This window comes from Leifsonia sp. NPDC058230 (genome assembly GCF_042882245.1).
Classification (GTDB): Bacteria; Actinomycetota; Actinomycetes; order Actinomycetales; family Microbacteriaceae; genus Leifsonia.
The window spans coordinates 468,842-524,475 of record NZ_JBHVWM010000001.1 but is presented as its reverse complement, the minus strand read 5'-3'; the positions used below and the strand labels follow the sequence as shown (position 1 = coordinate 524,475).

The 55,634-nt window shown below is 69.7% G+C and carries 59 protein-coding genes and 1 pseudogene (2 of these 60 running past the window's edge); 21 read left to right on the top strand and 39 right to left on the bottom strand.

The genetic code is table 11. From position 1 onward, the window contains the following. Positions 1-580, top strand: partial view of a sugar ABC transporter permease gene (locus ACFVV0_RS02730; protein WP_387057874.1) — the 3' end only. It extends 668 nt beyond the left edge of the window; the window shows 580 of its 1,248 coding nt (coding positions 669-1,248); the start codon falls outside the window, past its left edge; it ends in the stop codon at positions 578-580. 3 nt (positions 581-583) lie between these two features. Next, entirely contained in the window at positions 584-820 is a 237-nt protein-coding gene (locus tag ACFVV0_RS02725) for a hypothetical protein (protein ID WP_387057871.1), read from the top strand. A gap of 96 nt (positions 821-916) precedes the next feature. Here the strand turns inward: ACFVV0_RS02725 and hemL are convergent, their stop codons facing one another. From hemL to hemE, 11 genes are all read right to left on the bottom strand, one after another. Continuing rightward, a complete protein-coding gene (hemL, locus tag ACFVV0_RS02720; protein ID WP_387057868.1) occupies positions 917-2,257 on the bottom strand; it encodes a glutamate-1-semialdehyde 2,1-aminomutase in 1,341 nt (446 codons plus the stop codon). Beyond that, positions 2,254-3,228, bottom strand: a complete 975-nt coding sequence (gene hemB / locus ACFVV0_RS02715) for a porphobilinogen synthase (protein ID WP_387059448.1) — start codon at positions 3,226-3,228, stop codon at positions 2,254-2,256. Before hemB ends, hemL begins: the two co-directional genes overlap by 4 nt. Before the next feature lie 244 nt (positions 3,229-3,472). Then, a complete protein-coding gene (locus tag ACFVV0_RS02710; RefSeq protein ID WP_387057865.1) occupies positions 3,473-4,267 on the bottom strand; it encodes a uroporphyrinogen-III synthase in 795 nt (264 codons plus the stop codon). Then, positions 4,264-5,265 (bottom strand): hydroxymethylbilane synthase, encoded by a 1,002-nt coding sequence (gene hemC / locus ACFVV0_RS02705; protein WP_387057862.1) that lies wholly within the window; start codon positions 5,263-5,265, stop codon positions 4,264-4,266. The genes ACFVV0_RS02710 and hemC overlap by 4 nt, the downstream gene beginning before the upstream one ends. Continuing rightward, positions 5,262-6,443 (bottom strand): ferrochelatase, encoded by a 1,182-nt coding sequence (locus tag ACFVV0_RS02700; protein WP_387057860.1) that lies wholly within the window; start codon positions 6,441-6,443, stop codon positions 5,262-5,264. Before ACFVV0_RS02700 ends, hemC begins: the two co-directional genes overlap by 4 nt. Further along, entirely contained in the window at positions 6,440-7,162 is a 723-nt protein-coding gene (gene hemQ, locus ACFVV0_RS02695) for a hydrogen peroxide-dependent heme synthase (RefSeq protein WP_387057858.1), read from the bottom strand. The genes ACFVV0_RS02700 and hemQ overlap by 4 nt, the downstream gene beginning before the upstream one ends. A 52-nt stretch (positions 7,163-7,214) precedes the next feature. After that, positions 7,215-7,469, bottom strand: coding sequence for a DUF3618 domain-containing protein (locus tag ACFVV0_RS02690; RefSeq protein WP_387057855.1), 255 nt, complete (start codon positions 7,467-7,469; stop codon positions 7,215-7,217). Further along, positions 7,459-7,869: a phage holin family protein gene (locus ACFVV0_RS02685; RefSeq protein WP_387057852.1), complete on the bottom strand. Its 411-nt coding sequence runs from the start codon at positions 7,867-7,869 to the stop codon at positions 7,459-7,461. The genes ACFVV0_RS02690 and ACFVV0_RS02685 overlap by 11 nt, the downstream gene beginning before the upstream one ends. A gap of 31 nt (positions 7,870-7,900) precedes the next feature. Then, positions 7,901-8,359 (bottom strand): hypothetical protein, encoded by a 459-nt coding sequence (locus ACFVV0_RS02680; protein WP_387057850.1) that lies wholly within the window; start codon positions 8,357-8,359, stop codon positions 7,901-7,903. 37 nt (positions 8,360-8,396) lie between these two features. After that, on the bottom strand, positions 8,397-9,875 hold the full coding sequence (locus ACFVV0_RS02675; protein WP_387059445.1) for a protoporphyrinogen/coproporphyrinogen oxidase: 1,479 nt from the start codon (positions 9,873-9,875) through the stop codon (positions 8,397-8,399). 80 nt (positions 9,876-9,955) lie between these two features. Next, positions 9,956-11,113, bottom strand: coding sequence for a uroporphyrinogen decarboxylase (gene hemE / locus ACFVV0_RS02670; protein ID WP_387057847.1), 1,158 nt, complete (start codon positions 11,111-11,113; stop codon positions 9,956-9,958). Between the two features lie 97 nt (positions 11,114-11,210). Here hemE and ACFVV0_RS02665 point away from each other — a divergent pair, with 97 nt between their 5' ends. From ACFVV0_RS02665 to ACFVV0_RS02650, 4 genes are all read left to right on the top strand, one after another. After that, positions 11,211-12,527 (top strand): glutamyl-tRNA reductase, encoded by a 1,317-nt coding sequence (locus ACFVV0_RS02665; protein WP_387057844.1) that lies wholly within the window; start codon positions 11,211-11,213, stop codon positions 12,525-12,527. 22 nt (positions 12,528-12,549) lie between these two features. Next, a complete protein-coding gene (locus ACFVV0_RS02660; protein WP_387057840.1) occupies positions 12,550-13,176 on the top strand; it encodes a GNAT family N-acetyltransferase in 627 nt (208 codons plus the stop codon). Between the two features lie 101 nt (positions 13,177-13,277). Further along, complete coding sequence (locus ACFVV0_RS02655) at positions 13,278-14,666, top strand: glycine--tRNA ligase (RefSeq protein ID WP_387057837.1); 1,389 nt, start codon at positions 13,278-13,280, stop codon at positions 14,664-14,666. Positions 14,667-14,708: 42 nt separating this feature from the next. Continuing rightward, positions 14,709-15,782 (top strand): NAD-dependent epimerase/dehydratase family protein, encoded by a 1,074-nt coding sequence (locus tag ACFVV0_RS02650; RefSeq protein WP_387057834.1) that lies wholly within the window; start codon positions 14,709-14,711, stop codon positions 15,780-15,782. On the opposite strand, the gene ACFVV0_RS02645 is transcribed toward ACFVV0_RS02650, so the two are convergent. The 10 genes from ACFVV0_RS02645 to ACFVV0_RS02600 all read right to left on the bottom strand — a co-directional run bounded on the left by ACFVV0_RS02645 (position 15,769) and on the right by ACFVV0_RS02600 (position 25,295). Then, positions 15,769-16,614, bottom strand: a complete 846-nt coding sequence (locus ACFVV0_RS02645) for an alpha/beta hydrolase (RefSeq protein ID WP_387057831.1) — start codon at positions 16,612-16,614, stop codon at positions 15,769-15,771. The genes ACFVV0_RS02650 and ACFVV0_RS02645 overlap by 14 nt on opposite strands. Before the next feature lie 211 nt (positions 16,615-16,825). Next, positions 16,826-17,734, bottom strand: coding sequence for a serine hydrolase (locus ACFVV0_RS02640; protein WP_387057828.1), 909 nt, complete (start codon positions 17,732-17,734; stop codon positions 16,826-16,828). A 122-nt stretch (positions 17,735-17,856) separates the two neighbouring features. Beyond that, positions 17,857-19,836 carry a M13 family metallopeptidase gene (locus ACFVV0_RS02635; protein ID WP_387057825.1) on the bottom strand — a complete coding sequence of 660 codons (1,980 nt, stop codon included), beginning with the start codon at positions 19,834-19,836 and terminating at the stop codon, positions 17,857-17,859. Positions 19,837-19,880: 44 nt separating this feature from the next. Continuing rightward, positions 19,881-20,339 carry a hypothetical protein gene (locus ACFVV0_RS02630; protein ID WP_387057822.1) on the bottom strand — a complete coding sequence of 153 codons (459 nt, stop codon included), beginning with the start codon at positions 20,337-20,339 and terminating at the stop codon, positions 19,881-19,883. Between the two features lie 119 nt (positions 20,340-20,458). Further along, positions 20,459-20,935 carry a GbsR/MarR family transcriptional regulator gene (locus ACFVV0_RS02625; protein ID WP_387057819.1) on the bottom strand — a complete coding sequence of 159 codons (477 nt, stop codon included), beginning with the start codon at positions 20,933-20,935 and terminating at the stop codon, positions 20,459-20,461. A 53-nt stretch (positions 20,936-20,988) separates the two neighbouring features. Next, positions 20,989-22,704 (bottom strand): ABC transporter permease, encoded by a 1,716-nt coding sequence (locus tag ACFVV0_RS02620; RefSeq protein ID WP_387057816.1) that lies wholly within the window; start codon positions 22,702-22,704, stop codon positions 20,989-20,991. Beyond that, positions 22,701-23,624 carry an ABC transporter ATP-binding protein gene (locus ACFVV0_RS02615; protein ID WP_387057813.1) on the bottom strand — a complete coding sequence of 308 codons (924 nt, stop codon included), beginning with the start codon at positions 23,622-23,624 and terminating at the stop codon, positions 22,701-22,703. Before ACFVV0_RS02615 ends, ACFVV0_RS02620 begins: the two co-directional genes overlap by 4 nt. A gap of 79 nt (positions 23,625-23,703) precedes the next feature. After that, on the bottom strand, positions 23,704-23,907 hold the full coding sequence (locus tag ACFVV0_RS02610) for a hypothetical protein (protein WP_387057810.1): 204 nt from the start codon (positions 23,905-23,907) through the stop codon (positions 23,704-23,706). Then, positions 23,904-24,341 carry a VOC family protein gene (locus tag ACFVV0_RS02605; protein ID WP_387059443.1) on the bottom strand — a complete coding sequence of 146 codons (438 nt, stop codon included), beginning with the start codon at positions 24,339-24,341 and terminating at the stop codon, positions 23,904-23,906. Before ACFVV0_RS02605 ends, ACFVV0_RS02610 begins: the two co-directional genes overlap by 4 nt. 102 nt (positions 24,342-24,443) lie before the next feature. Next, on the bottom strand, positions 24,444-25,295 hold the full coding sequence (locus tag ACFVV0_RS02600) for a serine/threonine-protein kinase (RefSeq protein WP_387057807.1): 852 nt from the start codon (positions 25,293-25,295) through the stop codon (positions 24,444-24,446). A 100-nt stretch (positions 25,296-25,395) separates the two neighbouring features. On the opposite strand from ACFVV0_RS02600, the gene ACFVV0_RS02595 reads away from it, so the two are divergent. Together ACFVV0_RS02595 and ACFVV0_RS02590 are read left to right on the top strand one after the other, a co-directional pair. Next, positions 25,396-26,235: an aldo/keto reductase gene (locus ACFVV0_RS02595; protein ID WP_387057804.1), complete on the top strand. Its 840-nt coding sequence runs from the start codon at positions 25,396-25,398 to the stop codon at positions 26,233-26,235. Positions 26,236-26,355: 120 nt separating this feature from the next. Further along, the gene (locus ACFVV0_RS02590) at positions 26,356-27,084 is read left to right on the top strand and encodes an alpha/beta fold hydrolase (protein WP_387057801.1); all 729 of its coding nucleotides are present in this window, start codon (positions 26,356-26,358) and stop codon (positions 27,082-27,084) included. 43 nt (positions 27,085-27,127) lie between these two features. Here ACFVV0_RS02590 and ACFVV0_RS02585 read toward each other — a convergent pair whose 3' ends face one another. After that, on the bottom strand, positions 27,128-27,994 hold the full coding sequence (locus tag ACFVV0_RS02585) for a LysR family transcriptional regulator (RefSeq protein ID WP_387057798.1): 867 nt from the start codon (positions 27,992-27,994) through the stop codon (positions 27,128-27,130). Between the two features lie 201 nt (positions 27,995-28,195). On the opposite strand from ACFVV0_RS02585, the gene ACFVV0_RS02580 reads away from it, so the two are divergent. Next, positions 28,196-28,963, top strand: coding sequence for a dienelactone hydrolase family protein (locus ACFVV0_RS02580; RefSeq protein WP_387057795.1), 768 nt, complete (start codon positions 28,196-28,198; stop codon positions 28,961-28,963). Next, positions 28,960-30,291 carry an MATE family efflux transporter gene (locus ACFVV0_RS02575; protein ID WP_387057792.1) on the top strand — a complete coding sequence of 444 codons (1,332 nt, stop codon included), beginning with the start codon at positions 28,960-28,962 and terminating at the stop codon, positions 30,289-30,291. Before ACFVV0_RS02580 ends, ACFVV0_RS02575 begins: the two co-directional genes overlap by 4 nt. 125 nt (positions 30,292-30,416) lie before the next feature. Here the strand turns inward: ACFVV0_RS02575 and ACFVV0_RS02570 are convergent, their stop codons facing one another. Both ACFVV0_RS02570 and ACFVV0_RS02565 read right to left on the bottom strand, forming a co-directional pair. Next, positions 30,417-31,628, bottom strand: a complete 1,212-nt coding sequence (locus ACFVV0_RS02570; RefSeq protein WP_387057789.1) for an amidohydrolase — start codon at positions 31,626-31,628, stop codon at positions 30,417-30,419. Between the two features lie 27 nt (positions 31,629-31,655). Continuing rightward, a complete protein-coding gene (locus tag ACFVV0_RS02565; protein WP_387057786.1) occupies positions 31,656-32,717 on the bottom strand; it encodes a LacI family DNA-binding transcriptional regulator in 1,062 nt (353 codons plus the stop codon). A gap of 92 nt (positions 32,718-32,809) precedes the next feature. On the opposite strand from ACFVV0_RS02565, the gene ACFVV0_RS02560 reads away from it, so the two are divergent. Beyond that, positions 32,810-34,105, top strand: a complete 1,296-nt coding sequence (locus ACFVV0_RS02560) for an MFS transporter (RefSeq protein WP_387057783.1) — start codon at positions 32,810-32,812, stop codon at positions 34,103-34,105. Here the strand turns inward: ACFVV0_RS02560 and ACFVV0_RS02555 are convergent. Next, a complete protein-coding gene (locus ACFVV0_RS02555; protein WP_387057780.1) occupies positions 34,075-35,034 on the bottom strand; it encodes a helix-turn-helix transcriptional regulator in 960 nt (319 codons plus the stop codon). The genes ACFVV0_RS02560 and ACFVV0_RS02555 overlap by 31 nt on opposite strands. Positions 35,035-35,104: 70 nt before the next feature. Between ACFVV0_RS02555 and ACFVV0_RS02550 the strand changes: the two genes are divergently transcribed. Next, positions 35,105-36,259, top strand: a complete 1,155-nt coding sequence (locus tag ACFVV0_RS02550) for an epoxide hydrolase family protein (protein WP_387057777.1) — start codon at positions 35,105-35,107, stop codon at positions 36,257-36,259. Positions 36,260-36,268: 9 nt separating this feature from the next. Here the strand turns inward: ACFVV0_RS02550 and ACFVV0_RS02545 are convergent, their stop codons facing one another. Beyond that, positions 36,269-37,312 carry a lactonase family protein gene (locus ACFVV0_RS02545; protein WP_387057775.1) on the bottom strand — a complete coding sequence of 348 codons (1,044 nt, stop codon included), beginning with the start codon at positions 37,310-37,312 and terminating at the stop codon, positions 36,269-36,271. Positions 37,313-37,377: 65 nt separating this feature from the next. Here ACFVV0_RS02545 and ACFVV0_RS02540 point away from each other — a divergent pair, with 65 nt between their 5' ends. The 5 genes from ACFVV0_RS02540 to ACFVV0_RS02520 all read left to right on the top strand — a co-directional run bounded on the left by ACFVV0_RS02540 (position 37,378) and on the right by ACFVV0_RS02520 (position 40,023). Further along, entirely contained in the window at positions 37,378-37,659 is a 282-nt protein-coding gene (locus ACFVV0_RS02540; RefSeq protein WP_387057772.1) for a DUF1905 domain-containing protein, read from the top strand. 30 nt (positions 37,660-37,689) lie between these two features. Next, a complete protein-coding gene (nucS, locus tag ACFVV0_RS02535; RefSeq protein WP_387057769.1) occupies positions 37,690-38,385 on the top strand; it encodes an endonuclease NucS in 696 nt (231 codons plus the stop codon). Continuing rightward, on the top strand, positions 38,385-38,807 hold the full coding sequence (locus ACFVV0_RS02530; protein ID WP_387057766.1) for an SseB family protein: 423 nt from the start codon (positions 38,385-38,387) through the stop codon (positions 38,805-38,807). The genes nucS and ACFVV0_RS02530 overlap by 1 nt, the downstream gene beginning before the upstream one ends. A 37-nt stretch (positions 38,808-38,844) precedes the next feature. Beyond that, a complete protein-coding gene (locus ACFVV0_RS02525; RefSeq protein ID WP_387057763.1) occupies positions 38,845-39,525 on the top strand; it encodes an HAD hydrolase-like protein in 681 nt (226 codons plus the stop codon). 87 nt (positions 39,526-39,612) lie between these two features. Further along, positions 39,613-40,023, top strand: coding sequence for a hypothetical protein (locus ACFVV0_RS02520; protein ID WP_387057760.1), 411 nt, complete (start codon positions 39,613-39,615; stop codon positions 40,021-40,023). Between the two features lie 86 nt (positions 40,024-40,109). On the opposite strand, the gene ACFVV0_RS02515 is transcribed toward ACFVV0_RS02520, so the two are convergent. The 5 genes from ACFVV0_RS02515 to ACFVV0_RS02495 all read right to left on the bottom strand — a co-directional run bounded on the left by ACFVV0_RS02515 (position 40,110) and on the right by ACFVV0_RS02495 (position 44,097). Next, positions 40,110-40,442, bottom strand: coding sequence for a hypothetical protein (locus tag ACFVV0_RS02515; RefSeq protein ID WP_387057757.1), 333 nt, complete (start codon positions 40,440-40,442; stop codon positions 40,110-40,112). Positions 40,443-40,535: 93 nt separating this feature from the next. Continuing rightward, positions 40,536-41,600: an NAD(P)/FAD-dependent oxidoreductase gene (locus ACFVV0_RS02510; RefSeq protein ID WP_387057754.1), complete on the bottom strand. Its 1,065-nt coding sequence runs from the start codon at positions 41,598-41,600 to the stop codon at positions 40,536-40,538. Continuing rightward, positions 41,597-42,121, bottom strand: a complete 525-nt coding sequence (locus tag ACFVV0_RS02505; protein ID WP_387057752.1) for an isoprenylcysteine carboxyl methyltransferase family protein — start codon at positions 42,119-42,121, stop codon at positions 41,597-41,599. Before ACFVV0_RS02505 ends, ACFVV0_RS02510 begins: the two co-directional genes overlap by 4 nt. After that, positions 42,118-43,227 (bottom strand): type III polyketide synthase, encoded by a 1,110-nt coding sequence (locus ACFVV0_RS02500; protein WP_387057749.1) that lies wholly within the window; start codon positions 43,225-43,227, stop codon positions 42,118-42,120. The genes ACFVV0_RS02505 and ACFVV0_RS02500 overlap by 4 nt, the downstream gene beginning before the upstream one ends. Positions 43,228-43,308: 81 nt before the next feature. After that, the gene (locus ACFVV0_RS02495; RefSeq protein WP_387057747.1) at positions 43,309-44,097 is read right to left on the bottom strand and encodes an ABC transporter ATP-binding protein; all 789 of its coding nucleotides are present in this window, start codon (positions 44,095-44,097) and stop codon (positions 43,309-43,311) included. 135 nt (positions 44,098-44,232) lie between these two features. Here ACFVV0_RS02495 and ACFVV0_RS02490 point away from each other — a divergent pair, with 135 nt between their 5' ends. Next, positions 44,233-44,532 carry a hypothetical protein gene (locus tag ACFVV0_RS02490; protein ID WP_387057744.1) on the top strand — a complete coding sequence of 100 codons (300 nt, stop codon included), beginning with the start codon at positions 44,233-44,235 and terminating at the stop codon, positions 44,530-44,532. Here ACFVV0_RS02490 and ACFVV0_RS02485 read toward each other — a convergent pair. The 4 genes from ACFVV0_RS02485 to ACFVV0_RS02470 are packed head-to-tail and all read right to left on the bottom strand — an operon-like array spanning position 44,529 to position 48,591. After that, positions 44,529-46,334 (bottom strand): SLC13 family permease, encoded by a 1,806-nt coding sequence (locus ACFVV0_RS02485; RefSeq protein WP_387057741.1) that lies wholly within the window; start codon positions 46,332-46,334, stop codon positions 44,529-44,531. The two genes, ACFVV0_RS02490 and ACFVV0_RS02485, sit on opposite strands and share 4 nt — an antisense overlap. 40 nt (positions 46,335-46,374) lie before the next feature. Beyond that, positions 46,375-46,779 (bottom strand): RidA family protein, encoded by a 405-nt coding sequence (locus tag ACFVV0_RS02480; protein ID WP_387057738.1) that lies wholly within the window; start codon positions 46,777-46,779, stop codon positions 46,375-46,377. After that, entirely contained in the window at positions 46,772-47,572 is an 801-nt protein-coding gene (locus ACFVV0_RS02475) for an IclR family transcriptional regulator (RefSeq protein WP_387057735.1), read from the bottom strand. Before ACFVV0_RS02475 ends, ACFVV0_RS02480 begins: the two co-directional genes overlap by 8 nt. Further along, positions 47,569-48,591 carry a sugar kinase gene (locus ACFVV0_RS02470; RefSeq protein WP_387057732.1) on the bottom strand — a complete coding sequence of 341 codons (1,023 nt, stop codon included), beginning with the start codon at positions 48,589-48,591 and terminating at the stop codon, positions 47,569-47,571. Before ACFVV0_RS02470 ends, ACFVV0_RS02475 begins: the two co-directional genes overlap by 4 nt. A 115-nt stretch (positions 48,592-48,706) precedes the next feature. On the opposite strand from ACFVV0_RS02470, the gene ACFVV0_RS02465 reads away from it, so the two are divergent. The 3 genes from ACFVV0_RS02465 to ACFVV0_RS02455 are packed head-to-tail and all read left to right on the top strand — an operon-like array spanning position 48,707 to position 52,239. Next, a complete protein-coding gene (locus tag ACFVV0_RS02465; protein ID WP_387057729.1) occupies positions 48,707-49,966 on the top strand; it encodes an amino acid deaminase in 1,260 nt (419 codons plus the stop codon). A gap of 22 nt (positions 49,967-49,988) precedes the next feature. Next, positions 49,989-50,618 carry a bifunctional 4-hydroxy-2-oxoglutarate aldolase/2-dehydro-3-deoxy-phosphogluconate aldolase gene (locus ACFVV0_RS02460; protein ID WP_387057727.1) on the top strand — a complete coding sequence of 210 codons (630 nt, stop codon included), beginning with the start codon at positions 49,989-49,991 and terminating at the stop codon, positions 50,616-50,618. Positions 50,619-50,628: 10 nt separating this feature from the next. Continuing rightward, positions 50,629-52,239 carry an amidohydrolase family protein gene (locus ACFVV0_RS02455; protein WP_387057724.1) on the top strand — a complete coding sequence of 537 codons (1,611 nt, stop codon included), beginning with the start codon at positions 50,629-50,631 and terminating at the stop codon, positions 52,237-52,239. 87 nt (positions 52,240-52,326) lie between these two features. Here the strand turns inward: ACFVV0_RS02455 and ACFVV0_RS02450 are convergent, their stop codons facing one another. The 4 genes and pseudogenes from ACFVV0_RS02450 to ptsP form a co-directional block, all read right to left on the bottom strand. Continuing rightward, on the bottom strand, positions 52,327-53,478 hold the full coding sequence (locus ACFVV0_RS02450) for a mannitol-1-phosphate 5-dehydrogenase (RefSeq protein ID WP_387057721.1): 1,152 nt from the start codon (positions 53,476-53,478) through the stop codon (positions 52,327-52,329). Further along, complete coding sequence (locus ACFVV0_RS02445; protein WP_387057718.1) at positions 53,475-53,909, bottom strand: PTS sugar transporter subunit IIA; 435 nt, start codon at positions 53,907-53,909, stop codon at positions 53,475-53,477. Before ACFVV0_RS02445 ends, ACFVV0_RS02450 begins: the two co-directional genes overlap by 4 nt. Further along, positions 53,906-54,250 (bottom strand): annotated as a pseudogene (locus tag ACFVV0_RS02440) (PTS mannitol transporter subunit IIB); the annotation flags it as partial. The pseudogene ACFVV0_RS02440 and the gene ACFVV0_RS02445, both read right to left, overlap by 4 nt. Positions 54,251-54,357: 107 nt before the next feature. Next, positions 54,358-55,634: the 3' portion of a phosphoenolpyruvate--protein phosphotransferase gene (gene ptsP / locus ACFVV0_RS02435; protein WP_387057715.1), read on the bottom strand. Its footprint extends 427 nt past the window's final position; only the last 1,277 of its 1,704 coding nucleotides appear in the window; the start codon falls outside the window, past its right edge — the gene reads right to left on this strand; it ends in the stop codon at positions 54,358-54,360.

Genomic DNA, 55,634 nt, shown 5'->3' with positions numbered 1-55,634 from the left:
GCTGACCGAGGGGTCGCTGTCGCTCATGGCGCTGAAGGCCGGGCTGCTGCTCGTCGCGCTCTGCGTGGTGGTCTGGTATCTCGCCAAGGACCGCGGTGTCGGGGCGATGTTCCTGCTGTTCGTACTGCTGGTCGCGCTGATGAACTTCCTGCTGCGACGCACGCGGTGGGGCCGGTCGGTCTACGCGGTCGGCGGTTCGGTGGAGGCGGCACGCAGGGCGGGCATCCGGGTCAATCGGGTGTACATCAGTGTGTTCGTGCTGTGCTCGAGCTTCGCTGCGCTCGGCGGGGTGCTCGCGGCGGGCCGGCTGGCGTCGGTGTCCCTGTCGAGCGGCGGCACGGACACGAGCCTGAACGCCATCGCTGCGGCGGTGATCGGCGGAACGAGCCTCTTCGGCGGACGCGGACGGGCATGGTCGGCTCTGGTCGGCATCCTCGTGATCCAGTCGATCTCGAACGGGCTGATCCTGCTCAACCTCGACAGCTCGTACCGCTACATGATCACCGGGGTCGTGACCCTGCTCGCCGTGATCATCGACTCGCTCTCACGACGGTCGCGTGCCTCCCATGGGCAGGCGTAGCCGGTGAGTCGCACGACGACGTTCCGCGCGCGACTGCTGCGGCAGGATGCGAAGCCGCAGACCGTGACGGTGCGCGCGTCGTCGGAGAACCCGCCGCGCACGCTGCGCCGCCCGTCCGGAGGCGGCGGGCAGCTCACCTTCGACGTCTACTCCCTCGTCGACGCGGACGGCTGGCCCCACGAGGCGACATACTCCTACGTCGAGTCGGTGTCCCGCTCGGCCGCCGACCCCGACGTCTGACGCCGCCGCACTCGCGGCTCTCAGTCCCCGAGTCGCGGCATTTCGACCTTCCGGGAGCACGGGAAGGTCGATTCGGCGCGACTCGGCGGCCGGCGGCTAGGGGCGGGCGGCGGCCGCAGCCGCGGCGGCCCCGGGCAGGGCGGCCAGGATGCGGTCGACGGCTGCGTCGTCGTGCGCCGCCGTCACGAACCACGCCTCGAAGACGCTCGGCGGGAGAGAGACGCCCGCGTCGAGCATCGCGTGGAACAGGGCGCGGTACCGGTACGCCTCCTGCGTCTGCACCTCGGCGTAGGTTCGCGGCGGGGCCGCGAAGTCGCCGAAGACGAAGCTGAACAGGTTTCCGGCCCGCTGCACGCGGTGCGCGACGCCGGCTGCGGTGAGTGCGTCGGAGACGCCCGTCGACACCGTCTCCGCGACGATGTCGAGGCGGTCGTAGACGGCCTCGTCCGCGTTCGCGAGGGTGGCCAGACCGGCGGCGACAGCGACCGGGTTCCCCGAGAGGGTTCCGGCCTGGTAGACGGGGCCTGTCGGGGCGAGGAAGTCCATCAGCTCGGCTCGTCCTGCGAGCGCGGCCAACGGCATCCCGCCACCGATGACTTTTCCGAAGGTGACCAGGTCGGGCACATAGCCGCGATCGAGGCCCCAGAAGCCGGCCTCGCTCACGCGGAAGCCGGTCAGCACCTCGTCGAGGATCAGGAGTGCGCCGAACTCGTGGGCGAGGTCGGTCAATGCCGCGTTGAATCCCGCATCCGGAGGCACGACGCCCATGTTGGCCGCGGCCGCCTCGGTGATGACTGCAGCGATGTCGGGGCCGTGCTCTTCGAAGGCGGCTCGCACCGCATCCAGGTCGTTGTACGGGAGCACGAGCGTCTGCGCGGCGGTCGCCTCGGTGACACCGGCCGAGCCGGGCAGGCTGAGCGTCGCCAGACCCGAGCCCGCTTCGGCGAGCAGGCCGTCGGAGTGCCCGTGGTAGTGGCCCGCGAACTTGATGAGCAGGGGACGCCCGGTGAAACCGCGGGCGAGCCGGATGGCCGTCATGGTCGCCTCGGTCCCGGTCGAGACCAGGCGCAGCTTCTCGACGAACGGCACGCGCGCGATCACGGCTTCGGCCAGTTCGGTCTCCGCGGGGGTGGACGCGCCGAACGAGAGTCCGCGCGCAGCGGCATCCTGAACGGCAGCGACGACAGCGGGATGCGCATGCCCCAGAATCGCCGGGCCCCACGACGCGACGAGGTCCACGTACTCGCGACCCTCCGCATCGGTGATGTACGGGCCGCGGGCCGAGACCATGAAGCGCGGGGTGCCGCCGACCGAGCGGAACGCGCGCACCGGCGAGTTCACGCCGCCCGGGATCACGCGCAGAGCACGTTCGAACTGCGCGAGGTTCACGTCGGAGAGCCGCGCACCGTCGGCCAGCGAGGCGAGGTCGTCGCTCATCGCAGCCACCTCGCGACCTCGGTCGCCCAGTACGTCATGACGGCGTCGGCCCCCGCCCGGCGTGCGCCGATGAGAGTCTCTTCGATGATGCGGCGGCGATCGATCCAGCCGTTCGCCGCGGCCGCCTCGACCATCGCGTACTCGCCGGACACCTGGTACGCCCACACCGGCACGTCGCTGATCGCGGCGACATCCGACAGCACGTCGAGGTAGCTGAGGGCGGGCTTGACCATGAGCACGTCCGCACCCTCGTCGAGGTCGAGCCGCGCCTCACGAAGGCCCTCGCGGCGATTGGCCGGATCCTGCTGGTAGGCGCGGCGGTCGCCGGAGAGCTGGGAGTCGACGGCCTCGCGGAAGGGGCCGTAGAACCCCGACGCGTACTTGGCGGCATAGGCGAGGATCACCGTATCGATGTGGCCGGCCTCGTCGAGGGCGTCGCGCACGGCGGCGACCTGGCCGTCCATCATCCCGCTGAGCCCGAGCAGCTGCGAGCCGGCTTCCGCCTGGGCGATCGCCATGTCGCGGTACCGGATGAGGGTGGCGTCGTTGTCGACGCGGCCCCGCGCATCCAGCACACCGCAGTGGCCGTGGTCGGTGAACTCGTCGAGGCAGAGGTCGGTCTGCAGCACGAGCGCGTCACCCACCTCGGCGGCCACCGCGCGGGTGGCGACGTTGAGGATGCCCTCGGGGTCGGTCGCGCCGGATCCGACCGCATCCCGAGTCTCCGGAACACCGAACAGCATCACGCCCCCGACGCCCGCCTCGGCGGCCTCGGCGACCGCCCGCTTGAGGGAGTCGATGCTGTGCTGAACGACTCCGGGCATCGACTGGATGGGCAGCGCCTCGGGCGTTCCCTCCCGCACGAACATCGGGAGGATCAGCTCAGCGGGGTGCAGTCGGGTCTCGGCGGTCAGCCGGCGCAGGGCCGGAGACTGCCGCAGGCGTCGTGGTCGGACAACAGGATGCGTCACATCAGTCACCGAACAAGCCTACGCGCGCCGCGGGCGGCATCCTGCACGGGCTCCCAGGGTCTGCGAACGTCGGAGAAATCGGGAGACACGCCGACGACGTCTCCGTCCGGACGGAGACTTCGAGCCGGGGCGGGCATATTCTCCGACCTCGCGAGGTGGGACCGGGGCTGCGGGGGATGCGGGATGTGCGGCTGGGCGGGCCGCGCGGGTTTCAGACGAGCCGGCGAGGGGTGAGAGCGCGGGCTCAGCGGCGGGCGGCGGCGGCGTCGACGACGGCTGCGATGAGGGATGCGGCCGTGCGCTCTTCGGCGATGACGTCGACGCGCAGGCCGAAGGACTGGGCGTCACGAGCGGTCTGCGGTCCGATCGCGGCGACGAGCGTGCCCTCGGGGATCGGACCGAGCTGCTTCTGCACCTGCTCGGCCACGGAACCGCTGGTGACGAGGATGGCCTGAACCAGTCCGTCCGCGACGTCGGAGACGACGTTCTCGGGCACGGAGACGCCGATCGTGCGGTAGGCGACGACCGACTCGACCTCGTGGCCGATGCGCTTGAGGCCCTCGGTGAGAAGCGGCTTCGCGATCTCCGAGCGCAGCGTGAGCACGCGCAGCGGCACGACGCCGGCCGTCGCGGTCTCCCACTCTTCGAGCAGGCCGCGGGCCGAGTTGTCCTCCGACGGCACGAGGTCGACCTTGTATCCCGCGGCGACGAGCGCGGCCGCGGTCGTCTCGCCGACAGCTGCGACCCGGGTGCTCGCGGGCACGACGGCACGCTGGGCGCTGAGCACGTCGACGGTCGTCGCACTGGTGACGGTCATCCAATCGAACTCGCCCTCGGCCAGGCGGGCGAGGACGGCCTCGAGGGCGGGCGCATCCGCCGTCGGGGCGAAGTTGATCATCGCGGCCACGACCGGCGACGCACCCTTGGCGCGCAGATCGGCCGCGACGGAGTCCCCCCATGGGCCACCGCGCGGCACGAGCACGCGCCAGCCGGCGAGCGGCTTCGGGGCGGTCGGTGTCGATCCGGTGGACGTCGTCATCGGGAGCCCCCGAGCGGTGCCAGGTCGGCCGCGCCCGCTGCGAGGAGCTCAGCGGCGGCCCGCTGACCGACATCGCGGGCAGCGACCTCGAGATCGTGGCGGCTCATCGAGTCGGGGGTGGCGGCGTGGGATGCGGTGAGCTGTTCGGTGCCGTCGGGCCGGTACACCGTCGCGGTGAGGAAGAGCAGGCCGTCGTCGACGATGGCGGTCGCGCCGATCGGCGCCGCGCATCCGGCCTGGAGCCCGGCGAGAACGGCGCGTTCGGCGGTGGCGCAGGCCCGAGTCGTGGCGTGATCGACGGCTGCGAGAGCCTTCGCGACCGGCCCGTGGCCCTTCTCGTCGCCGGCGCGCACCTCGATGCCGAGCGCGCCTTGACCGGGAGCGGTCGGCACCTCCGACAGCGGAAAAGTGTCGGTGGCGGCGTCGGAGCGGCCGAGTCGTTTGAGGCCGGCGGCTGCGAGCACCACGGCGTCGAGGTCCCCTTCGACGACGCGGCCGAGACGGGTGTCGACGTTGCCGCGGATGTCCACGACCGTGAGGTCGGGACGGCGGGCCTTCAGCTGGGCGACACGGCGCGGCGAGCCCGTGCCCACACGGGAGCCCTCGGGAAGGGCTTCGAGCGTGAGCCCGTCGCGCGCGCACAACGCGTCCCGTGCATCCGCCCGCTTGGGGATCGCTCCGATGACGAGACCGGGCGCCTCGTCGGTCGGCAGGTCTTTCAGCGAGTGCACGATCAGGTCGCATTCGTCGGCGAGCAGAGCCTCGCGCAGTGCGCTGGCGAACACCCCGGTCCCACCGAGTTCGGCGAGCGAGTCCTTCGAGGTGTCGCCGTGGGTGGTCACCGTGATGAGTTCGACGTCGAGACCGGTGGCCTTCGCGATCGTCTCCGCGACGACCGTGGTCTGCGCGAGCGCCAGCGCGCTCCCCCGGGTGCCGACGCGCAGAACGCCTGCCCGTCGCTCGGACGGACCGGATGCCGTGCTCACGGATGCGTTCACGGTGCGAGCCCCGCAGCGGCCGGCTTGAACCCCAGGCGGGCGTTCTCGCAGCAGCCGGGACGGCAGACGTCGTACCAGGGACCGAGCTTCGTCATCGCCGGTCGCTGGTCGACGGGGACTCCGTCGCGACGCTCGAGCACGAGGTCGACCAGGCCCTCGACGTAGGCGTGGTGGGTTCCCGGGGTCGGCACGCGCACAGCGACGAGCCCAGCCTTCTCGCTCGACTCCATCGCCTCGTTGTCGAGGTCCCAGAGCACTTCCATGTGGTCGCTCACGAACCCGAGAGGGACGATGATCACGGCCCGGATGCCCGCGGCCGGCAACTCTGCGATGGCGTCGTTGATGTCGGGCTCGAGCCACGGCATCGACGGCGGGCCGCTGCGCGACTGGTAGACGAGTCGCCACTTGACCCGCCCATCCGTCGCAGCCTGGGCGACGACTTCGGCGACGGCGAGATGCTGTGCCGCGTACGCACCGCCCTCGCCGAAGCCGCGCTCGGCCGGCCCCGACTTGGCCGCATCGACCGACGGGATGGAGTGGGTGGAGAAGAGCAGTTCGACTTCGGTGGCCGGATCGATGCCGGGCACCTTCTGCTCGATCTCGGCCAGCGCGTCGCGCACACCCTCGATGAACGGCTCGACGAATCCCGGGTGGTCGAAGAACTGGCGCACCTTGTCGATCTGGATCGTGCCCTCGAGCCCGGTCTCCTCCAACGCGATCGCGAAGTCCTCGCGGTACTGACGGCAGCTGGAGTACGACGAATAGGCGCTCGTGGCGATGGCGATGATCTTCGTCAGGCCGCGCTCGTTCGCCTCGGTGAGCGCATCCTTCAAATACGGGTCCCAGTTGCGGTTGCCCCAGAGCACCGGGAGGTCGATACCGCGGGATGCGAGTTCGGCCTCGAGCGCCGCCTTCAGTTCACGGTTCTGGTCGTTGATCGGGCTCACCCCGCCGAAGTGGCGGTAGTGATGGGCCACCTCCTCGAGGCGCTCCTCCGGGATGCCGCGGCCGCGCGTCACGTTGCGCAGGAACGGGATGACGTCGTCCTGGCCTTCCGGGCCGCCGAATCCGGCGAGCAGGATCGCGTCGTAGGCCACGGGCTCGGTCACGAACGGCGGGCCGGATGCTGCTGCCGGCGTTGCGCCCAGAACGCGCGCGGTCGTGTCGACATCGGTCACTGGAGGACCTCCACGAGCTCGGCGGGGAGGATGCGTCGGCCGGTGAAGAAGGGGACCTCTTCGCGCACGTGCCGGCGCGCATCCGTCTGCCGGAGGTCGCGCATCAGGTCGACCAGGTCGGTGAGTTCGTCGGACTCCAACGGGAGGATCCACTCGTAGTCGCCGAGCGCGAAGGACGCGACGGTGTTGGCGAGCACGGATCGGAACGCGGCGCCCTTGCGGCCGTGCTCGGAGAGCATGCGGGCGCGCTCCTCGTCGGGCAGCAGATACCACTCGTAGCTGCGCACGAACGGATAGACGGTCAGCCACTCCTTCGGCTCGATGCCGCGAAGGAAACCGGGCACGTGCGCCTTGTTGAACTCGGCATCGCGGTGCACGGCCATTGCATTCCACGTGGGCAGCAGGGCCTTGAGCAACCGGGTGCGGCGCAGCTGGCGGAGTCCCCACTGCAGCGTCTGGGCTTCCGGACCGTGGATCCAGATCATCACGTCGGCGTCGGCGCGGAGGCCGGAGACGTCGTAGAGGCCGCGAGTGGTCACGTTCTGGAGCTCGAGGTCGGCGATCACGCCTTCCAGCTCCTGCACCGCGCGCGGAACGTCGGTTCCGTCGAGGTCGTCGGGTCGGGCGGGATCTCGACGGAGAACCGCCCAGAGGGTGAAGCCGTTCGTTGTTTCTTCGGGGGCGCTCGAATCTGCCGGTGTGGCAGCCGGGTTAGTCATACCTCACAGTCTCCCTCTGAATCCTGTGAGCACCAAAAGCGCGGGGCCTCTCCTACTTCTTGAGGGCACGGACGACGAGCCAGACTGCTCCGGCCACGGCCGCCGCGGCGGCGACGGCGATCCCGACGAGCACGAGAGGGTTCTCGGTGCGGAGGCGCTCCACCCTCTCCGCCGTGCGCTTGGGAACGTTGAGCTTGTACTCGATCGCCTCGAGGGTCTCGGCGAGCTCAGCGCGGGCGCGCTTCACATCCACCGGTGGCGCGTCTTTCGGCTGAGCGCCGTTCGGCTTCACGTCGTCAGTTGTCATACCGGCCGACCCCCTTCAGCGCCTCGGCATCGCCGTGGAGACTGTCGATCGTCTCCGAGGGGGCGACACCGTTCATCCGCTTGAACGACGAGATGCCGGCGAGAACGAGGGCCGCGGCGATCAGGAGGATCGCGACCGCAACGATGAGCGCCGCGAGCCAGGCGGGCAGCGCGACCGCGATGCCCAGAATCGCGGCTGCGACGAGGGTTCCGAGCGCGAAGAAGGCGAGGGATGCTGCGACCACCATCAGGCCTATGCCGACTCCGGCATACTTCGCCTTCTCGGCGAACTCCGCCTTCAGATGGGCGAGTTCCGCCTTGAGGAGCTGGATCAGGAGGCGTGGCAGATCGGAGATCAACGCGAACAGCGATCGCGTCCTTGCGCGTTCGTCGTCTGTCATAGGGGTCACCGTACTCCTCGGTCGGTGCGTCTCAAGCGCCCGTCTCGCCGGAGTCCTTCGACGCGGCGGGCTTGGTGGCGGCCGGCTTCGAGCCCGCGGCCTTCGAGCCGGCGGCCTTCGCACCGGCCGGTTTGGCCGGTGCAGCCTTGGCGGCTGCGGCCTTGGCCGCCGGAGCCTTCGCGGCGGCAGCCGCTTTCGCAGCCGGCGCGGAAGGTGCGGGCGGAGCGCTGGGAGCCGCGGGGCTAGTCGCTGCGCGACTCGACGTCTGGCTCTTCTGACGGTCGGAGGCCTGGACGACGAGCTTCTTCGCGCCCTCGTACAGCATCCCTGGAACATCCCCGACCTTCGCGGCGACGAAGTCCTCGACGGCGTTCACCTGCTGCTGGATGCCCGGCGACTCCCAGACCTTCATCGCCGCCGACTTGATCTGCTCGTAGCGCTTGCGTCCTGCCCGCGCGCCGAGCACGTAGCCCACTGCGATCCCGGTCACAAAGAGAAGCTTTCCCCGCATTGCCAGCCCCGTTCCGTCAAAGGTTCTCGGTCAGTGCCCTCCAGCGTAGACCCCTGGCGCGCGTGGCGGCATCGCGAGCATCCGGGATCACGGATGCAAGCCCCGTGCCGGTCAGCCAGGAGCCGGTCACTTCGAGCCCCTCGACGGTCGAGACTCCTTCGCGGACGCGGGCGATGCGGTCCCCTTCGCCCAGTGCTGCGTAGGGAAGCGCGTTCGTCCACCGCGTGCGGGCGAACCCTGCGACGGCGGATGCCGCGAGCGGAATATTCAGCAGCCTGGCGGCATCGCCGACAGCGAGGTCACGCAGCTCGGCGTCGGTCAAAGCGGCCGTCTCGGAGGGCTTCCCCGCCCGCCCGTACGACAGTCGCACCACGTGCCGTCCCACTCCGGCGCTCTCGCCGAGCCAGACCCACTTCGCCGTGGAGTGCGTCATCGCCTTGGCTGTCACGTCGGACTCCTCGGCAGCGGCGACCAGCACGCCCGTTCCGCGCGGCGCCGCGGCGAGGCGGTCGTCGGTGAGGACGAGCGTCACGAGCTCCACGCTCGACGCCTCGGGCCAGTCGAGCTCGGCCAGCGACGCCAGCTCATCCGAGGCGGAACCGAGGATGCGCAGGGCGGCGGACGACGGGGCCGCCACGATCACGACGTCGGCGGGGAGCTCTTCGCCGTCCTCCAGCCGAACGGTCCATCGGGCCGGGATCGTCTCCGGCACGTCGACCGGGGAGTCCCCGTCACCCTGCGACGCGAACTCCGCCTCGAGCTGCTCCTCCATCGACGGCTCTTCGTACGGGACCACGGCGGCCACAGGGGCGTCGACCCGCACCTCCGCTCCGGCGTCGCGGAGCTGTTCGGCGAGCGCTTCCGGCAGCCGCCACATCCCGCCACGGATGCCGCCGACGGCACTTCCGGCCTTGGCCTTCGAGCGGAGCTCGCCGACTGCGCCCGACAGCGTGCCGAGGCGCGTGAGCGCAGCGTTCAGACCCGGCGCGACCACGTCGATGTCCAGGTCGTCCGGCTGGGCAGAGTAGACGCCGGTGGCGACCGGGGCGACCAGTCGATCGAGCACCTTCGCGCCCATCCGCTTGCGCACCAGCACTCCGAGGCTGCGCTCCTGACCGATCTTGAGCACGGGCATCAGGCGGTCCAGGTAGGCACGCCAGGCGCCGCTCCATCCGATCGCGCTCACGACATCGGTCGCCAGGGGCGAGCTCGGGATGCCGAGCAGTCCGGCTCGGGGAAGCGGCACGGTGCGTTGCCCGAAGCGCACCCACGCTCCGGCCGGGTTCGGCTCCACCACGTCGCCGGCGAGCCCGAGCTCGTCGATGAGCGCGGCCACATGTCCTCCGCGCGTCGCGAAGCTCTCAGCCCCCGCATCCACGGTGATTCCGTCGATCTCGAGCGCGGCGACCGAGCCGCCGAGCCGATCCGAGGCCTCCAGCAGCGTCACGGCAAACCCCGGACGGGCGCAGTCGCGTGCTGCGACGAGCCCGGCCATGCCGCCGCCGATCACGACGATCCGCGTCGGCGGCGATTCGACGGCGTGCCGCAGGTCGTCTCCGTCCGGCTCCACTCCGGTCACCTCTCGTGGACGAACTCGACGAGGCGGGTCAGCACGGCGGGATCGGTGTCCGGCGGCACTCCGTGGCCCAGATTGAGTACGTGAGCGGGCGCATCCGTTCCGCGGGCCAGTACGTCGGTCACGTGGGCCTCGAGCACCTCCCACGGCGCATTCAGCATCGCGGGGTCGACGTTCCCCTGCAGCGGCACGACGTGACCGAGTCGGCGGCTCGCTTCGTCGAGCGGGATGCGGTAGTCCACGCCGACGACGTCGGCCCCGACCTCGTGCATCGCCTTGAGGAGCTCACCGGTTCCGACACCGAAGTGGACGATCGGGACGTTGCGGGTCTCGACCTCCGCCGTTTCGACCTCCGCCGTCTCGGCCTCCCCCGTCTCGGCCTCCCCTGCCTCGGACACGTCGTAGGTGAGGTCGCGCACGTGCGAGAGAGCGCGGCTGGACGCAGGGGCCACGTGCTCCGTGTAGTCGCCGAGCGACAGCGCTCCCGCCCAGGAGTCGAACAGCTGCGCGGCGCTGGCCCCGGCGAGCACCTGGGCTCGGAGGAACGCGCCGGTGAGGTCGGCGGTCCAGGCCATGAGCTTCGCCCAGGCGGCGGGGTCGGCGTGCATGAGCGTGCGGGCGCGGATGTGGTCTTTCGAGGGGCCGCCCTCGACGAGGTAGGCCGCGAGGGTGAAGGGCGCCCCCGCGAATCCGATCAACGGGGTCTCGTCCAGCTCGGCGATCGTCAGCTTCACCGCTTCGATGATCGGGGCGAACGTGTCATCACCGAGCGAGGCGGGATCGATCTCGGTGAGCCGCGCCACGTCATCAGCCGTGCGCACGGCCTCACCCATCACCGGGCCCTTGCCCGGCACGATGTCGACATCGACGCCGGCGAGGCGCAGCGGGATCACGATGTCGCTGAAGAAGATCCCGGCATCGACACCGTGGCGCCGAACGGGCTGCAGCGTGATCTCGCTGGCGAGGGCCGGATCGAGACAGGCGTCGAGCATCCTCGTGCCCACGCGCAGTTCGCGGTACTCGGGAAGCGAACGGCCTGCCTGGCGCATGAACCAGACGGGTGTCACCTCCTGCCGCACGCCCTGATAGGCACGGACGAGGCGAGAGGATGAGGTGCTTCCCGCACGGAGCGGATGGGTCGGATCAAGGGTGGTCACCCACTGATTCTGCCAAAGCGCTTGGAATGAATGCTGTACGCCGCGGATCCGGCCGGCAGGATTCGAGGTTCGGGCGTGGCGAGCGTAGGCTCAGCACGTGCTTTTGTGCTTCTCGTCGAGTCACCGGACTGCGGACTTCGACCTCCTGGAACGGCTCGAGCTCCACGCTCCGGCCGTGAAGGCGGCACTCTCCGAGCGCTCCGAGGTGATCAGCGGATCCGTGGTGCTCGCCACCTGCAATCGCTTCGAGGCCTACCTCGACGTCGACGAGCCGTTGACCGCGGCTCGTGCGGTCTCGGTCGAGACCGTGATCCAGGCCGTCAGCTCCGCCGCCGGGATCGACGCGGACGAGCTCCGCGAATCGAGCACCGTCATCTGCGACCACGGGGTCGCCGAGCACCTCTTCGCGGTGTCGAGCGGACTCGAGTCCGTGGTCGTCGGCGAGGGCGAGATCGCCGGGCAGGTTCGGCGCGCGCTCGAAGGGGCCCGCGCATCCGGAACCGTCACCAGCGAGCTCGAGCGGCTGTTCCAAGGCGCCTCTCGCACGTCGCGCGGTGTCAAGAACCGCACAGGAATCACCACGGCCGGGCGTTCGATGGTGCGTCTCGCCCTCGACCTCGCCGAGAGCCGCGTGACCGATTGGTCGCAGACCCACGTGCTCCTCGTCGGCACCGGGGCGTACGCCGGCGCCAGCCTCGCTGCGCTGCGCGACCGCGGCGTCACGGATGTGCGCGTCTTCTCCCCGTCGGGCCGCGCCGCCAAATTCGCGAACTCCCACGACATCCTGCCCGTGCTCTCCGGTGAACTGGTCGAGGTGCTCGCCCAGAGCGACATCGTGGTCACGTGCAGCGCCGCCACCGACCCGATCCTCACCCGTGGCCGGCTGGCCGAGGCGCTGACGATGAGTGGTGCCGTCGAGCGCCGCCTGATCGTCGACCTCGGCCTCCCCCGCAACGTCGATCCCGCCGTCGCCGAGTTGCCCGGAACCGAGCTGCTCGACCTCGAGACGATCAGCCGGCACGCTCCCCTCGAAGAGTTGAACGCCACCGAGGATGCCCGCCTCATCGTCGGCGAAGCCGCCGCCGAGTTCGCGGCGCAGTCCGCCGAGCAGTCGGTGACCCCGGCCCTCGTCGCCCTGCGCAAGCACGTGTTCGACGTGCTCGATGCGGAGATCGAGCGTGCCCGTGGGCGCGGCGACGCCAGCGAGCAGACCGAGGCCGCACTGCGGCACCTCGCCGGGGTACTGCTGCACACTCCGTCGGTCCGTGCCCGCGAACTGGCCCGTGGCGGCGAGGCGCAGGCTGTCGTCGACGCGGCCAACGTTCTCTTCGGGCTCGACGTCCCCGACGCGCAGGCACCCGCTTCTGTGCTGCGAGCCGTCGACGACGCAGTCGGCGGAACCGCCGCATCCTGACCACCCACCGCTGGAGGTAATCGTGAGCACCCTCGAGGACGAAACGACCGCCGGCGACGCGCCCCATGGCGTCACCGGCCTGCCGTACAGCCCGGAAGAGCTGGAGACCGAGCGTCTGCGCCTGCGCCCATTGAACGCCGGCGACCTCGACGACGTCCACGCCTACCAGCGGATCAAGGACGTCGTGCGCTACCTCTACTGGGAGGTGCACGACCACGAGGAGTCGGCCAAGCACCTCAAGAAGCGCCTCGCCATGAACCGCCTTGCGGAGGACGGCGACGGCATCGTGTTCGCCGTGGAGCTGCCCGACCCCGAGGGCGGCCACGACCGTGTCGTCGGCGACATCAGCGTGTTCCTCAAGAGCGCTCAGCACGGCAAGATCGAGATCGGCTGGGTCTTCCATCCCGCGGTGCACGGGCGCGGCTTCGCCACCGAGGCGGCCCAGGCCGTTCTCGACGTGTGCTTCAACACGCTCGGAGCCCACCGCGTCTACGCGCAGCTCGACTCCCGCAACGAGGCCTCCGCGCGACTCTGCGAGCGACTCGGGATGCACCAGGAGGCCCTCCTGCGCGAGAACGAGATCTTCAAGGGCGAGTGGAGCAGCACCGCCGTCTACGCCATGCTCGACTCGGAGTACCGGGCCCGCTGACCGGCTGGGACGCGCATCCGGCACCCTGGACATGATCGCTAGGATTGATGGGCGGGCCGTGTGCCCGCAGCACGGCACAACAGCGATACAGGGAGCAGCAATTGGCTGAACAGTCGAAACTCGATTCGGTAATCACGCTGGCACAGCACCGCGGGTTCGTCTTCCCCTCCGGTGACATCTACGGCGGAACCCGATCGGCGTGGGACTACGGGCCTCTCGGTGTCGAGCTCAAGGAGAACATCAAGCGCGAGTGGTGGAACGCCTTCGTGAGGGGGCGCGGCGACATGGTCGGGCTCGACTCCGCCGTCATCCTGCCGACCCCGGTGTGGGAGGCGTCCGGGCACGTCAAGGTCTTCTCCGATCCGCTCACCGAGTCGCTCATCACGCACAAGCGCTACCGTGCCGACCACCTGTTCGAGGCGTACGAGGCGAAGCACGGGCACGCGCCGGAGAACGGCCTCGCCGACATCCCCGACCCGGAGCACCCCGACAAGATCGGTCAGTGGACCGAGATCCGTCAGTTCTCCGGCCTCCTCAAGACGTTCCTCGGAGTCGTCGACGACGAGTCGGGCCTGCACTACCTGCGTCCCGAGACCGCTCAGGGCATCTTCACGAACTTCGCCAACGTGCTGCAGACCTCACGCAAGAAGCCGCCGTTCGGAATCGGCCAGATCGGCAAGGCGTTCCGCAACGAGATCACACCCGGAAACTTCATCTTCCGCACCCGCGAGTTCGAGCAGATGGAGATCGAGTTCTTCGTCGAGCCGGGCACCGACGAGGACTGGCAGCAGACCTGGATGGACCTCAGCTGGAACTGGTTCATCGACCTCGGGCTGAAGCCGGAGAACATCCGGTGGTTCGAGCACGCGAAGGACAAGCTCGCGCACTACTCCAAGCGCACGGTCGACATCGAGTACAAGTTCGACTTCACCGGCAGCGAGTGGGGCGAGCTGATGGGCGTCGCCAACCGCACCGACTACGACCTGCGCGTGCATGTGGAGGCATCGGGCAAAGACCTCAGCTTCTTCGACCAGAACAAGAACGAGCGCTTCGTGCCGTACGTGATCGAGCCGTCGTTCGGTCTCACTCGTGCGCTCATGGCATTCCTGGTCGACGCGTACGACGAAGAAGAGGTGCCGAACGCCAAGGGCGGCACCGACAAGCGCACCGTGCTGCGCCTCGACCCGCGCCTCGCGCCGGTCAAGGTCGCGGTGCTCCCGCTCTCCCGCAACGAGGCGCTCTCACCGCTCGCCCGCTCGCTGGCCGACTCCTTGCGCAAGCGCCGCAACGTCGACTTCGACGACTCCGGCGCGATCGGCCGCCGCTACCGCCGCCAGGACGAGATCGGCACGCCGTTCTGCGTCACCGTCGACTTCGACTCGCTCGAGGACAACGCGGTGACGGTCCGCGACCGCGACACGATGCAGCAGGAGCGCATCCCGATCGAAGAGCTCGACGGCTACCTCGCGCGTCGCCTCAAAGAGGTCTGAACCCTCCTCCTGGTCTCAGTGCCGCGAGCGTAGGTTGATGACATGGCAACGGACACCACGCGCACGGCGATGATCATCGGGGGCACCGGCCAGATCGGCGCCGCTGCCGCGAGGAGGCTGGCGCACGACGGCTGGTCGGTGCTCGTCGCCCATCGCGGTCAGCATTCCGGGGATGCGGCCCTCGCCGACCTCGACGTGACCACCATCCGCCTCGACCGCGACGACACGGATGCGCTGCTCGAGCACGCGCGCGGCCACGACCTGGTGCTCGACACGGTCGCCTACGAGCCCCGGCACGCCGATCAGCTCGCGCAGCTCGACGGGGACGTCGGCTCGCTGGTCGTCATCTCGACGGGCAGCGTCTACACCGGGCTCGACGGCGGCTACCTCGACATCGTGACGGGGCCGGAGGACTTTCCCGACTACCCGATCCCCCTGCGCGAGACGGATGAGACGGTCGACAACGACGAGCAGACCTACTCCCCGCTCAAGGCGGCGATGGAACGCAGACTGCTCGAGACCGAGAGCCTGCCCGTGAGCATCCTGAGGCCCGGCGCCATCCACGGACCGTTCAGCCCCGCGCTGCGGGAATGGTTCTTCATCAAGCGGGCGCTCGACCACCGCGGACGAGTGGTGCTCTCCGACGATGGCAGCAACCGGTTCAGCACGTCGTCGACCGTCAACATCGCCGAGCTGGTGAAGCTGTGCGCCGAGCAGCCGGGACACCGCGTCCTCAACGCCGTGGATGAGGACGCCCTCAGCGTCGCCGAGATCGCCCGCGCGGTCTTCGCGATCATGGACCGGGAGGTCGAGGTGGTCACCTTTCCCGGCCCGCCGGTGGAGAGCCTGGGCTCGACGCCGTGGACGGTCGCGCATCCGCTGATCCTGAGCATGGCGGCCGCCACCGTGGAACTCGGTTACCGGCAGCCGACGAACTACGCGGACTCGGTGGGCGCGGCCGTCGACTGGGCCGTGCGCGAAGTCGAGCTCGCCCAGCGCCGGGGCGACGGCTGGGAGAAGGTCTTTCCGACCATGGCGGCACGAGCCCAGGCCGACGGCTGGTTCGACTACGCCGCGGAGGACGCCTTTCTGCGCGACCGGATCACGGCGCGCTGAGCGTCCCGAGGAACGCGATCGTCGAATCGAGGGCCGAACGGGCCGCCGCGTCCTTCAGGTGGAACTGGTACTCGTGCTGCAGCGGCGGGTTCTCGTCGGCCGGGTAGAAGACGCTGGTCACGTCGACGCCGAGCGCCTGCAGCTTCGCCGCCATCGGCTTCGACTGCCCTGCTGTGAGGGGGTCGTCGTTGCCGCCGGAGATCCACGTCGTGGGGAAGTCGCCCGTCACGTCCTCGATCGTCGACATGTCGCGCCCGGCAGCTGTCTTCGACCAGTCCTTCTCGCCGAGGTACGACCAGAGCGCGATGCGGAAGCCCCAGCCGCCGATGCCCGGCGCATCCGGGATGCCGCGCACGTCGTAGATGCCGCAGTTCAGGATGACCGCGCGGAGCTGCTCGCTGGTCAGGGTCGGCGTCACACCCACCCGCTTCGCGTACGCAGGGTTCGTCACGAGCGCTGCGAGCTGCGAGGTGTACTGCGCGCCGGCCGAGTCGCCCGCCAGCACGATGCGCTGGGGGTCGATGTTGTACTCGGCCGCGTGCTCGACGAGGAAGCCGAGCGCCGTGTTGAGCTGCTTCAGCGCGGTGGGATACGTCGTCTCCGGCGAGATCGTGTAGTTCAGGCCGACCGTCGTGTAGCCGTGCGAGGCGATGATCTGCAGGTAGGGGTCGACGTCGCGCTTGTCTCCCGAGATCCAGGCGCCCCCGTGGATCCAGACGACCGTGGTCAGCGGCTCGGTCGTGCCCGACGGCGTGAACACGTCGAGGGAGGTGTCTGCGCCGGCGTCGCCGTAGACGATGTCGCGCTGCGCATCCACGCCGCTCTTCGGCACGTACGGCTCCATCTCGGCGACCGTCTCCTGAGCGCCCCGCTCGAACAGCGACCGGATGAGCAGAGCCCGTCGGCCACGGATTCACGAACGAGACGACGACCACCGTCACCACGGCGAGCCCGGCGGCCAGGAGGCCCACTGTCACGGCGCTGTCGTACCAGTGTCTGCGCGTCCCCTTCGCCATGAGGACGACCCTATCGGGCAGAGACGTCTAGACGACGTACTCCAGCAGGTCGAGCCCGATGGTGCGCATCCCGTCGATGACGGCGAGCCTCGACGACAGGGCCGCGTCGTCGAAGTACATCGAGACCGCGTACGTCACTCCGCAGCCCGGCCCGCGCAGTACGCCGACCTCGCTGCGCACGCCCGCATCCGTGCCCGTCTTGTTGACCAGCAGGATGCCGTGCTCGGCCGCTCGATGCGAGTGCGGGTTGAGGCCGAACGCGCTCGAAACGAGTGAGAAGTCGCTGTTGAGGGAGAGCCAGGAGATGACCCGCTGACTGGTCGGCGGGTCCACGATCTCGCCGCGCGCGAGCGCCGAGAACAGCCAGGTGAGCTCGTTCGCGCTCCCGACGGAGAGCTGCGGGGCGTCGTCGGGGCCGCGGTGGTCGCGCACGAGATCGAGCAGGGCGGTGCGGGTGAGCCCCAGCGCCTCCGTGCGGGCGCTGACGGCCTCCAGGCCGACCCGCCGCAGCAGGACGTTGGTGGCGAGATTGTCGCTGGTGGCTCCGACGAGCGCGGCCAGATCGGCCACGGGGAGCGCGGGAGCCTGCAGGTGCTGCCAGATGCCGGAGTCGCCCACCGCATCCACCGGCGAACGGTCGAGCACGGCGAGCGGGCTGAGCTCTCCGCTCTGCAGCCGTGCGGCGACCTCGACCAGCAGCAGCACCTTGCCGATGCTCGCGGTCGGCATCACCACGTGGTCGTCTACCGAGAACAGCACTGTTCCGGTCGCGAGGTCGGTGGCCCGGGCGGACACCTGTACGCCGTTGAGGGCGAGCTGCCCGAGAGCGGCGAAGCCCCGGCTGAAGTTGGTGGTCGATTCTGTGCCGCGATGGCGGCCGCGTCTGACCGCGCTGTGCCGGTTGCGGCGTTCGGATGCCTGGGTCTGGATCGTCACGGCGGGGGTAAGTCCTTCATCGGGTTCTGATGAGTCTCGCCGCGGACCGCCCCTCCGCTGCTGCTCGATAGTACCCCGCGGAGAGGGGTGACGTGTCCCCTCTCCGCGGGGTATGTCGGTACTCACCAAATGGTGACGCGATCTGTGGGGTTCAGCCACAAGTCATCGCCCTCGGTCACGTCGAAGGTCTCGTAGAACGCGTCGATGTTGCGCACGATCTGGTTGCAGCGGAACTCGTTCGGCGAGTGCGGGTCGATCGCCAGCAGGCGGATGACCTCCTCGTCGCGTCCCTTCTGCTGCCAGGCCTGCGCCCACGACAGGAAGAACCGCTGGGCGCCGGTGAGACCATCGATCACGGGCGGCTCCTCGCCACCGAGCGAGATGCGGTACGCGCGCCACGCGATCCCCAGACCGCCGAGGTCGCCGATGTTCTCGCCGATCGTGAGCGCACCGTTCACGTGGTGGTCGGGAACCTGGGCAGGGGCGAGCGCGCTGTACTGCGCGATCAGGCTCGACGTGCGCTCCTCGAACGCCGTGCGGTCGGCCTCCGTCCACCAGTCCTGAAGGCGACCGTCGCCGTCGTACTTGGAACCCTGGTCGTCGAACCCGTGTCCGATCTCGTGACCGATGACCGCGCCGATCGCGCCGTAGTTGGCCGCGTCGTCCCGGCCGGCGTCGAAGAACGGGAACTGCAGGATCGCCGCCGGGAACACGATCTCGTTGAACCCGGGGTTGTAGTACGCGTTGATCGTCTGCGGCGTCATGAACCACTCGTCGCGGTCGAGCGGCTTGCCGATCTTGCCCAGCTCGCGGTTGAACTCGAACAGGCTCGTCGCCCGCACGTTGCCGATCAGGTCGGTCGGGTCGATCTCGAGGCTCGAGTAGTCGCGCCACTTCACCGGGTAGCCGATCTTCGGTGTGAACTTCTCGAGCTTGTCGAGCGCCCGGGCACGAGTGTCTTCGCCCATCCATTCGAGGGTGCGGATGCTCTGGCGGTACGCCTCGATCAGGTTGCCGACGAGCGCATCCATGCTCTCCTTCGACGCGGGCGGGAAGTGCCGCTCGACATAGATGCGGCCGACGGCCTCGCCCATCGCGCCCTCGACCAGCGCGACGCCGCGCTTCCACCGCACCCGCATCTGCGGCGTGCCGGTGAGCGTGCGTCCGTAGAAGTCGAAGTTCGCCTCGACGAAGTCGCTGGAGAGGTAGGGGGCGGAGCCGTGGATGACCTGCCAGGCCAGCCAGTCCTTCCAGCTCTCGAGCCGGTCGTCCGTGAGGAGGCTCGCGAGCCCGGCCGTGAACGACGGCTGCCGCAGGACGACCTCGGCCAGGGCGCCCTCCGGGGCGCCGAGCGCCTTCTCCCAGGTGGTGAGGTCGGCGCCCGCTTGGGCGTCGCCGGCGAACAGGGCCTCCGCATCCGCCCAGCTGTAGAGGTTGTAGGTCTTCTCCGAGTCGCGCGACTTCACGTTGTCCCAGTGGTGGGAGGCGATGTCCTTCTCCAGGTCGTAGACCCGCTGGGCGCGCTCGGGTGCATCGTCGAATCCGGCAAGCTCGAACATCCGCTGGATGTGCGTCACGAACGCGTCGCGCACCGGAGCGAACGTCTCCTCGCGGAAGTACGACTCGTCGGGCAGCGAGATGCCCGCCTGCTCTGCGAACACGAGGTAGCGTTCCGGGTTGCCCGGGTCGTTGTCGACGAACAGCTGGTAGAAGCCGGCGAGTCCGTGACGTTCCAGCTTGCCGATCGTCTCGAGCAGGCTGGGGATGCTGTCCACATCGCTCGCGAGCGCCAGCTGGCTCTGGATCGGCCCCGTGCCGAGCTGCTCGATGCGGTCCTCGTCCATGAAGCTCGTGTAGAGGTCGCCGAACTTGCGCTCCTCCGTGCCGTCGGACGCCTCCGTGGCCTCCTGGACGATGTCACGCACGGCCGCCTCGGCCTCTTCGGCGAGGATCATGAAGGAGCCCCATCGGGCCTTGTCGCCGGGGATCTCGGTGCGGGCGATCCACTTGCCGTTGACGTGCCGGAACAGGTCGTCCTGCGGCCGCACGGATGGATCGAGTTCAGAGGTTTCGATGCCGGAGTTGGTGGCGGTGTCAGTCATTGTGCCAGCCTACGGGCGCGGGCGGGCGACGCGCATCCGCCCCGCTAGGCGCGGAGTGTCTGTCGGGGTTCGGTGGGTGCCCGGCCGTGTTCGTGCTGCTCGTCGTGCTGCTGCCTTTCCCGGCGCCGGAGCCGCACGAACGAGAGGCCGAAGAGCAGGGCGAGCGTCGCCTGCACGACGAGCGAGACGACGTCGGCCGCCGTGACCGCGACGAACGGCAGGGCGACGATGCTGGCGATGAGTCCGGCGAGGTAGAGCGCTGCCCAGACGCCGCTGAGCAGGGGCCGCGCCGTCATCCGCCACCACGGCCGCGCGGGGCGGAGAGGCTCACCCTGTCCACGGAAGACGCGCGACGCCAGGTACCAGCCCACGAGCTGCAGCGAGGAGAGGATGATCGCCCCCGGCACCCAGCCGAGCGGGTCGAGGACGAGCCAGAGCACACCGTTCACAGCGAGCAGCACGACCACCACGACGGTCTTCTGCCTGACGGAGACGAAACGCATGAGGAACTCCCTGATGCCCGCGCGGTGCGCGCTGGGCTCAGCCTGTCAGATGTTTCGTGCGCGGGCGGGAGGCGTGCCGGTCGCTGCAGCGGCAGCGGGAGCAGCGGATCCCGGCAGGGTCACTCCGCTTCGTGGCCGCGCGTCTGCTCCCACTGCTCGAGGAGCTCGGGCAGCTTGCTGCCGACGAATCGGTAGAACTCGCCCATCTCGAGGAGCCTGGCCCGGGCGACGGATGCGGGATCGTCGATCGCCGCAGCCCCCGCATCCGCCTGCACCGCCAACACCTCGTAGATCTCGTTCTTGCTCGTGAGCGCCTCATACCAGGCGTCTTCGGGGAGCTCGTAGAGGTCGCGCCTGCTCCCGGCCTGCGAGATGCGGCGCACGATGCCGACCGTTTGGAGGTAACGGACCGCACCCGAGATGGCGGCCGCACTGACGCCGAGCTGCTCGGAGAGCTCGACGGCGGTGAGGCCGCCGGTCTCGGTGACGGTCAGGGCCATGAGAACGCGCGCGGGCATCTTGGGAAACCCTGCGGCGGTGAGGATGGCGGCAGCGCGCTCGACGACGTCGCTCAGCGCCCGCTCATCCCTGCTCATATGTCCATCCTTTCATTCCGCGCGAGCCATATACGCGCGCCGCCCTGAATTCGTCAGCCGATGGCGAAGTCCCGTCGACGGATGAGCGCCGCAGCCGCCGCGGTGGCGACGATGGCGATGCCGAACATCCAGTAGCCGCCCGTCCAGTCGACGGTGCCGACGACGACCGGAACATGACTGAATGGCGAGAGGTCGTGCGCCCAGTCGGGCAGGCCGATCAGTCCGCCGAAGATGCCGGCGAACGCGCCGAGGCCGAGGAGGGTCCAGGCGAGCGGGATCGTCAGGCGCGGGAGGACGACGAACACCAGGGCCAGCACACCGAGGTAGACGAGGCCCACGGGCAGCTGCGCGGCGGCTGCGGCGAACGAATCGTTGATGATCGATGCGTCCTCACCCGCCGACACTGCGGAGAGCCCGGCAGCGACGGCTGCGGCGACCAGCACGAGGACGATCGCGATGACCCCGACGAGAAGGAATTCGAAGAGCCAGCGCACCCGGGAGAGCGGGGTGGACATCAGCACCTCCGCGGCACCCGCGGCCTCCTCCTGCCGCAACCGGATCGCCACCTGGGTGGCGCACGCCGCGGCCAGCACACCGGCGAGAGAGAAGATCGCGGCGACGAAGACCTGCGTGAGCGGACCCGACCCTCCCGAACCGATGCTGCCGATGGCCGTCCGGATGTTCGCCAGGCCGGGATCGTCGGCGACCGCCGAGCTGACCACGCTTCCGAGCGAACCGGCGAGCAGTCCGGTGAACAAGCCGCCGACGGTCCAGCCGAGGATGGTCGGCCACTGCAGCCGCCAGGCCAGGCCGAACGGTCCGTTCAGGGCAGCGCGGGCATCCCGTCGGCCGGCTCGCTCCGGGATGAGCCCGGCACCCGAGTCGCGCACCGACTGCAGTGCGAACACGATCACCATCAGGACGGCCGCGAGACCGAGGTCGAGCAGGAGCGGACGCCAGTCGTTCGCCGTGTAGGCCGCCATCTGCTCGCCCCAGCCGATGGGGCTGAGCCACGTCGGCCACGCCGAGATCATGTGGTTGCCGTCGCCGGTGACCGTGCCCGTCGCATCCCCGATGCCGCGCAGAACGTAGGCGAGCACGACGATCGCTGACGCGAATCCGTTGGCGCCGCGCGAGCTCATCATGAGCTGGGCGAGCAGCAGACCGACCGCCAGGAACGCGATGCCCGCGCCCCCGACCGCCGCTCCCGCCACGAAGGACCCGGTCGCCGGGAGGCCCGCGGCGATGAAGCCGAGGCCGGTGAGCACGGCGAGCACCACGTTGGCGAGCACGCCGTGAGTGAGGGTCGCGACGGTGGGCAGGATGCGCGCGGCCGGGGTCGAGGCGACGAGCTCGGCACGTCCGCTCTCCTCCTCGGCGCGCGAGTGGCGAACCGCGAGGAAGGTGCTCATGAGTCCGGCGAGCAGCGCGAGGAAGGTGAAGATCTCGAAGAAGGTGACCGACGCCAGCCCGGTGCCCTGGGGCAGACCGCGCAGTATGAGGATCGCGGGGTTCGCAATGGCCAGCTTCACCAGATCGGCGCGACCCGCGGCATCCCCGTACGTCGTCTGGATGCTCGACGCGGAGAACAGCGCGAGCAGCGCGATGCAGAGGATCCAGATGAGAAGCTGCCAGCGGTCACGGCGCATGCGCTGCCTCAGCAGCACGCCGAGGATGCGCACCGTGCCCTGCGGGTGCGCACCGTCCGTGGAGTGCGGATGCTCGTGACGCGAAACCGGCGAGCGCGTCTCGGTCGTGGTGGTGCTCATCGTGCGTTCGCCTCCACGAGCTCGTCGCCGTAGTGGCGCAGGAAGAGCTCCTCGAGCGACGGCGGAGCGACGGTCAGACCCTTGGTGTCCATCTCTGCGAGCGCGGCCAGCACGGCCGCGAGCTTGTCGCTGTCGGCCGTGAAGTGCACGCGCCCGTTGTCGACGTGCAGGTCGTGGGCATCCGGGATGCGGGCGAGCTGCACCTCGGTCACCCCGTCGGCCGCGAACGCGACCTCGGTGCGCGTGAGGTGCCTGAGGTCGCTCAGCGTGCCGGTCTCGACGGTCTTGCCCGCACGGATGATGCTGACCCGATCGCAGAGCTGCTCCACTTCGGAGAGGATGTGGCTGGAGAGCAGCACGGTCGCTCCCTCTTTTGCGACACGGGCGACCTCCGCGTTGAAGACCGCCTCCATCAGCGGGTCCAGGCCGCTGGTGGGCTCGTCGAGGATGTAGACATCGGCCGGCGTCACGAAAGCGGCGACCAGGGCCACCTTCTGCCGGTTGCCCTTGGAGTATGTGCGGCCCTTCTTGGCCGGGTCGAGCTGGAAGGCGTCCACGAGGCGCTTCTTGCGAGCGGCGTATGCGGCCTTATCGGCGGTGCCGCCGCGGAGGCGCGCGAGAAGGTCGATGGCCTCGCCGCCGGAGAGATTGGGCCAGAGACTGACGTCGCCCGGAACGTACGCGAGACGGCGGTGCAGGTCGACCGCGTCCTTCCACGGGTCGCGCCCGAAGAGGGTGGCGCTGCCGCCGCTGGACTTCGCGAGTCCGAGCAGGATGCGGATCGTCGTGGACTTGCCCGCCCCGTTCGGACCGAGGAAGCCGTGCACCTCCCCCGCCGAGACCGAGAGGTCGAGGCCGTCGAGGGCTCGCACATGACCGAAACGCTTCTCGAGGCCGGAGGCCTCAATCACTGTGTTCATGCGCGTGACTCTACGCTGTTTTCACAAGTTTGTGAAAACTCCTAACGATTTATATACGGTCGACGCAGCCCGCTGTCGACTACGACGTCGCGACGAGCCGGTACCCCGCCGCGATGAGCGTCTCCGTCATGTGCTGGGCGTACCACTCCGGCCACTGCTCGTCGTATTTGCCGCCGAGCTCGGTGGCCTCGTGGACACCATGGGCCTCGGCGGCCTGCTTCAGGTGGTCGAGGATCACCGGGGTCATCTCGTTCTGCGCGAGCTCCCCATCCTGCGCGCTCATCGTCCCGGCAGCCTTGTCTTGATCTCCTGCACGATCCAGCCGTTGCCGTCCGGGTCTTCGAAGGAGGCGAACGAGGAGTAGTCGGCGCGCTCGGGATGCGGACCGGGCACGCGGTCCTTCGTGCCGGCGTGGTGAAAGACGCCGGTTGCATCGTGGAAGATCTCCGAGACATCCGCGCCCGCCTGCACGAGTGCGTCGCGCGCCTCCTCGATGTCGAACACGGTGAGCTGCAACCCCTGGCTGGAGCCCGGCGCGCTCGTGGTGAGGCCGGTGCCGAAGATGATCGAGGCTTCCGACTCCGGCGGCGTGAACTGCACCACCCGGTACTCCGGATCCAGCGCGAAGTCGGCGTCGAGCCGCCAGCCCAGCCGCTCGTAGAACTGTTTCGCCCGATCGACATCGGAGACGGGGAGAACGACGACTTCCAGTTTCATGTACACGGTTACGTCCCTTCGACTCACTGACGCCAGGCAGCTGATGCGCTCACGATGCCACGGATGCTCGTGCTGGTCCAGGGCTTCCGCAGTGGATCACCCTCAGGTCGTCGCGTCGAAGATCTCCTGGCGGAAGGCGAGGGTCAGGTCGGCCATCGTGGGCCGCGCATCCGGATCGCGGGAGGTCATCGCCGTCAGCAGCGGTGACCACCGGCCGGGAAGATCGCCGGGGACAGCCGGGTCGGCCGAGAGCCGCGCCATCGCCGACTCGACCTGACCGCCGGGGAACGCGATCGTGCGCGTGAAGCACTGCAGCAGCACGAGACCGAGCGAGTAGACGTCGGAAGCCGTGGTGATCGGCTGACGAGCGGCCTGCTCCGGGCTGAGGTAGGCCGCCGTACCCGTGGTCTCCTGACCGTGGTCGCTGGTGTCGTCTTCGGCTGAGAGTGCGATCCCGAAATCGGCCAGGCGGGCGCGGGCGCGGAATGTCGAGGTGCCGTACTCGACGAGCATGATGTTGGACGGCTTGAGGTCGTGGTGGATGACGCCGCGGGCGTGCACGTATTCGAGGGCCTCGGCGAGGTCGAAGGCGATCTCGGCGATCTCCTCGGTTGTCGGAGCACGCTGGTCGAGGGTGGTCTGCAGATCCGTTCCGCGCACCAGCTCCATCACGAGGAAGGGCCGCGGGTCGTCCGGTGTCGAGTAGTCGATGCCCGCGTCGATGAGCGAGACGATGCCGTGGTGGCTGAGCCGGGCGAGCGCGGCCAGCTCGGTGTGGTGCTGGTCCATGTCGGCGGCACCGCCCGCGCGGAACAGCTTGAGGGCGACATCGCGGTCGAGCGTCTCGTCGTGCGCACGGAAGATCGATGCCATGCCGCCACGGCCGATCAGGGTGTGCGGCCGGTAACGGCCGAGCAGCAACGGTGCAGCGGATTCCGGGATGGTCGTCGTCATGGGCAGGCCTCCTCGGACGAGTGTACGGACGGCCCGCGCGCCTGGCGAACCGGGCCCGGGGGCTTGACACGGGAAGCGCATCCATGCTGCTTATAGAGGAATGAACGCTGACACGAGAATCCCCCTGAACGACGGCAACACCCTTCCCCCGCTCGGGTTCGGCACCTACCCGCTGCGCGGACAGGAGGGCACGGAGGCCGTGCTCTCGGCTCTCGACATCGGCTACCGGCTGCTCGACACCGCTGTGAACTACGGCAACGAGGATGCGGTGGGCCGAGCCGTCGCGGAGACCTCCGTGCCGCGCGAGGAGATCCAGGTCACCACCAAGCTTCCCGGCCGCGACCACGGCTACGAGGAGACGCTGGCCTCGTGCCACCGCTCGCTGGACGCCCTGGGACTCGACTACCTCGACCTCTACCTCATCCACTGGCCGAACCCCAGCGTCGGCAAGTGGCTCGACACCTGGAAGGCGATGATCGAGCTGCGCGCCGACGGCCCGGTGCGGTCGATCGGCGTCTCGAACTTCACGATCGAGTTCCTCGAACGGCTCGAGGCGGAGACCGGGGTGCTTCCTGCCGTGAACCAGATCGAACTGCATCCGTTCTTCCCCCAGACCGAGCTGGTGGAGTACCACCGCGCGAAGGGCATCGTCACGGAGGCATGGAGTCCGCTCGGCAAGAACGCGCCCGTGCTCACGGCGGAACCCATCACGAACGCGGCGGCGGCCCACAACGTCACTCCGGGCCAGGTGGTGCTGCGCTGGCACACGCAGATCGGCTCGCTGCCCATCCCGAAGTCGGCCTCGACAGCGCGGCAGCGGGAGAACTTCGACATCTTCGGATTCGAGCTCGATGGCGACGAGGTCGCAGCGATCACGGCGCTCGGCAAGCCGGACGGCCGACTGTTCGGCGGTGACCCGAACACCCACGAAGAGATGTGAGCATCCCGTCGCACGGATGAACAGGGGGCGAAGCGTCTGGCGCGTCGCCCCCTCGCGCGGTAGCTTCGATCAGACGACCTGAGTATCTCTCAGGTCCACGGCGCGACGAAAGGGAACCACATGTCTGACAGACCGACGATCGTTCTCGTCCACGGAGCCTGGGCCGACGGCTCCAGCTGGAACGAGGTGACGCCGCGGCTCCAGGAACAGGGCTTCACCGTGCAGGTTCCGCCGAACCCGCTGCGCGGGCTCGCGGGCGACGCTGCCTACATCGCTTCATACCTGGCCCAGCGCACGAGCGGACCCGTCGTGCTCGTCGGCCACTCCTACGGCGGCGCCGTGATCACGAACGCGGCGCTCGGCGGCGGAGACGTCAAGGCCCTCGTCTACGTGGATGCGTTCATCCCCGACGAAGGCGACACCGTCGTGGCCCTGCTGGCCGGCTCGGGATCGGCGCTCGACGTTCCCGACCCGACGACCGTGCTCGACATCGCCGGCTACCCGGGCGCTCCGGAGGGCGACGCTGAGGCATTCCTCAAGCCGGACACCGTGCACACGAGCTTCGCGCAGGACCTGCCCGAAGCGGACCGCTTGCTGATCGTCGCGAGCCAGCGCCCGGCGGCCCTCGGTGCGAACGTCGCTCCATCCGGTGTCCCCGCCTGGAAGACGCTTCCGAGCTGGGCCGTGCTCGGCACGGACGACCGCACCATCCCGATCGGGGTTCAGCGGAGCATGGCGGAGCGTGCGGGCTCGACGATCACCGAGGTCGACGCATCCCACGTCTCCATGGTGTCGCAGCCGCAGGTGACGATCGCCGCGATCCTCGCCGCAGTGGATGCGGTGAGCTGACGGCGACGACCCCACTGACGGTGCTCGGGCGGGAGGGGTGGTCTCACGACCACTCCTCCCGCACGAACCGGGCGAACTGCGCGGCTGCCGCCGACGTGCTGCGGGACCGGTTCGTGGCCAAGCCGATCACCCGCGTCGCCTCGTCCGCGAGCGGGACCAACGTGATCCCGGGATCGTTCTCGGTGTCGGGCAGGAGCGCGACGCCGATGCCGGCCCGCACCAGTCCGCGCAGCGTCGAGAGCTCGGTGACCTCCATCACCACACGGGGAACCACCCCGTGCATCGCGAAGTAGGAGTCGGCGATCCCCCTCAGCCCGGAACCCGGCTTGAGCGCGACGAAGTCGAGCTCCTCGAGCTCGCTCACCTGGACGCCTTCTCTCGACGCGAGCGGATGCCCCTCCGGGACGCCGAGTGCCAGCCGCTCCGAGGTGAGGGGCCGCCAGTCGATCTCCGGATCGCGGGGGTCGGGGCTCAGGAACGCCACGTCAGCAGCCCCTCCGCTGATCGCCTCGAGCACGGTGTCGGCCGTGCCGCCGCTCAGCACGAACCGGATCTCGGGGAACAGTGCCCGGTAGTCGCCGACGACCCGCGGGATCAGCCACGAACCGAACGACGACACGTAGGCGATCGACACGGTTCCCGCCGAGGGATCGCGGAGCGCATCGATCCGGGCCCGAGCGGTCTCGAACTCGGTCAGCGCACGGGATGCGTGGGTGAGCAGGATCCGCCCGTAGCGGTTCAGCTCCAGCCGGTTCTTCGAGCGGTCGAAGAGTTCGACGCCCATCTCCGCCTCCAGTCGGCCGATCGACCGCGACAGGGTCGACTGCGAGACGCCGAGCGCCTCGGCCGCGTGCGCGACATGGCCGTCGGCGGCGAGCGCAAGAAAATGGGTGACCTCATCGATCCGCACTCTGCCATCATGCCCGCAAACCGGACGATGGACGTGGTGGCGTTCGGGCTGATAAAGTCGCCGAGTCCGTGACGCACGCAAGGAGGTGAGACCCATGAACGCAGTATCGATTGGGTGCTCCCCGTCTTCTTCACGGGCGGCGGTTTGACGTAGGTGTCGCCGGGAGCGCCTCGACAAGGCAATCCCGAAAGGCAACAACCTATGCATTTCACAACCGAGACATCGTCGAACGGTGTCATCGAGCGCTCGTTCACTCTGGGTGACGTGACCGGCGTTCTCTGGTCGCCCGCATCCCTGCCCGGTCGTGCGCCACTGGTGCTGATGGGCCACGGCGGCGGCCTGCACAAGCGGGCACAGGGACTCGTGGCCCGCGCCCACCACCTCGTGACCACCTGCGGGTACATCGTGGCGGCCATCGACGCCCCGGGACACGGCGACCGGCCGCGATCGGCGGCGGACAACCAGTCGGTCTCCGCCCTCCTCGAGGCCCGGGCGGCCGGCGGGCCGATCGGCCGGATCGTCGCCGACTACAACGCGTCGCTGGCGGAGCGTGCCGTGCCGGAATGGCAGGCCGCTCTCGACGCGCTTCAGGAGCTGCCCGAGATCGGCCCCGACGGTCCGGTCGGCTACACCGGGATGACGTTGGCGTCGGCCATCGGGCTGCCGCTGATGGCGGTCGAACCCCGGATCACCGCTGCCGTCGTCGGCGGGGTCCTCGTGTACGACTCCCTCCTCGAAGCGGCGGCACGGATCACCATCCCGATCCAGTTCCTGCTCCCGTGGGACGACGAGGAGATCGACCGCGCATCCGGTCTCGCGTTGTTCGACACTTTCGCCTCGACGGAGAAGACGCTGCACGCCAACCCCGGCGGGCACCACCAGGTGCCGTGGTTCGAGGCGGAGGACTCGGTGGCGTTCTTCGCCCGGCACTTCGACGCGCGAACACGGGCGGTAGCGTTGGGTCGGTGAAGAGCGACGTCGAGCGGCAGCGGGTCGACCGGGAGATCCTCCGCCTGGCCGTTCCCGCGCTCGGCGCACTGGTCGCCGAACCCGTGTTCCTGCTCGCCGACTCTGCGATGGTCGGCCATCTCGGCGTCGTCCCGCTCGCCGGTCTCGGGATCGCCAGCGCCATCCTGCAGACCATCGTCGGCCTCATGGTCTTCCTCGCCTACAGCACCACGCCCGCCGTGGCGCGCAGCCTCGGCGCAGGCGACGAGCGCGGTGCCGTGGCGGCCGGGGTCGACGGATGCTGGCTCGCGCTCGGCCTCGGGATCGTGCTCGCCGTCGGCGGCTGGTTCGCATCGCCCTCGCTGGTCGCCCTGTTCGGCGCGTCACCCTCGATCTCGGCCGCCGCGACCCGCTATCTGGAGCTCTCCATGCTCGGACTGCCCGCGATGCTGCTGGTCTTCGCCGGAACGGGGCTGCTGCGCGGGCTGCAGGACACCCGCACGCCCCTGTACGTCGCCGGCGCGGGGTTCGCTGTCAACATCCTGCTCAACTTCGTCTTCATCTATCCGCTCGGACTCGGGATCGCCGGCTCGGCCATCGGCACCGTCGTCGCCCAGTGGGGAATGGCCGCCGTCTACCTCGTGATCGTCGCGCGCAATGCGCGCCGGGTCGGGGCGCCGCTGCTGCCGCACCACGCCGGTCTCGGAAACAGCGTGCGGTCGGGCGGCTGGCTCTTCGTGCGCACGGCGAGCCTGCGCGCGGCCATGCTGCTCGCCGTGTTCACCGCGACCCGGCTGGGGCCGGATGAGCTCGCCGCCTTCCAGGTCACGCTGACCGTCTTCGCTACGGTCGCCTTCGCCCTCGACGCGCTCGCCATCGCAGCGCAGGCACTCGTCGGCAAGGGGCTGGGTGCCGGGGACCTCGCGGGCGTCCGGGCGGTGCTCCGCCGCTGCCTGCAATGGGGCGTCGGGGCCGGGGTCGCCTTCGGAGCGCTCGTCGTGGTGACCAGCCCGGTGGCCGCGGCACTGTTCACGAGCGACCCGGCCGTCGCATCCCTGCTCCCCGTGACGCTCGTCATCATCGGGCTCGGGGCGCCGTTGGGCGGCTACGTGTTCGTGCTCGACGGGGTGCTCATCGGGGCCGGGGATGCGCGGTACCTGGCGCTCACGGGCCTCGCGAACGTCGCAGTGTTCGTGCCGCTCGCACTGGCGGTCGGCGCCTGGGGCGGCCACGACGCATCCGGACTCGCCTGGCTGACGGCCGCGTTCGCGTTCGGCTACATCGGCGCACGCGCGCTGACGCTCGGCCTGCGTGCCCGGACGACGCGCTGGATGCGCGTCGGCGTGTGACTATCACCGCGAACGCGGCCACCTTGCGAAGGAGAAGTCCTTCGACACGCCGACGAATACTCCGTCACGACGGATGATCGCGCGATTCGAGGCGCAGAACTCCGACCTCGCGAAAGGGCGACGACCTACGAGAGCCACTCCCGGGCGGCGACCACGAGGGCGCGCACGCCCGTGTCGATGGTCGGCTGCGACAGGGGTGCGAAGTGCGGGGAGTGGTTCGACGGGATGTCCGTCTCCAGCGCGCCCGCGGCCGCGGCCGCGCGGTACTTCTCCGGGTCCGCTCCGCCGAGGATCCAGTACACGAGCGGGACGCCGGCCGCGGTGGCGAGGTTGCCGACATCCTCGCTGCCCGAGAGCGCTCCCGGGTCGAACAGCGCGTCCTCGCCGAACTCCGCCGCGAACACTGCGGTGACGCGGGCGGTCGCGTCCGGGTCGTTGACGGTCACCGGATACTGCTCGCCGAACTCGATGGTCGGCGGCTCCGTCGCACCGGATGCGGCGGCTTCGGCGGTGACGATCCGTTCGACTCCGGAGAGCACCCGCGCGCGGACCTCCTCGTTGAAGCTGCGAACGCTGACGCCGAGCCTGGCCTCTGCGGCGATGATGTTGTTGGCCGTTCCCGCGTGCAGCGAACCGACCGTGACGACCGACGTGTCCTGCGGAGCGACTTCGCGTGAGACCACGGTCTGCAGGCGCATCACCGTGGCCGCGGCCATCACGACGGGGTCGATGGTCGTCTCCGGACGGGATCCGTGCCCACCGCGGCCGTGCATGGTGATCTCCATGGTGTCGACGGCGGCCATGGCGGCTCCCGGATGCGCGCCGAGCATCCCCGCAGGCAGCGGCGTGACGTGCTGGCCGAGCACCACATCCGGGCGCGGGACCTTCTCGTAGAGTCCGTCTTCCACCATCACCTGGGCGCCGCCGCCGTGCTCCTCCCCCGGCTGGAAGAGGGCGACCAGGGTCCCGCTCCATTCGCCGCGCTCGGCGGCCAGCCGCTCGACCGCACCGATCAGGCAGGTGATGTGGATGTCGTGGCCGCAGGCGTGCATGACCGGCACGACCGTGCCGGTGTCGTCGGTCGAGGTCTGCGTGGAAGCCCAGGCGAGGCCGGTGTCCTCGAGCACGGGCAGCGCATCCATGTCGGCCCGGAGCAGCACGGTCGGGCCGGCGCCGTTCTCGAGCACGCCCACGACACCGGTGCGGCCGATGCCGGTCGTCACGACGAGGCCGAGTTCTCGGAGGTGCTCGGCGATGAGTCCAGAGGTGCGGTGCTCCTGGAAGGAGAGCTCGGGGTGGCTGTGCAGGTCGCGGTACAGGGCTTCGAGATCCGTCATCCCCTCAGCCTAGAGCGAGCGGGGCGGTCAGCCGGCGGGAGGCGCGGTGGTGTTGCCGAGGTGGAAGACGCTGGTGAAGGTGGCGGGATGCGCAGTGCGGCCGTCGAGCATGTCGACGATGGCGACGCCCGCGGCACGTCCCTTGTCGACAGCGGGCTGCACGAGCGTCGTCAGGTCGTAGGGCCAGAGGCCGTCGACCCGCACGCCGTCGAAGCCGACGACGCTGAGGTCGGCGGGCACGGCGAGCTCCAGCTCCTCGGCGGCGCGGATGACGCCGGCGGCCAGCAGGTCGCTCTGAGCGATGATCGCGGTCGGCCGGGAGGCCGGGTCGGCGAGCAGGGCGTGGGCGGCGCGGAGGCCCTCCTCGACGAAGGATCCGCGGGTGGCGTATGCGGGCGCATCCGGGAACACGTCGTGTGCGCCGGCGAGGCGGGCGAGGGTCGTGTTGGACGTGCCTCGGGCGAGACGTTCGGGGGTGATCGGTCCGCGTGTGCGGTCGCGGTCGAGGGAGAGTGCGACGATGGCGACGCGTTCGTGCCCGAGGTCGGCCAGGTGCTGCGCTGCGATACGCGAAGCGTCGCGGTTGTCCTGGCCGATGGTGAGCACGTCGTCGGCGGGGTCGCCCTCGATGGCGACGAGCGGGATGCCGCGCTGGCGGAGGATGGCGACCGACTCGTCGAGCCGGGGGCTGCAGCCGATCAGCACCACCGCATCCATCGGAGCGTCGTCGATGCGCTGGGCGGTGTCGCCCGCGTCGGTGAGGATGAGGAGCCCCGCGTCGATCACGCCGATCTCCTGGGCGATGCCGTCGAGCATGGCGATCTTGATCGGGTCGTGGAAGGCGTCGCGGACGCGCTCCTCCATGACGACGCCGACGATGCCGGAACGGCCGCGGCGCAGAGAGCGGGCACGTGGGTCGGGCCCCGCATAGTTGAGCTCTTTCGCTGCGGCGAGCACGCGGTCGCGGGTCGCATCGGAGACGGGTCCGGTGCCGCTGAACGCGAGGGAGGCCGTCGAGTTCGAGACGCCGGCCAGACGGGCCACCGCCGCCAACGTCGGGCGCGCTGGGGTCGTGATTGTTTCGTCCACGTGTGGTAGCTTAGTCGAATCGTTTCGATCGAAACGATTCGACCCGCTTTTCCGGCCCCGTCGGAACCCCGCCTCGAACCCGCAGGGACACCATGTCGCAGACGACCCAGACCACTGACCGCAGCCGCCGTGAGCTCACCGCCTGGCGCAATGCGGTGTTCGTGATCTTCATCCTCAGCGGCCTCGCGATGGCCACCTGGGTGGCGCGCATCCCGGGCGTTCGCGACGGTCTCGGACTGGGCAAAGACCCGTCCGCCATCGGGCTGCTCATTCTCGGGATGTCGGTCGGCGCGATCGCCGGACTGGCCGCGTCCTCTCCGGTGCTCGTCCGCTTCGGCCCGCACAAGGGCATGGTCTCCTCGCTGGTGATCGTCTCGGTGGGCCTGGTACTGCTCGGCGTCGGCACCTCGGTGGCGCACTCGATCCCCATGGTCGCGGCCGGGCTCATCCTGCTCGGCTTCGGCAACGGGATGGTCGACGTCATGATGAATGTCGAAGGCACGGCGGTCGAGCGCGAGATCGGCAAGACGCTCATGCCGCTGATGCACGCCTGCTTCAGCCTCGGAACGGTGATCGGCGCGGGAATCGGCGCCGCATCCGCAGCCCTGAACATCGACGTGTCGTGGCACCTGATCGTGCTCGCCGTCGTGATCGTGGCGGTGGCGATCGTGGCCGTTCGCTACATTCCCCGAGAGGCCGAGCTCGGAGACGAGGGCGCCGAGAAGCCCGCAGAGCCGTTCGGGCAGCGGATGCGCGAGAGCCTCGCCGTGTGGGCCGACTGGCGGCTCATCCTCATCGGCGTCGTCATGCTGGGGATGTCGTTCGGCGAGGGCTCGGCGAACGACTGGATCTCCCTGGCGGTGGTCGACGGGCACGGGCAGGACAATTCGACCGGTGCCGTCGTGTTCGGCTTCTTCGTCGCCGCGATGACGATCGGCCGGGTGGCGGGCGGACCACTCGTCGACAGGATCGGCCGGGTGGCGGCGATCCGCATCACCGCAGGCCTCGGCGCGGTCGGACTGCTGATCTTCATCCTCGGCGGCCCACTCTGGCTCGTCGTCATCGGCACGGTGCTCTGGGGCTTCGGCGTCTCACTCGGCTTCCCGCTCGGGATGTCCGCGGCGGCCGACGGCGCCGCCAACCCTGCTGCCCGCGTGAGCGCCGTGGCGATCATCGGTTACAGCGCCTTCCTCGTCGGGCCGCCCGTCATCGGGTTCCTCGGCAAGGAGTTCGGCCTGCTCAACGCCCTGTACCTCATCCTCGTGCTCCTGGTCGCCGCGTTCCTGGCCGCTCCGGCCGTGCGGGAGTCCTCGCGCGCTCGGCGTTCCGGCACGCCGGCGGGACCGACCGGGCCGACTCAGACGACCGACTCGACCGAGCGCGCGTAGCGGGCGCCCAGCATCCGCAGCTGAGTGACCAGCTCGGGCGGCGAGGTCACACGGAAGTCGAGGCCGAGCATCCCGATGTACACCGCGATGATCTCGACGCTGTCGCCGCCGGTGACGAGCACGCAGGTCTCGGCGTCGATCGGCTCCACGACGCCGACCGCTGCGTTGATGCGGGAGAGCACCTCCTCGGCCGGCGCCGACACCGTGATGCGCGCGTGCACGGCCCAGCCCGTGGACGCGACCGTTCGCAGTACGAAGCTCGAGTAGTCGTCGTTCTCGAGGGGGCGAGGTGCGAAGGGCCGGCGGGTGGGCATCCTCAGGGCAAGCCAGTCCACGCGGTGCGCGGCCCATTCGCCGGTCATGGCATCGCGGGCGACGAGATACCAGCGGCGCTGCCAGTTGACCAGGCGGTACGGCTCGACCGCGTGCTGCACGTCGTGCTCGTCGAAGCGCAGCCAGTGGTGGTCGTGGATGGCCGTCGCGATCGCCGAGAGCACCTCCGCGTCGACCACGGGGTCGGCCACATTGCTGCCGGTGTTCTCCGGGGCCTTGGACACCGTCTCGTGCACGGCGGTCACCTTGATGCGCAGATGATTCGGCAGCACCTGCTCCAGCTTGCGCAGCGCGCGGGCACTGCTCTCCTCGATGCCGCTGATGCCCGTGGCCGCGCGCAGGCCGATGGTGACGGCCACCGCCTCCTCATCGTCGAGCAGCAGCGGAGGCATCGTGCCGCCGGACCCGAGGCGGTAGTGCCCTGCAGAGCCGCGCACCGCATCCACGGGGTAGCCGAGCTCGCGCAGCCGGTCGACATCGGTGCGGATCGTGCGCGTGGTCACCTCCAGCCGCTCGGCCAGCTGGGCCGCCGTCCACGCTGGGCGAACCTGCAGGAGGGCGAGGATGCGCAGCATCCGGGACGCCGTGTCGGTCATGTCGAAGATCCTCGCAGCTTCGTCAATATATAGGAAGAGAACGTTCCTATTGGCTTTCTACAGTGAAGCCATGACAACTCAGACGACCACCACTGAAAGCATCACCCCGTTCCGCGTCGCCGTCTCCGACGCCGACCTCGCCGACCTGCGGGAGCGCCTCGCCCGCACGCGTCTTCCCCGCCCCGCCGCCGCCGAGGACGACTGGCAGTACGGCGTTCCCAACTCCTACCTGAGCGAAATGATCGACGCGTGGCAGAAGGGCTTCGATTGGCGCGCACAGGAGGAACGGATCAACGCCTTCCCCGGCTACCTCACCGAGATCGACGGGCAGACCATCCACTTCCTCCATGTCCCGTCGGCCGAGCCGGGCGCCACGCCCCTGATGCTCGTGCACTCGTATCCGGGCAGCTTCGTCGATTTCCTCGACCTGATCGGCCCGCTGGTCGACCCCGTCGCACACGGTGGACGAGCCGAGCACGCCTTCTCGGTCGTCGTCCCGTCGCTCCCCGGTTTCGGGTTCAGCACTCCCGTCGCCGACCGTGGCTGGACGATGGCGCGCGTCGCCCGCACCTTCGACATCCTGATGCACCGCCTCGGCTACGAGGAGTACGGCACGCACGGAAGCGACGCCGGCGCGCTGGTCGGGCGGGAGCTCGGACTGGCCGCGCCCGACGGCTATCTGGGCTCACACGTGCTGCAGCTCTTCTCGTTCCCGTCGGGCGACCCGGCCGAGTTCGAGAAGCTGGAGCCGAAGGACTACGCGGCGCTCGAACACCTGGAATGGTTCCAGTCGGTGGGCGGCTACAACGCGTTCAACGCGAGCCGCCCGCAGACGGTCGCTGCCGCGCTCTCGGACTCCCCGATCGGGCAGCTGGCCTGGAACGAGCTGTTCCAGTCGTTCGGAAACGGCACGAGTCTCGTGACCACCGAACAGATCCTCACCGAGGCGTCGCTCGAGTGGTTCACGAACACCTCGGCCACGATCGGCCGCTACCACTACGAGGAGGCGCACGCCGGCGCCGAACCCGCGGTCAACCACTCCCCGATCGGCGTCGCGGTCTTCTCCGACGATTTCAAATCCATCCGTGCCTTCGCGGAGCGGGACAACGACAACATCATCCACTGGTCGGCGTTCGAGGGCGGCGGGCACTACGCGGCACTCGAGCGCCCCGACGTGCTCGCCGAGGACATCCGCGCGTTCTTCGCAACCCTGCGCGCGCTCTGACAGGACGCCCTAGACGAGGCGCAGGCAGACCGGCGTCGGCACGGGCGCCAACGAGAGGAACTCGAACGACCGCGTCTCCTCATCGAAGGAGAAGACGGCCACGCTGTCAGTGTCCTGGTTGGCGACGAGCACGCGGTCCCCATCCGGAGTCACGATGAGGTCGCGTGGCGCCTTGCCTCTCGTCGGCTCGGTCGCCACCAGCGTCAGGCCGTCGGCCGCGTCGAACGAGAACACCGCGACGGTGTCGTCGCCGCGGTTCGTGACGAACACCGTCGCGCCCGACGGCGACACCCGCACGGCCGCGGTCGTGCTGTCACCGGTGGCATCGGCCGGCCGGGTGGATGCGCCACCCACCCGCTCGAACCGGTCGCCGCTACGACGCAGGACGTCGACCGTGTTGCCGAGCTCGTTCACGACGAAGGCGTGCTGCCCGTCCGGGTGGAAGGCGAGGTGCCGCGGTCCCGCCGCTCCGAGCGAGATCGTGGCCTCGGGCCGCAGTGTCAGCTGCCCGTTGCTGCCGAAACCGTAGAAGAGCACCTGACCGAGCCCCAGGTCGACGACGACGAGGTCTCCGGTGATGGGGTCGAAGCTCAGCTGGTGCACGTGCGGGCCCTCCTGCCGCCGCGCATCCGGGCCGCTGCCACGATGCTGTACGAAGGCGACCCGTTCGCCGAGCGCGCCGTCGTCGTCGAGCGCGATCACCGAGATCGAGCCGCCGCTGTACGTGCCGACGACAAGGAACCGCTCGCTCGGATCGAGCGTGAGGTGGGCGGGCTCGGCGCCGCCGGCCGAGACCGTCCCGAGCGGGCTGAGCGCGCCGGAACCGTCTCGTGCGAAGGCGGCGACCCAGCCGTCCGGAGCCGTCTCCAGCACGGAGTAGACCCGGGAGCCGTCGGCGTTGGCGGTGAGCCATGACGGGTTCGCCAACGGCGCCGCGAGCACCGCGTCGGCGACCATCTCGCCGTCGAAGACCGCGCTCACGATGCCGTCGCCGTGACCGTCGACGTCGGGGACCTTCTGTGTGTATGTGCCGATGAGGAGTGCGCGCGTCATCCCCCCATCCTGGCAGCACCCGATGCACGCGCGGCGATTCCACGGCCGACGGATATCGTGTGGGGATGGGCACAGACACGAACCGAATCGCATTCGAGACCCGCATCGGAGTCGACGTCAAGGGCGAGCTCTGGAGCTGTGTGGAGATCCCCGACTCTGCGACGTTCTTCGGCACGCGCAAGGCTGTCAGGGTCGATGCGACGGTGGACGATGTGCAGCTCGAGAACGTGGGGGCGATGGTCACGGGGACAGGCGCTCACATGCTGTCCCTGAGCGCAAAGGTGCGCAAGAGCCTCGGTAAGGACATCGGCGACAAGGTTCAGGTCACCGTCACCCTGCGACAGTGAGGCGCCGCGGACGCACCGTACGATAGTTGGGTGCGTCTTGTCATTGCGAAGTGCTCCGTCGACTACGCGGGACGGTTGAGCGCGCATCTTCCCCTCGCGAACCGGCTCCTCATGCTGAAGTCCGACGGCAGCCTGCTCGTCCACTCCGACGGCGGATCGTACAAGCCGCTCAACTGGATGAGCCCGCCGTGCACGCTCTCCGTGCTCGAGCCCGATGAGGCCCAGGCCGACGCCGGCGTGACCGAGATCTGGAAGGTCACCCAGGCCAAGACGGCGGACATGCTCGTGGTCTCGATCCACGACATCCTGCACGACTCCGCGCACGATCTCGGCCTCGACCCGGGCCTGCAGAAGGACGGCGTCGAAGCGCATCTGCAGAAGCTCCTGGCCGAGCAGATCCACCTCCTCGGCGACGGGCACGTGCTGGTGCGCCGCGAGTACATGACCGCGATCGGCCCGGTCGACATCCTGGCTCGGGATGCGGCGGGAGGCTCGGTCGCCGTCGAACTGAAGCGTCGCGGCGACATCGACGGGGTCGAACAGCTCACGCGCTACCTGGAGCTCATGAATCGCGACCCCCACCTCGCGCCGGTGGCGGGGGTGTTCGCGGCCCAGGAGATCAAGCCGCAAGCCCGCACTCTCGCAGAGGACCGCGGCATCCGCTGCCTCGTGCTCGACTACGACGCGATGCGCGGCCTCGACGACAGCGACAGCAGGCTGTTCTGATGGCCGTGACACCGCGCTTCCCGTCCAGCTACGAGAACGTACCGGTTCGCAAGGCCCTCGCGGCGATCGCGGCCGAGCCGAGCATCCCGAATCTGGATGCACTGCTCGCCGCCGCGGTCACGGGCGGCCTGGTCGTCGACGTGACCGGCTCGACGCCCGAGAGCACCACCCTGCGCACCATCTCGTCGACGACCGGCGAGGCGGTGCTCCCGCTCTTCACCTCGATGAAGGCGCTGCGGGATGCGGTCGGAAGCACTCCCGGCGGTGCCGGGCAGAAGCTGCAAGCCGTCATCGTGCCCGCTACGGAAGCCCTCGGATTCATAGCCACGGCCGACTTCGTGGCTGTACAGTTCAATCCCGGCGCCGAAGAGACGATGATCGTCGCGCGATCCCACATCGAATCCGCCCTGAGCGGACGCTGAGCGTTCTTCGATCCCTCTCACCTACCATTGGACGGTTATGACCGATACCCTCCCCCGCACCGTCACACGCACCTGGACCTGCGTCCTGTTCGACCTCGACGGCACCCTCACAGACTCCGCATCCGGCATCACCGCCTCGCTCGCCTCGACCTTCGAGACCCTCGGACTGCCCGTGCCCTCCCCCGCACAGCTCGTCGAGTACGTCGGACCGCCGCTGCTCGAGTCCCTCAGAGACCTGGCCGGCATGACGGAGGAAGAGGCCCGCAATGCCCTCGCCGTCTATCGCGCCTCGTATCACGAGCACGGCGCCTTCGACAGCGCGGTCTTCCCGGGCATCCGCGGCGTGCTGCAGCGGCTCCGGGATGCGGGCATCCCCCTGGCGGTCGCCACCAGCAAGCCTGAAGCGCAGGCGGCGCGCATCCTCGAGCACTTCGACCTCGCCAAGTACTTCGATGTCGTCGCCGGCGCCACCGAAGACGAATCCCGCAGCGCCAAGGCCGACGTCGTCGCCGAGGCCATCCGCCGGCTCACCGAGCAGGGCGTCGACCTCGCTCAGACGGTGATGGTGGGCGACCGCTCGTTCGACGTGGAAGGTGCTGCCGAGAACGGCCTCCCGACCATCCTCGTCGAGTGGGGCTACGGCTCTCCGGCGGAGGCGGCGGGAGCGATCGCCGTGGTGCATTCGACGGATCAGCTCAGTTCCCTCTTGCTTGGCTGACATTTGTCATAGGAGCGGCAGCATGGCTGCGAGTAGGGTGGATGTTTGCAATATCGCAACACCGCGCATACAGCACTAGGAATCAACATGCATAACGCACACAAGAAACTGTTCATCCCGGCCGTCATCGCGGCCGCTCTCACCATCGGATCGCTCGCCGGCTGCGCGAGCGGAAGCGCCTCCGACAGCTCCGCCAGTCCGTCGGCGAGCGAGACCACCGCTTCGGCACAGCTCCCCGCGAGCTTCCCGAAGAGCGATGTCCCGATCATCGACGGCACCATCCTCGTCGCCCGCGGCGACGCGGACAACGGCTGGAGCGTCACGGTGCAGCCCGAGGGCAAGACCGGCTTCGCCGACGCGAAGGCCGCACTCGAGAAGGCCGGCTACACGCCGACCACCGAGGCCACCGACACGAAGGCCGTGTACGCCAACGACAAGTACACCGTCGCTGTCGGCACGCCGGGTGTCTCCGTGACCTACACGGTCACAGCCAACTAGGCACGGCACACTGCACGGGCGCCGCGCGACTCCCTGGTTCGCGCGGCGCCCGCGTTCGAATGCGCCGGTTTTGGGCGGCGCCGGGTTCAGTAGTGGATCGGCCGGCCCGGCGTGAGCGGATCGTCGCTGCCCGGAAAGACCTGTCCGGCGTTGTGGATGTCTTCCCGCCGCTGCACCTCGGCCAGCAGCGCCTTGTTCATCATCTCCGACCAGCTGCTGTCCTGCTCGTCGAACGACGTCGACCGGAACGCGGCCCTCGCGCGGGTGCGCAGGCCCTCGGGGAGATAGAACGTGATGGTCGTCCGCCGCGATGTGGTCGGCACTCCTGCGATCACTCGCTCCCGCACGGGAGGCTCCGCCGGGGCTTCCGCCGACGGCTCGTCGGGAGCATCCTCGTGCGGTGTGATCTGGGTGTTCATTGCGACCTCGAGAAATATTGCATGTGACCAATGGCAATACCGCATACTACCCGGTCTGCCTCTCCAAGGACAGTCCGATCGGTCAGCCCGTGATCAGCGTGCGAGACGCTCGACGATCGATCCGAACAGCCGGGGAGCACGCACGGCCGCCGGCACGATGCGGTCTCGGAGCGGGGAGCGTGCGGCGACGACGAGAGCCGAGGTGAGCATCCGGAAGTCCCTGGTCTCACTCCGCCACTCGCGCTCGTACCGCGCCGGGTCAGCCGCAACGATCGCGGCGACCGCGGAACGGGCCTGCGCGAAGCCCACTCTGAGGCCCTCGCCGGTGAGCGCATCCACGTATCCCGAGGCATCGCCCGCGAGGAGCACGCGCCCACTCGTTCTCGCTGCGGTGCGCTGAAGAAGCGGTCCGGCACCACGCGACGAGCTCGCGGGTTCGGCTGCGCCGAGACGCTCGGCCAACCGCGGGATGTCCGCGAGGGCTGCATCCGGATCGGAGAGCCGGGGCCCGAGGATGGCCACTCCAACTGTGTGCGCGTCCACGGGTGTGACGTACGCCTCCACGGCGCCCGCCCAGTGCACTTCGACCAGGTCGCTCCACGGCTCGACGCGGTAGTGGCGCCGGATGCCGTACCGCCGATGCGACGCGCGCTGCGGTGCGCGCTCCAGCCCGAGCATCCGCCGCACCGGGGAGTGCAACCCGTCGGCGGCGACGACCCACGGAGCGTCGAGTGCGGGCGACTCGGCACCATTGCGTCCGGCGAGGCGTACGGATGCGTTCCCCGGCCCGGCCTCGACGGCCACGACCCGCCCGCGCTCGAACCGCACCCCCGCATCCGCTGCCCGCTCGGCCAGCGCAACGTGGAGAACGGTCCGCCGCACGCCGCGACCCGGATGCGCGCCGAACCGATGCTCGACCGCTCGCCGCGCATCCAGGTACGCGATGCCGCCGAGGGCGTGACCGGCGGGCTCGACCCCGAGCCGCTGCAGCGCGGCGAGGGCACCGGGCATCAGTCCCTCTCCGCAGGCCTTGTCGATCGGGCCCTCCCGTGGCTCGACGACGAGAACGTCGAGGCCGGCGGCGCGCGCCTCGATCGCAGTCGCCAGCCCGACCGGGCCACCGCCGACCACGATCAGGTCGGCGTCGCCCGTGCTCATGAGCGGGCGGGCACGACCGTCGCGAGGGCGCGGTTCTCGACCGGGATGCGAACGGCGAGCAGCAGCACGGCGTTGAGCACGGTGAACGCCAACGCCGTGATCCAGGCCGTGTGCACCAGGGGCAGCGCGAAACCCTCGACGACCACGGCGATGTAGTTCGGGTGCTTCAGCCAGCGGTACGGTCCGCCGGCGACGAGCGGCAGATCCTTCACGATGATCACCCGGGTGTTCCAGCGTGGGCCGAGCACCGCGATGCACCACCAGCGCAGTGCCTGACTCGCGAGCACCAGCACCAGCATCGGCCAGCCCAGCCACGGGATGAAGGGGCGGTCGCCGAACCAGACTTCGGCGAGGCACGCGAGCAGCAGCCCGGTGTGGAGGGCCACCATGGGCGCGAAATGACCGCGACCGAACTCGACACCGCCGCGGGCGAACGACCAGCGCGCGTTGCGCGTCGACACCACCAGCTCGGCGATGCGCTCGACGCCGGTTGCGAGCACGAGGACCGTGTAGAGGATCACGCAGCGGCACCGATCTCGGTCGTCGCCCCCGCTGCCGCGCCGTCGGCCCAGCGCAGGAGGACCAGCTCGGCGGTGACCCCCGGGCCGAGCGCGAACAGCAGGCCGTTGGTGCCGGGCTCCGGATGCGCATCCATCAGCTCCGCCAGAACGTGCAGCACCGCCGCGGACGAGAGGTTGCCCACCCGGGCAAGCGAACGCCAGCTCGCGTCGAGCGCCCCGTCGGGCAGTTCGAGCGCCCGGGCGAACGCCTCGAGCACCTTCGGGCCTCCCGGATGCGCGGCCCACGCCCCGACATCGTCGATCGTCAGCCCGTGCGCGGCCAGCAGCCCAGCGGCGTCGCCGGCGAAGTTGCGATCGATCACCTCGGGCACGCCCGCGCTCAGCACGATGCGGAAGCCGGTGCCGCCGATGTCCCAGCCGATCACATCCGCCGTGTCGGGATAGATGCGGCTGCGGGTGTCGATGACTTCGGGGCCGGCCAGGCCGAGCTGCTTCGCGCGCTGGTCGCCGACCATGATGACCGCCGCCGCCCCGTCGCCGAACAGGCCGCTCGCGACGATGTTGGCCATCGAATCGTCGCTCGCCTGCACGGTGAGCGAGCACAGTTCCACCGAGAGCAGCACGGCGACTTCGTTCGGATGCCCGACGAGGTAGTCGTGCACGCGGGCGATTCCGGCCGCACCGGCAACGCATCCCAGGCCGAAACTGGGCAACCTCTTCACATCGGACCGCAGGCCGAGACGCTGGACGAGCTGGGCGTCGATCGACGGTGCTGCGATGCCGGTGACGGAGGTGAAGAGCAGGAAGTCGATGTCGGCCGGTTCGAGGCCCGCTGCGGCGAGCGCGCCGGTCAGGGCGCGCTCGGCGAGGGTGGTGCCCTCAGCGATGAAGTAGTCGTTCGACTCCTGGAAGGAAGCCATGGAACTGTACCGCTCCAGCGGCATCACCAGGTTGCGCGTCTCGACGCCGCTGGACGCATGGATGCGCCGCATGACGGCCTGACGCCCCGGGTCGGTGGTGATCATCGCCAGCAACGCGGTGGTGATCTCGGCTTGGCTGTAGCTTCTCGCCGGAACCACCGGCGCCACTGCCACGATTCGCGTCATATGCGGAACGTACCACCGCATGACACGCCGTGGGGCGACGCGGAGCGAACGCGCAGGGCAGCGCTGACGCACTCGAACCGTTCAGCGTGCCGTTCGCACCGACCAGCGGCCGTCCGTGCGGGTGAGGGTGAGCGGGTAGTCGAGGGTCTCGCTGATGAGGGCGCTCGTGAGAACGTCGTCGGCGGGACCCTGGGCGACGATCCGGCCGTCGCGGAGCAGAAGCGCATGGGTGGTGCTCGCCGGCAGCTCTTCGAGGTGGTGGGTGACGAGCACACTGGCGAGGTCCGGATGCTCGACGCGGAGGCCGTCGATGCGGTCGAGCAGGTGCTCGCGCGCGGCGATGTCGAGACCGGTGCTGGGCTCGTCGAGCAGCAGGAGGTGGGGATCCGGCTGGAGGGCGCGGGCGATCAGGGTGCGGCCGCGCTCGCCCTGCGAGAGGTTGGGCCAGGTGGCGTCGGCGAGGTCGCGCATCCCGAGCAGGTCGATCAGCCGCTCGGCCCGCTCGGACTGTTCGACGGTCGGCTCCCAGCGCAGCATGCGCTCGGTGGTGCCGGTGACGCCGGTGAGCACGACATCCCGCACGGTGAGCGGCGACCGCACCTGGTGGCGCGGATTCACGTGGCCGATCAGGCCGCGCAGCTCGCGCAGGTCGACCCGGCCGAGGCGCTTGCCCAGAACGTCGACGGTTCCGCGACTGGGATGCACGACGGCGCCGAGCATGCTGAGGATCGTGCTCTTGCCCGCGCCGTTCGCTCCGATCAGGGCCCAGTGCTCGCCAGCCCGCACCTCGAAGTCGATCTCGTCGAGGATCGTGCGGCCGTTGCGCACGAAGCCGACGCCCTGCGTTCTCAGAATCGTGTGTTCACTCACTCCCCCAATACTGCCCGAGCCGTGCGCGCTATCCAGCCGTGCCGTCGTTCATCCGAGCATCCGAGGTGAGCCGGAGTCGCGTTGAAGCCGCAGCTGGAATCAAATGTCCAATACTCTAACCACTACCGTGGTGGCATGGATCAACGGATTCCCCGTAAGCGGCACGGCACACTAGGAGCCGTTCTCTGGGTAGCCTTTGCCGTCGGGATCGTGCTTGCTTCCAGTGTGGCAATGCAGGCGACCGCCATCTATCAAGAGGTGGAAACGCGTCCGGAATCCGGGCCGGAACTCGTTTCTCCAATGCTGGTGAACTCGTCACTGACAGTCGCGTACAACATCGTCGTGGGGGCCGGGTTCAGGGCATACCGTAACTCGCGGCGCGAACGTGCGCAGACCAGTGACGCGACGATCACGAAGGCCGGCCGTGAGGGCTAGAACGGCCAGATGAGCGGGACGAGGAGCACGGCGACCGCCAGGAAGAGCAGGGCGAGCACCGTGCCCAGCTTCCAGTAGTCGCCGAACCGCAGGCCGGCCGGTCCCATGATCATGAAGTTGGCGGGCGTCGCGACCGGGGTGAGGAACGCCGCGGCGGAGACGACGGCGACGGCCATCAGGAACGGCAACGGCGAAACCCCGAGCTCGGATGCGACCGAGACGGCGATCGGCGCGATGATGAGCGCCGTCGCGGTGTTGCTGATCAGCTGGCCGAAGATGAGCGCGACCAGGCAGAGCGAGAGCAGCACGAGCAGCGGCCCGTACTGGCCGACCACATCCACCAGCCCGTTGGCGATGAGTTCCGCCGTGCCGGTCTTGGTGATCGCGGTGGACATGGGGATCATTCCGGCGACCAGCAGCAGCGTGGTCCACGAGATGGAGCGGTGAGCCCGCTCGACCGTCACCGTGCGGGTGAGGACCATGGCGGCGGCGGCGAGCAGGCCGGTCACGGCGGCGGGCATGATGCCCGTCGCCAAGGCCGCGACCATCAGCACCAGGATGACGAGCGCGGTCCACGCCCGGATGCCGAGCGGTGCCGCCTGACGGCGGAGCTGGTCCGGCTCGTCGACGACGAGAACGGTGGGGTCGGCCAGGTTGAGATCGAGCGCATCCCACCGGCCCTGCACGAGCAGGATGTCCCCGGATTCGAGCACGATCGTCTGCGCATCGATCACCTCCCCGGAACGCTGCACCGCGAGAACGACGAGGTCGCCGCTGTCGGTGACCATGCCGGGGAAGACCGTCTCGCCCAGCATCGTCGACCGGGGCGCGACGACGACCTCGGCGACGCCGTAGGAAGCATCGATGAGCGCATCCGTTCGGCCGATCGACCCGTTCACACCGAGACCGGCCAGCTTTGCCTCCTTCTTCAGGATGCGGATGCTGGCCGTCTCCCCGCGCACCAGCAGGCGATCCCCCGCCTGGATCGTCTCGCCGGCCGGCCGCCGCTCGTTGCCCTGCACAGCGATCAGCTGCACGGGTGCGTGCGCTTCGAGGTGCGCGTCACCGGCCGTGCGTCCCACGAGCGGAGAGTTGGAGCGAACCCGCACGCGCGCGAACGGCTGCGGCGAGGCGTACTCCCGCAGTAGCGTGCGCGCGTGATCGCTGAGGTCGCGGGGCATGGTGGCCGGCGACCGCCCGGGGATCAGCCAGCGACCGAAGAAGACGGTGATCAGAACGGTCCCGATGACCAGCACGACGCCGATCGGGGTGAACGCGAAGAACCCGAACGCCCCGTGCCCGGTGTCGGCTGCGAGCTCGGAGATGATGACGTTCACAGGGCTGCCGGTCAGCGTCAGCAGCGACCCGGCGTGTGCGCCGAAGGCCAGCGGGAGCAGCAACTTCGACGGCGCGACCGAGATGCGCGAGGCGACGACGACCACGACCGGCAGGAGTGCGGCGACCGCGCCGTTCACACTGATGAGCGCTGAGAGCACGGCGACGAGCAGCATCACGAGCACGGTGAGCACGGCCGCCTTGGTGCCGCCGCGGGCGATGAGCTGCTGCCCAGCCCATCCGGTCAGCCCGGAGGCGTCGAGACCCTCGGCGACCACGAATAGGGATGCGATCAGCACCACTGCGGGGTCCGCGAACCCGGCGAACGCCTGGGGCAGGTCGAGCACCCCCGTCGCGAGCAGGGCGAGGGAGGCGCCGATGGCGACGAGACCGGCCGGCACTTTTCCACTCACGAAAGCGACGACCACGAGGGCCAGGATCACCAGGGTCACCGCGATCTCACTCACAGGGCGAATCTAGCGGTACGGGCCTCCGGCCGGGAAAGAACTACTCCGTGACGGCGAGGGCGTCGATCTCGACCAGCATCTCTTTGCGCGGCAGTCCGGTGAACACGGTCGTACGGGCCGGGAGCACGCCCGAGCTGACGCGCGCGGCGACGAACTCCCCGTAGGCCTCGTTCATGATCGGGAAGTCCTCGCGCTTGGTCAGATAGACGCGCAGCATCATGACGTCGTCGAACGTCGCGCCGCCGGCCGCGAGGATGGCCTCGACATTCTGCAGCGTGCGGATCGTCTGGGCCGCGACGTCCCCCGGGTACAGGTACTCGCTGGTCGCGGGGTCGACGGGTCCCTGGCCGGAGACCTGCACGAACGGCCCCCTTCGCACGCCCTGCGAGAAGGTGTGGGCGGGAGCCGGTGCGTCGGAGGTGGAGATGGCGGTGCGGTCAGCCATGGAGTTCCTTTCGTGGGGCCTTCTCAGCGGGAGGCAGGATGAACGGGGCGCGGCCGGTGTAGCCGAGCTCGGCGGAGATCGTCGTGGTCGCTTCGTGCAACGCGGGCAGCAGGGCGAGCACGCCCTTGTGCGACAGCACCACGTTGGGCACCGAGATCGACACCGCCGCGGCCACGCGGCCGTCGGCGCCGAAGATCGGCGCGCCGATGCAGTTCATGAACGTCTCGTGCTCTTCGTGGTCCTCCGCCCAGCCGCGCTCGGCGGCCAGGTTCGCCGCAGCGATGAGCTCCTCCGCGCTGCCGATGGTCCGAGCGGTGAACCGTTCGTAGTCGGCGCCGGCTGCGACTCGCCGCAGCTCGGACTCGTCGAGCCCCCCGAGCAGCACCTTGCCGACGGCCGTCGCGTGAATCGCCGCGGGCAGGCCGATACGCGAGTACATGCGCAACGGCTGGCGGGACTCGACCTTGTCGATGTACGTCACCGTTCCGCCGTCGTAGGCGGCCAGGTGCACCGTCTGCCCGGTCGAGGCGCCCAGGGCGCGGAGCGTCGGTGCGGCCGCGCGGCGGACGTCCTGCGTGTCGCGCGCTGTCTCGGCGAGCGCGAAGACGGCCGAACCCACGTGGTAGCGATAGGCGGCGTCGCGGCTGACGAAACCGTGAGCCTCGAGAGTCTGCAGCAGCCGCAGGACCGTCGTCTTGTGCACCCCAGCCGCGGAGGCGAGTGCGTCGAGCGAATCCACCCCGTGCGAGACGAGGTCGAGCAGGTCGAGTGCGCGGGACAGGGACTGGCTCACGCGGTCCGCCAGGGGATGTCTCCCGGATGCACGCGCCAGCTCGCCCACTCGTCAGCCGGAGCCGAGCCGATCCGGTCGCGTTCGGCCGCACCCGGAACGGTGACGGGCCGGTCGCCTGCGCTGATCAGTGCGAGTGCCGCCACTGCGTGAGCGATGCGCAGGCTGGCCACCTCGTCGCGGTCCTCGGCGAGCCCGGCCAAGTAGCCCGCGGCGAACGCGTCGCCCGCCCCGACCGGCTCGACGACCTCGACCGTGAGGGACGGAACATGAGTCGCCGATCCGTCGCGGTGGATGACGGATGCGCGGCGCACGTCGTCCTTGAGCACCAGCCGGGCGAGCCGCGGGTGGTCGGCGAAGAGCTGCTCGGCGTCGGAATGCCCGAAGTGCGTCTGCGCCTCGTCGAGCCCGGCGAACAGCAGGTGGGCCTGCCCGACGAGCGCCTCGAGCGCATCCGTCGGGCGTCCGCGCCAGAGTTGCGGGCGGTAGTTGAGGTCGACGCTCACGATGGTGTCGTCGCCGACGGCCGCGCTGAGCGCGCCGACCGCCGCGGCCGCGGTCGCGGAAAGCGCAGCCGTGATACCAGAGGTGTGGACGATCCGGGAGCCGCGAAAAGCCGCGACAGCGGGCGAGGCGGCGAAGAGGGCCGGGGAGATGGCCGACGCGGCGGACCCGCTGCGGTAGTAGTGCATCCGGGTGCCCGGGGACTGCCGCGCCGCCACGGTCTCCTTGACGTAGATGCCGGTCGGGCGCGCATCGTCGATCTCGACCGCCGAGGTGTCGATGCCCGCCTCGGCAGCGGCACGACGGATGCGGTGGCCGAAGCCGTCGTCGCCCAGCCGCGACACCCAGGCGGTTGGCACGCCCATCCGGGCGAGGGAGCTGGCGACGTTGAATTCGGCGCCGCCGATGTCCGACCCGAACGTCTGCGCCTCCGCCAGCGGCCGCTGGCCCTCGGGGTACAGGACGACCATCGCCTCCCCGACGGTCGTGACCACGACCGGCCCGCTCTGCACAGCCACACTGCTCCTTCTGCGACCCGCGCTCGCGTGTTTTGCCGGTGTCCTCCTGGATGGTAGAACAGGGACAACGGTATCTGCAACGCACGTTGCACTGTGCGCAACGGGAGGAGGGATGATGCAATCCTTCAAGGCGATGCCCCTGGCTTCGACCGCGGCCGAGGTCGCATCCCTCCCGCAGCGCCGCCCGGCGCTCAGCACCTTTCCGACCCCGCTCGTGACGGTCAGCGAGGCCGCTCTGCAGAGCAACCTCGAGACGATGGCCGCCTGGTGCGAGCGCGCGGGCGTCGGCCTCGCGCCGCACGGCAAGACGACCATGAACCGCAGCCTCTGGGAGCGGCAGCTCGCCGCCGGTGCGTGGGGCATCACCGTGGCGACACCATGGCAGCTGTCGGTCGCGCTGGAATGGCGCATCCCGAGGGTCATGCTCGCCAACGCCCTGGTGCAGCCGGATGCGCTGCGCTACGTCGCCGAGCACACCGCCGACGGCGGGTCGCAGGTCCTGGTCTGGGCCGACTCGGTGCGCGCCGTCGAGATCATGCACGACGTGCTCTCGGAGGCGCGGCCGCCTGTTCCGCTCAGCGTGCTCATCGAGCTGGGCGGCAACGGGGGCAGAACCGGGGCGCGAACACTGGAGCAGGCGCTGGTCGTCGCGCAGGCTGTGGCCGATTCGCCCGTGCTCGCGCTCGCCGGTGTCGCCGGCTATGAGGGCGCTCTTGCCCACACCGGCGACGAGACCGCACTCGGTGTGGTGCACAGTTTTCTGCAGCGGCTCGTCGCCCTGCACGACGCGATCGAGACCAGGGGGCTGTATCCGCAAGGCGGGCCCGTCATCCTGACGGCTGGTGGCAGCGCGTACTTCGACGTGGTCGCCGACGTGCTCGCGCCGCGGCGGGACCTCGCCGGCGAGCGGGGGCGCGTGGTCGACGTTCTGCTGCGATCGGGCGCATACATCACGCACGACGACGGCTTCTACGACGGGATCACGCCGCTTCACCGGGTCGGCGGCGGGGAGTTCCACTCGGCCATCCACGGCTGGGCGACAGTCGTCTCCCGTCCAGAGCCGGGGCTGGCCATCGTGGATGCGGGCAAGCGCGACTTCCCGTACGACGAGGGCTTCCCGGTGCCGCAGGAGCTGCGCCCGTTCGGATCGGCCGCGCGCATCCCGTTCGTCGAGGCCACTGTCACGGCGATGAACGACCAGCACACGTTCGTGAGCCTGCCGGACGACTCCGGCCTCCAGGTCGGCGATGTCGTGCGGTTCGGTCTCTCGCATCCGTGCACCACCTTCGACAAGTGGCGCGCCGTCGCCGTGGTCGACGACGTCGAGGCGTCGGAGCCGCACGTCATCGGCCTGCTCGAGACGACGTTCGGCTGACGGCCGGCCCCAGGGAGAATCCATGATCATCGACGCCCTCGCAACCGACCACGCCCTCACGGTGGTGCGCGCTCCGCGCATCGACGACCCGGTGGCGCTCTGCCGTGCACTGGTCGCCGGCGGGATCAGAGTGGTCGAGTTCACGTTCACCACCCCGGGTGTCGAAGAGCTCGTCGAGCACGCGGTGGCGAACGAGGATGCGCACGGCGCGATCGTCGGCGCGGGAACGGTGACCGATGTGGCCAGGGCTGAGGCGGCCATCGCTGCCGGCGCACGGTTCCTCGTCACCCCGGGACTCCACGAAGGCGTCGCCGCGGTCGCGCGCGAAGCGGGCATCCCGTTCCTGCTGGGCGCCCTCAGCCCCAGCGAGGTGATGCGGGCGGTCGAGTGGGGCTCGGCCGCCGTGAAGATCTTTCCGGCGTCGCTGGTCGGACCGGGCTATCTGAAGGACCTGCGAGGCCCGCTCCCCGACGTGTCCTTCGTCCCCTCGGGCGGGCTCCACGCGGGCAACGCCGCCGAGTGGACGGCTGCGGGCGCGCTGGCCGTGACCGCCGGTTCGAGCGTGGTGAGCGCCGACGCGATCGAGGCCGCTGACTGGACCGGTATCACCGAGCGGGCACGCGAGTTCGCCTCCGCGGCCCGGGGCTCGTGAGCCGTCGATCGTGAGGCCGCCGGGCGATGCGCCCACGCTGATCCGCGGCGCCCTCATCCTCGACGGGTCCGGTGAGCCCGGATACACCGGCGATGTGCTCATCTCGGGCGATCGGCTCGCGGCGGTCGGCCGGCACCTCGACGCCCCGGCAGGCGGGCGCAGCCTCGACGCCGACGGACTCGCCGTGGCACCGGGCTTCATCGACATGCACGCGCACTCCGACCTCGCCGCACTCACCGACCGCGACCTCCTCGCGAAGGTCTCACAGGGCGTGACGACCGAGGTCGTCGGCCAGGACGGCCTCTCCTACGTGCCGAGCACCGACGCGACCATCGGGGTCCTCCGCGAACAGCTCGCCGGGTGGAACGGCATCCCCGGCTCCCTCGACTTCGCCTGGCGAACCGTCGCAGACTACCTCGCGGCGGTCGACGGGCTCGGCTCGGCGACGAACATCGCCTACCTGGTGCCGCAGGGCTCCGTGCGCATGGCCGTCGTCGGCACCGAGAACCGTCGCGCAACGCCCTCCGAACTCGCCGCGATGCGCGAGCTGGTCGGTCAGGGGATGCGCGACGGCGCGTTCGGTCTGTCCTCCGGCCTCACCTACGTGCCCGGGATGTTCGCCGACACCGCCGAACTGGTGGCGCTCTGCGAGGTGGTCGCCTCCGCCGGCGGCTTCTACGCTCCGCACCAGCGCTCCTACGGCGCCGGAGCGCTGGACGCCTACGCCGAGGTGATCGATGTCGCCCATCGTTCCGGATGCGCGCTGCACCTCACGCACGCGACCATGAACTTCGACGTCAACCGGGGCCGCGCCTCCGAACTGGTCGCGCTCATCGACGCAGGAATCGCCGCCGGAGTCGACATCACCCTCGACACCTACCCGTACCTGTCGGGCGCGACGACGCTGTCGGCCCTGCTTCCGAGCTGGTCGGCGGTGGGTGGGCCGGATGCGACCCTCGCGCGCCTGCGTGACCCCGCGGCGCGCATCCGGATCGCCCACGAGCTGGAGGTCGTCGGGAGCGACGGCTGCCACGGTGTGCCGGTGGACTGGGCGACGATCGAGGTCGCCGGCGTGCGGGATGCTGCGCTCGGATCGGCGGTCGGCCACACGATCGACTCGCTGGCTCTTCGCGACGGCGTCGCGCCCGCGGACGCCTTCTTCGAGCTGCTGATCGCGGACCGCCTCGGGACCGGCATCCTGCAGCACGTCGGGGACGAGACCAACGTGCGCGCGATGATGAGGCATCCGCGGCACACGGGCGGGAGCGACGGGATCCTCGTCGGCGCCAAGCCGCATCCCCGCGGATGGGGGACCTTTCCGCGATACCTCGGCCACTACGTGCGCGAGGAGGGCGTTCTCACGCTGGAGGACGCGATCGTGCATCTCTCGGCACGGCCCGCGGCACGGCTCGGACTGACGGACCGGGGACGCATCTCGCCGGGAGCGGTGGCCGACCTGGTGCTGTTCGACCCCGCGACCGTGGCCGACCGGGCGACCTACGCCGAGCCGCGTCGGCAGGCCGAGGGGATCCCCTGGGTGTTCGTCGCCGGGCGACCGGTGCTGGCCGACTCGCAGCGCACCGACGAGCTGCCAGGTCGCGCCCTCCGCAAGGCGGCTTGACGTCGAGTCGCGGCATATCGACCTTCCGGGGCTCCGGGAAGGTCGATTCGGCGCGACTCGACGGATGCGCGCGGCGCGGCGCGGCGGTCAGGGGCGCTGGACGGCCCGGACGGTCTCCACGAGCGGCACGTAGAGCGGATCGGTCGGTGTGACCGCTGTGATCTCGGTCACGATGTCTTCCGCTGAAGCCGTGCGCAGGAGCTGCTGCAGCTCGACGCTCTGGCTGTCCTCGGGAACATCGAAGCGCAGCGCAGCGCCGATCGCCTCGAGGAGAGCGCTCGGCACCCTGCCCGTCGCGACAGCGTAGTCGCACGCCGGGCCGATGAAACGCTCGTTGCGGCTCAGCTTGCGCAGGGGCTCGCGTGCGACACGGGTCACCTCGTCGACGAGGTACGGGTTCGCGAAGCGCTCGAGGATCGTGGCGCGGTACTCGGCAAGCTCGGCCCGGTCGAGCCCGTGCTTGGCGATCAGCGCCTCCGACGTCTCGGCGAGCGCAGCCTCGGCGACCGCGCGCACCTCCGGAATCGCGACGGCCTCGCTGATGGTCCGGGCTCCCGCGAGGAAGCCGACGTATGCGATCGTCGCGTGGCCGGTGTTCACCGTGAACAGTTTGCGTTCGATGTACGGCCCGAGCTCGTCCACGAAGTGCGCTCCCGGGATGCGCGGCTCGGCTCCCGCGAACGGCGTGCGCTCGACCACCCACTCGTAGAACGCCTCGACCGTGACGTCGACGCCCGCATCCGGACTCTGTGCGGGCACGATGCGATCGACGGCCGTGTTCGCGAACACCGCCCGCTCGGCCACGTCTTCCCTGGTCTCCTCCGGGAGAGCGGCGAGCACCTCGGCGGCCAGCAGGTCGGTCGCGCCGATCGCGTTCTCGCAGGCCATCACGGTGAGCGGTGCCGCGTTCGCCGGCCGTGCACGCAGCCCGGCGGCGACGGTCGGCGCGACGAACTTCAGGATGCGCGGGCCGACGGCCGTCGTCACGACGTCGGCCGACGCGATCTCGGCGACCAGCGCATCCTGGTCGGTCACGCTGTTGATGGCCCGGAAATTGTCGACCACGCGCTCGCGCGAGACCTCGCCCACTTCGTGCACCCGGTAGGAGTCGGCCGCGGCGAGCGCGGCGATCAGCTCGCCGTTGACGTCGGCGAAGACCACCTCGTACCCGGCTTCGTGGAGCAGCAGCCCCACGAAGCCGCGGCCGATGTTCCCGGCGCCGAAGTGGACGGCTTTCATTCGTTCACGTCCCCCAGCAGGGCGAACATGGCGTCCGCATCCGGAGCATCGATGAGCTTCTGAACGTCGTCCTCTTCGGAGAAGATGATGGCGATCTTGGACAGGATCTCGAGGTGCTCGTTGTTGAGCCCGGCGATCCCGACGACGAAGTTCACCGGTTCGCCGCCCCAGTCGAGTGGACTGGCATAGCGGACGAACGACAGCGCCGACCGCTTGATCTCGTCCTTGGCGTCATTGGTGCCATGCGGGATGGCGAGTCCGTTTCCCATGAACGTTGAGACCGTGCGCTCCCGGTCGCCCATCGATTCGATGTACGCCGGCTCGACGGCGCCCGCCTGCACCAGCAGCTCGCCGGCCTCCCGGATCGCTTCGTCCCGGGTGGCCGCGCTGCCGGCGGCCACCACGTTGGCCCGGTCGAGAATCTCGGTCATTGTTTGGCGTCCTCCGGTGCTCTCTGCTCGGACTGCTTCTTGACGAGGTCGACGACCTCGTCATAGGCCGGGCTGTTCATGAAGTTGTCGACCGACACGTGCTGCGAGGAGGGCGACTGGCCCTTCGCGCGATCGGTCAGCTCCCGCTGCGTGATCACGAGGTCTGCGGTCCCGTCGAGGTTGGCGATCGCCTGGTTGGTGACCGTCACCCCCTCCACTCCAGCCTTTTTGATCTTGTTGCGAAGCACTGTAGCCCCCATCGCGCTGGATCCCATCCCGGCGTCGCACGCGAACACGATGTTCTGCACGAGCCGTTCGGTCGCGTCGCCCTGGGCGTCGCCGGCGATGAATGCCGGGATGTTGGGCATGACCATGCCCGAGAGGAACGTTCCGAATTTCTGCACCCCGACGCGCGCGCGGCCGGGCTTCTTCGTAACTGACGCCGTTGTCATTGTGGTGTTCCATTTCTGTCTGGATGACGTGATTCCGCGATCGCGGCGAGCACCGCATCACGGGCTTCGGCCGCGCCATCCGCGGCCAGGGCGACCTCGGCCAGCTGTTTCGCCTGGTCGAGGGTGTACTGCCTGAGGGACAGGCGAACGTCGGCGATGGCTGCCGGCGACATCGAGAGGGTGGTGGAGCCGAGGCCGACCAGCACCACGGCGAGCAACGGGTCGGCGGCGGCCTCTCCGCAGATGCCGACCGGCTTGCCCGCGGAGGCCCCGGCGGCGCCGACCTCGCCGATCAGGCGCAGGACGGCCGGATGCCACGGGTCCTGGAACCCTGCGACCGAGCCGAGCAGACGGTCGGCGGCGAGCGTGTACTGCGTGAGGTCGTTCGTGCCGATCGACGCGAACGCGGCCACTTCGAGGACCCGATCCGCGAGGAGTGCGGCGGCGGGGACCTCGATCATGACGCCGACCGTCTTGAGCCCGAGCTCGGTCGCGAGGTTCACGAAGTAGCGGGTCTCCTCGACCGTCGACACCATCGGGGCCATGACCCACATGTCGGCGTCGCTGACGGCGTCGGCCTCGGCGAGAGCGGTGAGCTGCTCGCGCAGGAGGTCCTCATTGGCACGCAGCGACCGCAGACCGCGGAGCCCCAGGGCGGGGTTGTCCTCGTGAGCGTCGTTGAGGAACTCGAGGGGCTTGTCCGCGCCGGCGTCGAGCACCCGCACGACCACCTTCTTGCCGGGGAAGTCGGAGAGCAGCCTGGTGTAGTGCTCCCGCTGCTGTTCGACCGTCGGCGCCATTCGCTGGTCGAGGAAGAGGAATTCGGTGCGGAAGAGACCGACACCCTCCGCGCCCGCGTCGAGTGCGGCCTGCGAGCCGGCGGTCGAACCGAGGTTGGCGAGCAGGGGGATGGGCGTTCCATCGGCCAGGGCTCCCGGCTCCGTTCCCCCGGAGAGCGCCGACGAGCGTTCCTCGATGCGGTGCAGCGCATCCGCCCTCCCCGCCTCGTCCGGATGCACGACGACCCGGCCCGCAGCTGCGTCGATGATCACCTCGGCGCCCTCGGGAATGCTGTCCGCTCCCGCGACGCCGACGACCGCGACGATCGACTTCTCGCGCGCGAGGATCGCGGTGTGCGAGGTCGGGCCGCCCTCGCGGGTGACCAGGCCGAGCACCTTGTCGAGGTCGAGCAGAGCCGTGTCGGCCGGCGCCAGGTCGTGGGCGACCAGCACGAACGGATCGTCGGACTCGGGCACCCCCGGAGCCGGCCGTC

Coding starts and splice junctions, on each gene's coding strand:
- hemL (WP_387057868.1), bottom strand. CDS start 2,257: ATGAGCGACGACCTCGCCTCGCTGGCCGACGGTGCGCGGCTCTCCGAC.
- ACFVV0_RS02710 (WP_387057865.1), bottom strand. CDS start 4,267: ATGACGACGTCCACCGGATCGACACCGACCGCCCCGAAGCCGCTCGCC.
- hemQ (WP_387057858.1), bottom strand. CDS start 7,162: ATGACTAACCCGGCTGCCACACCGGCAGATTCGAGCGCCCCCGAAGAA.
- ACFVV0_RS02690 (WP_387057855.1), bottom strand. CDS start 7,469: ATGACAACTGACGACGTGAAGCCGAACGGCGCTCAGCCGAAAGACGCG.
- ACFVV0_RS02685 (WP_387057852.1), bottom strand. CDS start 7,869: ATGACAGACGACGAACGCGCAAGGACGCGATCGCTGTTCGCGTTGATC.
- ACFVV0_RS02675 (WP_387059445.1), bottom strand. CDS start 9,875: ATGGCCGGGCTCGTCGCAGCACGCGACTGCGCCCGTCCGGGGTTTGCC.
- ACFVV0_RS02650 (WP_387057834.1), top strand. CDS start 14,709: ATGGCAACGGACACCACGCGCACGGCGATGATCATCGGGGGCACCGGC.
- ACFVV0_RS02635 (WP_387057825.1), bottom strand. CDS start 19,836: ATGACTGACACCGCCACCAACTCCGGCATCGAAACCTCTGAACTCGAT.
- ACFVV0_RS02630 (WP_387057822.1), bottom strand. CDS start 20,339: ATGCGTTTCGTCTCCGTCAGGCAGAAGACCGTCGTGGTGGTCGTGCTG.
- ACFVV0_RS02625 (WP_387057819.1), bottom strand. CDS start 20,935: ATGAGCAGGGATGAGCGGGCGCTGAGCGACGTCGTCGAGCGCGCTGCC.
- ACFVV0_RS02620 (WP_387057816.1), bottom strand. CDS start 22,704: ATGAGCACCACCACGACCGAGACGCGCTCGCCGGTTTCGCGTCACGAG.
- ACFVV0_RS02615 (WP_387057813.1), bottom strand. CDS start 23,624: ATGAACACAGTGATTGAGGCCTCCGGCCTCGAGAAGCGTTTCGGTCAT.
- ACFVV0_RS02610 (WP_387057810.1), bottom strand. CDS start 23,907: ATGAGCGCGCAGGATGGGGAGCTCGCGCAGAACGAGATGACCCCGGTG.
- ACFVV0_RS02605 (WP_387059443.1), bottom strand. CDS start 24,341: ATGAAACTGGAAGTCGTCGTTCTCCCCGTCTCCGATGTCGATCGGGCG.
- ACFVV0_RS02600 (WP_387057807.1), bottom strand. CDS start 25,295: ATGACGACGACCATCCCGGAATCCGCTGCACCGTTGCTGCTCGGCCGT.
- ACFVV0_RS02595 (WP_387057804.1), top strand. CDS start 25,396: ATGAACGCTGACACGAGAATCCCCCTGAACGACGGCAACACCCTTCCC.
- ACFVV0_RS02590 (WP_387057801.1), top strand. CDS start 26,356: ATGTCTGACAGACCGACGATCGTTCTCGTCCACGGAGCCTGGGCCGAC.
- ACFVV0_RS02580 (WP_387057795.1), top strand. CDS start 28,196: ATGCATTTCACAACCGAGACATCGTCGAACGGTGTCATCGAGCGCTCG.
- ACFVV0_RS02570 (WP_387057789.1), bottom strand. CDS start 31,628: ATGACGGATCTCGAAGCCCTGTACCGCGACCTGCACAGCCACCCCGAG.
- ACFVV0_RS02560 (WP_387057783.1), top strand. CDS start 32,810: ATGTCGCAGACGACCCAGACCACTGACCGCAGCCGCCGTGAGCTCACC.
- ACFVV0_RS02555 (WP_387057780.1), bottom strand. CDS start 35,034: ATGACCGACACGGCGTCCCGGATGCTGCGCATCCTCGCCCTCCTGCAG.
- ACFVV0_RS02550 (WP_387057777.1), top strand. CDS start 35,105: ATGACAACTCAGACGACCACCACTGAAAGCATCACCCCGTTCCGCGTC.
- ACFVV0_RS02545 (WP_387057775.1), bottom strand. CDS start 37,312: ATGACGCGCGCACTCCTCATCGGCACATACACACAGAAGGTCCCCGAC.
- ACFVV0_RS02540 (WP_387057772.1), top strand. CDS start 37,378: ATGGGCACAGACACGAACCGAATCGCATTCGAGACCCGCATCGGAGTC.
- ACFVV0_RS02530 (WP_387057766.1), top strand. CDS start 38,385: ATGGCCGTGACACCGCGCTTCCCGTCCAGCTACGAGAACGTACCGGTT.
- ACFVV0_RS02525 (WP_387057763.1), top strand. CDS start 38,845: ATGACCGATACCCTCCCCCGCACCGTCACACGCACCTGGACCTGCGTC.
- ACFVV0_RS02520 (WP_387057760.1), top strand. CDS start 39,613: ATGCATAACGCACACAAGAAACTGTTCATCCCGGCCGTCATCGCGGCC.
- ACFVV0_RS02515 (WP_387057757.1), bottom strand. CDS start 40,442: ATGAACACCCAGATCACACCGCACGAGGATGCTCCCGACGAGCCGTCG.
- ACFVV0_RS02510 (WP_387057754.1), bottom strand. CDS start 41,600: ATGAGCACGGGCGACGCCGACCTGATCGTGGTCGGCGGTGGCCCGGTC.
- ACFVV0_RS02500 (WP_387057749.1), bottom strand. CDS start 43,227: ATGACGCGAATCGTGGCAGTGGCGCCGGTGGTTCCGGCGAGAAGCTAC.
- ACFVV0_RS02490 (WP_387057744.1), top strand. CDS start 44,233: ATGGATCAACGGATTCCCCGTAAGCGGCACGGCACACTAGGAGCCGTT.
- ACFVV0_RS02480 (WP_387057738.1), bottom strand. CDS start 46,779: ATGGCTGACCGCACCGCCATCTCCACCTCCGACGCACCGGCTCCCGCC.
- ACFVV0_RS02465 (WP_387057729.1), top strand. CDS start 48,707: ATGCAATCCTTCAAGGCGATGCCCCTGGCTTCGACCGCGGCCGAGGTC.
- ACFVV0_RS02460 (WP_387057727.1), top strand. CDS start 49,989: ATGATCATCGACGCCCTCGCAACCGACCACGCCCTCACGGTGGTGCGC.
- ACFVV0_RS02450 (WP_387057721.1), bottom strand. CDS start 53,478: ATGAAAGCCGTCCACTTCGGCGCCGGGAACATCGGCCGCGGCTTCGTG.
- ACFVV0_RS02445 (WP_387057718.1), bottom strand. CDS start 53,909: ATGACCGAGATTCTCGACCGGGCCAACGTGGTGGCCGCCGGCAGCGCG.